The organism is Blautia sp. aa_0143, assembly GCF_004167315.1.
GTDB classification, from domain to species: Bacteria; Bacillota; Clostridia; order Lachnospirales; family Lachnospiraceae; genus Blautia_A; species Blautia_A fusiformis.
On sequence record NZ_RCXU01000030.1, the window covers coordinates 1 to 47112 of the forward strand.

General features: G+C 44.1%; 36 protein-coding genes and 1 riboswitch. Of the genes, 34 read left to right on the forward strand and 2 right to left on the reverse strand.

What is annotated here, in order from left to right:
* Positions 1 to 163 precede the first annotated feature (163 nt).
* From EAI83_RS13975 to EAI83_RS14125, 31 genes are all read left to right on the forward strand, one after another.
* A complete protein-coding gene (locus EAI83_RS13975; protein WP_044961618.1) occupies positions 164 to 382 on the forward strand; it encodes a helix-turn-helix transcriptional regulator in 219 nt (72 codons plus the stop codon).
* Positions 383 to 745: 363 nt separating this feature from the next.
* Positions 746 to 6532, forward strand: coding sequence for a SpaA isopeptide-forming pilin-related protein (locus EAI83_RS13980; RefSeq protein ID WP_129975807.1), 5787 nt, complete (start codon positions 746 to 748; stop codon positions 6530 to 6532).
* Positions 6533 to 6600: 68 nt separating this feature from the next.
* Positions 6601 to 8046 carry a SpaH/EbpB family LPXTG-anchored major pilin gene (locus EAI83_RS13985; RefSeq protein ID WP_161206381.1) on the forward strand — a complete coding sequence of 482 codons (1446 nt, stop codon included), beginning with the start codon at positions 6601 to 6603 and terminating at the stop codon, positions 8044 to 8046.
* A gap of 141 nt (positions 8047 to 8187) precedes the next feature.
* Positions 8188 to 9048: a class C sortase gene (locus EAI83_RS13990; protein WP_227752307.1), complete on the forward strand. Its 861-nt coding sequence runs from the start codon at positions 8188 to 8190 to the stop codon at positions 9046 to 9048.
* Between the two features lie 3 nt (positions 9049 to 9051).
* Complete coding sequence (locus tag EAI83_RS13995) at positions 9052 to 9969, forward strand: class C sortase (protein WP_129975811.1); 918 nt, start codon at positions 9052 to 9054, stop codon at positions 9967 to 9969.
* Entirely contained in the window at positions 9959 to 11539 is a 1581-nt protein-coding gene (locus tag EAI83_RS14000; RefSeq protein WP_129975813.1) for a pilin N-terminal domain-containing protein, read from the forward strand. Before EAI83_RS13995 ends, EAI83_RS14000 begins: the two co-directional genes overlap by 11 nt.
* A 188-nt stretch (positions 11540 to 11727) precedes the next feature.
* Positions 11728 to 11829, forward strand: a riboswitch (SAM riboswitch).
* Positions 11830 to 11915: 86 nt separating this feature from the next.
* Positions 11916 to 13103, forward strand: a complete 1188-nt coding sequence (gene metK, locus EAI83_RS14005; RefSeq protein WP_015526574.1) for a methionine adenosyltransferase — start codon at positions 11916 to 11918, stop codon at positions 13101 to 13103.
* Between the two features lie 474 nt (positions 13104 to 13577).
* Positions 13578 to 14735: a sensor histidine kinase gene (locus EAI83_RS14010; protein WP_059086499.1), complete on the forward strand. Its 1158-nt coding sequence runs from the start codon at positions 13578 to 13580 to the stop codon at positions 14733 to 14735.
* Entirely contained in the window at positions 14728 to 15417 is a 690-nt protein-coding gene (locus EAI83_RS14015) for a response regulator transcription factor (protein ID WP_015526575.1), read from the forward strand. Before EAI83_RS14010 ends, EAI83_RS14015 begins: the two co-directional genes overlap by 8 nt.
* A 100-nt stretch (positions 15418 to 15517) precedes the next feature.
* Positions 15518 to 16054 carry a Uma2 family endonuclease gene (locus EAI83_RS14020; protein WP_129975837.1) on the forward strand — a complete coding sequence of 179 codons (537 nt, stop codon included), beginning with the start codon at positions 15518 to 15520 and terminating at the stop codon, positions 16052 to 16054.
* A gap of 66 nt (positions 16055 to 16120) precedes the next feature.
* Positions 16121 to 17560, forward strand: a complete 1440-nt coding sequence (locus EAI83_RS14025) for an aminotransferase class I/II-fold pyridoxal phosphate-dependent enzyme (RefSeq protein WP_129975815.1) — start codon at positions 16121 to 16123, stop codon at positions 17558 to 17560.
* A gap of 76 nt (positions 17561 to 17636) precedes the next feature.
* Complete coding sequence (locus EAI83_RS14030; RefSeq protein ID WP_129975817.1) at positions 17637 to 18224, forward strand: guanylate kinase; 588 nt, start codon at positions 17637 to 17639, stop codon at positions 18222 to 18224.
* A gap of 101 nt (positions 18225 to 18325) precedes the next feature.
* Complete coding sequence (holB, locus tag EAI83_RS14035) at positions 18326 to 19315, forward strand: DNA polymerase III subunit delta' (protein WP_015526578.1); 990 nt, start codon at positions 18326 to 18328, stop codon at positions 19313 to 19315.
* A 1-nt stretch (position 19316) separates the two neighbouring features.
* On the forward strand, positions 19317 to 20210 hold the full coding sequence (locus EAI83_RS14040) for a PSP1 domain-containing protein (RefSeq protein WP_022426161.1): 894 nt from the start codon (positions 19317 to 19319) through the stop codon (positions 20208 to 20210).
* The gene (locus tag EAI83_RS14045) at positions 20200 to 20940 is read left to right on the forward strand and encodes a tRNA1(Val) (adenine(37)-N6)-methyltransferase (RefSeq protein WP_059086497.1); all 741 of its coding nucleotides are present in this window, start codon (positions 20200 to 20202) and stop codon (positions 20938 to 20940) included. Before EAI83_RS14040 ends, EAI83_RS14045 begins: the two co-directional genes overlap by 11 nt.
* Before the next feature lie 771 nt (positions 20941 to 21711).
* Positions 21712 to 22575 (forward strand): 16S rRNA (cytidine(1402)-2'-O)-methyltransferase, encoded by an 864-nt coding sequence (gene rsmI / locus EAI83_RS14050; protein ID WP_044962018.1) that lies wholly within the window; start codon positions 21712 to 21714, stop codon positions 22573 to 22575.
* A 533-nt stretch (positions 22576 to 23108) separates the two neighbouring features.
* Positions 23109 to 24062, forward strand: coding sequence for a 3-isopropylmalate dehydrogenase (locus tag EAI83_RS14055; RefSeq protein WP_129975819.1), 954 nt, complete (start codon positions 23109 to 23111; stop codon positions 24060 to 24062).
* A gap of 348 nt (positions 24063 to 24410) precedes the next feature.
* Entirely contained in the window at positions 24411 to 26336 is a 1926-nt protein-coding gene (gyrB, locus tag EAI83_RS14060; RefSeq protein WP_129975821.1) for a DNA topoisomerase (ATP-hydrolyzing) subunit B, read from the forward strand.
* A 14-nt stretch (positions 26337 to 26350) separates the two neighbouring features.
* The gene (gene gyrA / locus EAI83_RS14065; protein ID WP_059086495.1) at positions 26351 to 28903 is read left to right on the forward strand and encodes a DNA gyrase subunit A; all 2553 of its coding nucleotides are present in this window, start codon (positions 26351 to 26353) and stop codon (positions 28901 to 28903) included.
* 15 nt (positions 28904 to 28918) lie between these two features.
* Positions 28919 to 29548, forward strand: a complete 630-nt coding sequence (locus EAI83_RS14070) for a hypothetical protein (RefSeq protein ID WP_021651690.1) — start codon at positions 28919 to 28921, stop codon at positions 29546 to 29548.
* Between the two features lie 23 nt (positions 29549 to 29571).
* Complete coding sequence (locus EAI83_RS14075) at positions 29572 to 30285, forward strand: lysophospholipid acyltransferase family protein (RefSeq protein WP_021651689.1); 714 nt, start codon at positions 29572 to 29574, stop codon at positions 30283 to 30285.
* A gap of 182 nt (positions 30286 to 30467) precedes the next feature.
* Positions 30468 to 31934, forward strand: a complete 1467-nt coding sequence (locus EAI83_RS14080) for an alpha-L-fucosidase (protein ID WP_021651688.1) — start codon at positions 30468 to 30470, stop codon at positions 31932 to 31934.
* Positions 31935 to 32001: 67 nt separating this feature from the next.
* Complete coding sequence (locus EAI83_RS14085; protein WP_059086493.1) at positions 32002 to 33324, forward strand: alpha-L-fucosidase; 1323 nt, start codon at positions 32002 to 32004, stop codon at positions 33322 to 33324.
* A gap of 95 nt (positions 33325 to 33419) precedes the next feature.
* Positions 33420 to 34718 carry a leucine-rich repeat protein gene (locus tag EAI83_RS14090; RefSeq protein ID WP_161206382.1) on the forward strand — a complete coding sequence of 433 codons (1299 nt, stop codon included), beginning with the start codon at positions 33420 to 33422 and terminating at the stop codon, positions 34716 to 34718.
* 209 nt (positions 34719 to 34927) lie between these two features.
* A complete protein-coding gene (locus EAI83_RS14095; RefSeq protein WP_129975825.1) occupies positions 34928 to 35470 on the forward strand; it encodes a helix-turn-helix domain-containing protein in 543 nt (180 codons plus the stop codon).
* Positions 35471 to 35472: 2 nt separating this feature from the next.
* Complete coding sequence (locus tag EAI83_RS14100; RefSeq protein WP_129975827.1) at positions 35473 to 36279, forward strand: hypothetical protein; 807 nt, start codon at positions 35473 to 35475, stop codon at positions 36277 to 36279.
* Positions 36280 to 36815: 536 nt separating this feature from the next.
* The gene (locus EAI83_RS14105; RefSeq protein WP_243113514.1) at positions 36816 to 38000 is read left to right on the forward strand and encodes a LacI family DNA-binding transcriptional regulator; all 1185 of its coding nucleotides are present in this window, start codon (positions 36816 to 36818) and stop codon (positions 37998 to 38000) included.
* A gap of 257 nt (positions 38001 to 38257) precedes the next feature.
* On the forward strand, positions 38258 to 39283 hold the full coding sequence (locus tag EAI83_RS14110; RefSeq protein WP_243113515.1) for a sulfate ABC transporter substrate-binding protein: 1026 nt from the start codon (positions 38258 to 38260) through the stop codon (positions 39281 to 39283).
* A gap of 151 nt (positions 39284 to 39434) precedes the next feature.
* Positions 39435 to 40274 (forward strand): sulfate ABC transporter permease subunit CysT, encoded by an 840-nt coding sequence (gene cysT / locus EAI83_RS14115; RefSeq protein WP_114001963.1) that lies wholly within the window; start codon positions 39435 to 39437, stop codon positions 40272 to 40274.
* Entirely contained in the window at positions 40274 to 41110 is an 837-nt protein-coding gene (gene cysW, locus EAI83_RS14120; RefSeq protein WP_021651678.1) for a sulfate ABC transporter permease subunit CysW, read from the forward strand. Before cysT ends, cysW begins: the two co-directional genes overlap by 1 nt.
* Positions 41100 to 42158 carry an ABC transporter ATP-binding protein gene (locus tag EAI83_RS14125; RefSeq protein WP_021651677.1) on the forward strand — a complete coding sequence of 353 codons (1059 nt, stop codon included), beginning with the start codon at positions 41100 to 41102 and terminating at the stop codon, positions 42156 to 42158. Before cysW ends, EAI83_RS14125 begins: the two co-directional genes overlap by 11 nt.
* Before the next feature lie 155 nt (positions 42159 to 42313).
* On the opposite strand, the gene EAI83_RS14130 is transcribed toward EAI83_RS14125, so the two are convergent.
* The gene (locus EAI83_RS14130; RefSeq protein ID WP_021653082.1) at positions 42314 to 43261 is read right to left on the reverse strand and encodes a serine hydrolase domain-containing protein; all 948 of its coding nucleotides are present in this window, start codon (positions 43259 to 43261) and stop codon (positions 42314 to 42316) included.
* A gap of 22 nt (positions 43262 to 43283) precedes the next feature.
* Positions 43284 to 44120 carry a MurR/RpiR family transcriptional regulator gene (locus tag EAI83_RS14135; protein WP_021653083.1) on the reverse strand — a complete coding sequence of 279 codons (837 nt, stop codon included), beginning with the start codon at positions 44118 to 44120 and terminating at the stop codon, positions 43284 to 43286.
* 260 nt (positions 44121 to 44380) lie between these two features.
* On the opposite strand from EAI83_RS14135, the gene EAI83_RS14140 reads away from it, so the two are divergent.
* From EAI83_RS14140 to EAI83_RS14150, 3 genes are all read left to right on the forward strand, one after another.
* On the forward strand, positions 44381 to 45727 hold the full coding sequence (locus EAI83_RS14140; protein ID WP_129975833.1) for an APC family permease: 1347 nt from the start codon (positions 44381 to 44383) through the stop codon (positions 45725 to 45727).
* Positions 45728 to 45732: 5 nt separating this feature from the next.
* Positions 45733 to 46665 (forward strand): serine hydrolase domain-containing protein, encoded by a 933-nt coding sequence (locus EAI83_RS14145; protein WP_161206383.1) that lies wholly within the window; start codon positions 45733 to 45735, stop codon positions 46663 to 46665.
* 307 nt (positions 46666 to 46972) lie between these two features.
* Positions 46973 to 47112, forward strand: a 140-nt coding sequence (locus tag EAI83_RS14150; RefSeq protein ID WP_192925833.1) for a transposase, incomplete at its 3' end; no start/stop codon positions are given.

Consider the following 47112-nt stretch of genomic DNA (forward strand, 5'->3'; position numbering starts at 1 on the left):
CGGTACTTCGTACCGTTAAAAATGGAATAGCAGTTCCGCAGTAGCGGAACTGGCATTCCGTTTAAGCATAATTTGCAGGCTGATCGAGGCTTGTATCCGGAACCGGGATCCGGAGGCGTATCAGCGGATTACGGAGGGTGTGATTTCTTTTAGCAGGGGCTGGATGGCGCTTCATAATCCGGAAAACCGGAGAAAGGTTACGGGGGAGCTGTCGACGATGGAGTTTTCTATTGCCATGCTGGCAAGTGGGGGATGGACTAATAAGGAGATCGGAGAGCATCTGGGGATTTCCATTAATACTGTCAAGCATTACCTTACGGATATCTTTTGCAAGCTGAATGTCAAGAAGCGGGATGAGCTGAAAAAATTTATGTTAAAATAGTGACAGAGGCACTTTTTTTTGAAAAAACGGGCCTTACAAAACAACTGGTAGTGTTGTATAATAAATACCACAAATAGTCAGATTTTATTGGGAAATCAGACGAAAAGAACCAGTGAACGAGTAAGTTAAGAAGGAGGAGTTGAAGACTGATTCTCGATAGCATCTGATAATGTCAATATCCTTACCAAAAATGCCTGGTATATTGATATTACAATCACATAAGGGTAAAATATTGAAAAGGTGTAACCTGTTTACTCACCGGCTAAAAACATGAAGCTTTTTTAAGAGAAAGGAATATAAACAGAAGTAAAGTAATAAGAAATACAGTACACGTTAATGCACACATAGGAAAGCGGGAAAGGTATGAAAAAATTAAGGAATAATAAGATCAGAAAACTCCTGGCATTTATGGTGGCTTTGGCGTTGATGGTATCCTGTATGCCAAGTGCATATACAATCTCCGCGAGTGAGGCGTTCGGAGATGGAACGGAGGATATATTTACAGATGGCGAAATTACATCTGAACCAGCGGCCGAAGAATCGACACCGGATGTAAGCAGCGCTGACCAGGAGGAAACGGAACAGGCGCAGCAATCGACGCTTACATATGAGAATGATTCTGTTAAAGTAACAGCAGAGGCACTGGAGGACGGAGCTCTTCCGCAGAATACAGCATTGAAGGCTGACGGCGTAAACGAGAATTCATCCGTATCTTATGATACAGTTTCTCAGAAGCTTTCAGCAGCAGCTACAGACAAGGGCAGCAGCCTGAGAGGTTTTTTTGCGTATGATGTGTATTTTGCTGATGGCGACGGAAACAGAGTCGAGCCGAACGGCAGAGTCAGAGTAACTTTTGAGTACAAGACACCGGCAGCACCGGAGCTTACCGATGCAGCCAGCACGAGTGTAACCGTTGAGAAGCTTCATTATAACAGCAGTACCGGTGATACTGATGTTAACACCTTACAGGCCAACGAGGATCTGAAGGTTCTGAATGTCAACGAAGGCAAACAGATCCAGACACTTCAGGTTGAGACTGGCAACGCAGCTGTTTTTGCCGTTATGTGGGATTCTCCTGAGACAGCAGATGTCGAGGCGGAAGCTGTTTCCGGTAATGAGGACGAGGTGTCTATCGCATCAGAGGAGCTTACGGACGGAATGGATATTTCGGACGAGCCTGAGCAGGATGCAGCTGAGACACCGGCAGCAGAGAATCCGGAGGTAACTCCTGATGCAGAGCCTTCTGAGGCTCCGGCGGAGAATCCGGATGCTGAACCTACCGAAGCGCCGACAGAGGATCCGGATGTGGTGGAAGAACCGGCAGAGGATATTGCGAGCCCGGAGGATGTTCCGGCAGCAGATGAGAATGGTGAGACAAGCCTGATTGAGGTTCTGGGAGACGATACGAATCTTCGTGTCAGCCCATCTATCGAGGCAGAGGTTCTGGCAACTGTAAACGCAGGAACACAGCTCACACTTCTGGATACCGTAACAGCAGAGGACGGAGCAACCTGGTACAAGGTTTCCTGGGAAGGAACCGAGGCTTACATAAGAAGTGATATGGCACAGGTTGTTGACAGCAGTGATGAGGCAGAAGAGCCTGAGGATGTTCAGGAAGAAGAAATTCAGCCGGAGATCACCAGATATGATTACACGAGTGACGAAGTCAATGTAAAGGTTACTCTTACCGATCCGGCAGACCTTCCGGACAATGCAGAGCTTTCCGTAACACCAGTAGAGCTCAGTCAGGAAGCCAAAGACCAGATTACAGAAGAAGCAATCAAAGAAAAGAAAGCCATCGAGAAGATCCATTCCTACGATATCAAATTCCTGGTAGACGGCGAAGAGGTTCAGCCAGGTGCTTCAGTGAAGGTATCTGTATCTCTGAATGATGAGAAGAAGATCAAGGATGCGGATGTATATCACGTAGACGAGAATGATAACGTTGAAAATATGGATGGCAGCGTTGCCAAGAATGGTGATGTTGAGTTCGAGACTACGCATTTTTCGACTTATGTAATCGTTGGTAATAAGCGTGACGATAAGATAAAAGTTACAATAGAGCATTATGACGCAACAACTGGAGAGAAGATTTATGCAGATGATGTTGATAAAGAACTTTCAGTTGGGCAGAAATTTGATTGTAAGAAGGCTACAAACTGGGATATCAAGGAAGTAAAAGTAGTTATAGATGGAAAAGAGAATACTGTAGCGGCAGGTGATATTGAATTAGCACAGGATGCTACGGTTAAAGTATATTATACTCCTACCACTGGAACATTCGCCGGTGCACCTACGTTTTATGATTATACGGTAAAGGCCGGAGAGAGTGGAAGTACTTATTATTCCATTAATCAGAAGAGTAATTATAGTGATCCAGACAGTAATAAGAAGTTAAGTATGGGTGAAACCCATAATGGAAAATTAGCAGATCAAAACTATACGCCATATCAATATACTTGGCAAAAGGGTAACAAAACGGTTAACTTATGGACTGGAGGCAAAGATGTTATTACTGATTTGTTGAAGGGACTAGATGAAAATGGCAATGTAGAATTTAATTATCCAGATCCAGGATTTTTTAATGAGACTGATTTACTGGCAGGAAATTCAAAAGACAATTACTTAAGAAAAGTATATAAAGATTATAATTTGAATTTTGAAAGAAGTGGTGACACATATACATTAACGGGTGTAACAGATGGAAGTGGCACTAACGTAACAACACAGTATAAGTTAAATAAAAAGGAAAATTCGGGAGAAGATTTCTTTCCATTAGATACTGTGGCTTCAAAGTATGAGAAAGGATATACTAGAAAAACGCAAAGTGCACTTGGGAATGATGGTAAAGAACATAATTATTATTTTGGAATGCGTTATGACATGGAGTTCAACATTGGTGATTATGTAGGTCCATTAAATTATTCTTTTACCGGTGATGACGATATGTGGGTTGTCATGGATGGAGGAAAAGAAAATCAGCAGATTATCATTGATTTAGGTGGAATTCATAATGCGGCAACTAAAACTGTGAACTTGAGGGATTATTTGGATAAAGGAGATAAATCTACACATACATTAACGGTTCTTTATATGGAACGAGGAGCAGGTGCTTCTAACTGTTACATGAATTTTACCCTTCCAAACGTAACAATTTCACAGGTAACAACGGATGCGCTTGGAACTCTGAATTTCCAAAAAGTTAATAAAAAAGGTGCTGGACTTAGCGATGCAAGATTTACTCTTTATAATGACGAAGAGTGCACAACACAGATTGCAACAGCTACATCTGATGATAGCGGAAAAGTTACATTTGATAAGCTGAGAGCAGGAACATATTATCTGAAAGAGATTCAGGCGCCAGTGGGATATGTTGCTTCCAATGAAAAATGGACGGTAACGGTAACAAAAGAAAATAATAATGTTACAACCACATTAAAAAACAGTTCAGGAACAGCAGTTAAAGACAATAAAATTCTGAATGAGACTCCGGAAGAAATTATCAACTCCAGTATGGTGACTAGCAAAACGGCTAAAGTGAAAGACTGGGATCAGAGAACCTACGACATTACCATTAACGCAACATCCACAAGTACAAGTTCCATAATTGAAACGAAAACGTCTGTGGCAGATATCATGTTGGTATTGGATGTGTCCGGATCGATGGGAGAGGATATTACTTCTTATTCATACACATTTGTTGCTAATAATACTTCTGAAGCAAGAGATGACAAGAAGCTTCTAAATCGTAATGTAACGTATTATATTGAGGTGGATGGTTCTTATAAGGAGATGTGGTATTCTTCTTATTATAACAAAGGATGGCGTGTGGGTCCGAGGGGTTCATCAGATGATGCAGCGAAAGACAAATATAATAATTGTAAAATATATACAAGAACTAGCACAACAGAAACCCGGCTTGATGCACTTAAGAATGCTGTAAATCAGTTTATAGATGATACAGCGAAGAAATCTCCGAATAGTAAAATAGGTATTACTGTATTTAGCAGTACTGACGACTACAATAGACCATATGGTAATCATGGAACATCTGTAAGTCTGGGAGAAGTAGGTACTGCAGATAGTGCAAAGGTAACGGAACTTAAGAATTTCGTTAAAGATTTGAAGGCGAATGGAGGTACGGATCCTGCGGTAGGACTTGAGGATGCAAAGAACAAGTTGGATGCTATGGTTGATACAAATCCTAAGTATGTGGTTCTGTTCACCGATGGTAAGCCGACTGGCGGAGGTAATAAGTGGAATAGTAATGCACAAAAAAATGCTGAAACTCAGGCAGGCGAATTAAAAACAGGCCTAAGAAATAATGTGGATAATGCAAAAAATCCATATACAGTATACACCATAGGCTTTGCACTTAATGATGAAGGAGATCGCGCGAAGACGTTCTTGTCTGGTGGTACGTATGATGGTAAAAAGTATCCAGGAATTGCTTCATCATCAGATTGCGCAAAAACAGCAGATGATGCAGCATCGCTTACACAAATTTTCCAGAGTATCAGTAGTACAATTAATAAGAACGTTGACATTACCGGTGCAACAATTACTGATGTGATCGACAGTAGATTTGAAATTGTAGATAGAGGTAATGTTATCACCGAAACCAATTTCGAAGGTGGGAAATATACATTAGAGAATGGTGGGATTGTAACAAAGCGTAATGACGGTACTTATCAGGTACAGTGGACTGATCAGACCATTAAACACACGACAGATGGTACAAATGGCTGGAGTAGAACCATTACTGTAAAAGCAAAAGATAGTTTCATCGGTGGTAACAATATTCCTACCAACGTCTCCCCTGATTCTAAGATTAGCGTAGGAGATTTGAAGAAAGTATTGGATCAGCCTACGGTTAATGTCAAAGTTAATCTGGTAGTTAAGGATAAAGAGATTACTATCTACAAAGGTGATTCCGTACCAATGGATGAGCAAATTCGGAATGAGTTGTTTGCCACTAGTAAACCAACATCTTACAAAGATGGTACAGTAAACGAAACAGATTCTAAAAAAGAGGATGCTACTTCATTAATTAAATTACAGTGGTTTAAAAAAGACAACGGTGTTAGAACAAACATCGATGAGTCTGAAATAAAAACTGCACTTAATGATGGAACTGAGTATTATCTGGAAGTAACTTATACTGCTCCAACAGAATCAACGGATACGAGTAAAACTAATACAGACGGACATTTCGTGGGAACTGAGACAGCGAAAAATCCTGGTAATAACAATCTATATGGTATTTATAAAATCAATGTTATCAGCGGTCAGATTCAGATTATAAAGAATGTGACAGAAGCGTCTACAGAAGCCAGAACGTTTAAATTTAATGTAGAGGATTCAGATGGAAATGCTGTTTCTGGTAGTCCGCTGAAGGTGATAGTTGAAGCTGATCAGACTAGTGGAGTTGCAAAATTAGAGAATCTTCCAAGAGGATATTACACTGTAACGGAAGTAGAAGCAGATGGATATACAATTCAAGCATTTGAGGTTGACGGGCAGACAGATTGCGAAAACTCTAAATCAGATACATCCAAATCATTGACTTTCAGACTTGGTTATGACACGGATAAAAATAATGTCATTAAGAATTATACGTATAAACAAACTGATGGTGGTGTGAAGGGTGTTGCTTCCTACACAAACGAAGCAGTAACAAAACTGGATCTGAAGAAGACAGATACAGAAAATCATCTATTAACAGGTTCTGAATTTAATTTGGAAATAAAAAATGGTGATAATTGGAAAACTATTCAGAATGGTATAAAAGTAATCAATGGGCATTCAGATATTGAACTGACCAAATTGAAATCGGGTATTTATAGGCTGACAGAGATTATCGCTCCGAAGGGATATTCAATACTGGGTAGCAGTATTTGTTTCAAAATCTCATTAGGAAAAGTAGAACTTGTTAATGAAAATGGTGAGGCAGCAAATAGTAGTGAGATGTGGACTTTGGATGAAACGAATAAAGTTTTAACAATCAAAAATGCTAAACTTTATTCCTTACCAGAATCCGGTGGTCCGGGAACCTATGGATTTACAATCAGTGGTGTAGCGATTCTTGCAACTGCACTCCTGTTGTTTATAAAGAATAAACGAAGGGAGGAAGAAGCAAAGAGATCGTAACACATTAATTGTAAATGGCCGATGAAGGGCGAAAAAGAAAAATGCAGAGAAAGAAAGGTGCAAACCTTATGAAAAATTTATTAAAAAAGATTGGTGCATTATTAGTGGCAGCGGTTATGGTACTGTCTATGTGCACAGCGGTATTTGCAGATGGAAATGCTACAATTAAACTTACAGGTTTTAATACGGCAGACAGTGTTGAGTGTATGCAGATCATTCAAAAGGATGAGAGCACAACTTCTGGTTGGGCATTTGTGAATGGAGCAGGAGCATGCTTCACAGAAGCATTAGGAATGACCAATTCCGCTGATGCACAGCAGAAAGTTATCTGGGGATTAATTAAGTTTAAAGATACTAATGTTGCTTTACCAACTGGCGTAACAGCAGCAAATGTAACAGCAGCAAATATTGACTTAGCATTAAGTAAAGTTGCAGCACTTACTGGATTTACAACATTAACAGATAAGACAAAAATTGAAGTAAGTGAAGCTGGTATTTATGCAATTAAAGCAGAAGAGGAAGGCTATACTTATAAAACAGCAACTGCTTATGTAGGATTTGGCGAGCCATATCCAGCGTTATCAGGTACAGAAGTAATTGCTAAAAAATCTTCAACATCTGTAGATAAAACAACAGAAGATGCCGATCATGTAGTAGCAATTGGAGATATTGTAACTTATACAATCGACGCATACGTACCTTTTATTGATGCAGCAAATACAGAGAACAGAACATTTACAATCACTGATAAAATTACTGGTGCTGATTACTATTTAACAGGACCAAATGCTGTTAATAGTGTAACAATGGAAGGCAAAAATGGCCAGGTTGGTGAAATCGTAGTAAATGATAAAGGCAATGGATTTACTGTTGATTTAGGTAAATTAGTTGCAGATACAGCTAATCCGAATGCTGGAAAGAAAATTACAGTTACTTATACAGCAAAAGTAAATGAAACAACAGTAGAAAATAAAGCAGGTAGCCATGCAGCAGGTGTAGATTACGGCGGAAATAATGTTCCAGTTAAGTTATTTACTGGAGAATTAGTTCTGATGAAATATGGCGATGGTGATATAAATAAAGCATTGGAAGGTGCTGAGTTTGTATTGTATAAAGATGGAGAAGAAGTACCGTTAACATTCGTAAAGGAAGAAAAAACTGGAAAATATAAATATGCTCCAGATACAAAAGATGCTGATTCAAAACTTGTGACAGATGCAAATGGTTATATTGACGTAGAAGGTTTAGATGTTGGTTCTTATCACTTTGAAGAAACAAAAGCACCAAAAGGATATTCTATTAATACAGATGGTAAGACACTTACACTTACTGTAGACGGAGAAGTTGCTACAGCTAAATTGTATAATGAAGGTGGCTTAAATGATACAAAACTCAACTCCCTTCCATCCACAGGTGGCATGGGAACATACCTCTTCACTATCATCGGTGTTGTAGTTATGGCTGGCGCTGCTGGTGCTTTCTTCATCAGCCGCAGAAAAGGATCTGAGGAGTAATCGTTTGATTGCCGGATCGATTCAATTCAAAAATTATTTATAAGCAACGACAAAGCAAGTATTAAAACAAAGTAGTAAATCTTTTACCGCCCGGCCCTTTCGGGGGCCGGGAGTGGTAAATACAACAGTATGGAGAAACCTATGAGAAAGAATAAGAAGAAAAATTATATTGGACTTGGTTTGCTGTTTCTGATAGGGTTGTCCATACTGCTGTATCCAATGGTCAGTGATGCCTGGAACCGGTACAGGGACAGCCTGCTGATCAGTAATTATAGCAGCAGTGTTTCTTCGGATGATAATTCGGAGAAGATTGACAGTATGTGGAAGGCAGCTCAGGAGTATAACGAACAGATCAAGCAGGAAAGTGTGCCGGATGCTTTTTCCGTGAGGGATGGACAGACGGACAGTACATATGAGTCTCTTCTGAACCTGAATGGTGATGGAATGATGGGGTATGTGGAGATTCCTGTGATCGATGTGAGCATTCCAATCTATCATTACACGACAGATGAGTCTCTGGAGAAGGGTGCAGGTCATTTGTTCGGCAGCAGTCTTCCGGTTGGCGGCAAGAGTACCCATTGTATTTTGTCGGCACACAGAGGACTTCCAAGTGCGAAACTTTTTACAGATCTGAATCTTGTGGAAGAGGGAGATGTTTTTTACCTGCATGTGCTGGGTAAGACTCTTGCCTACGAGGTGGATCAGATTCTTACCGTTCTTCCGGAGCAGACAGAGTCTCTGGGTATCACGGATGGGGATGATTATGTAACGCTGGTTACGTGTACGCCTTATGCGGTGAATACGCACAGACTTCTGGTGAGGGGACACAGAGTTCCGATGAAGGCTGCGAAGGCGGTTCAGAAAACAGAGAAGAAGGTTACCGGAATCACCAATCCAACGCTTCCGATGCTTGCTCTCTGTGTTGTGATCGGAATTGTGATCGCGGTGATCCTGGTTGCCGGTATCAATTCTGTTCAGAACAAAAAACGACGCAGGAAATGATTTATGGCTAAAAAGAAAAAAAAGAAAAAGAGTAATGTTGTCCTGAACATTTTTATTGCCTTGGTATTTCTGGCGGGGGCGGGGGTGTTCCTTTATCCTACGATCAGTGATATGTGGAACCAGTACCGTAACGCCCAGCTGGTCAGTAAGTACGAGGAAGCGGTAACGGAGCTTTCGGACAATGACTATGACAGGCTGTGGAAAGAGGCGAAGGAGTATAATGCCGAGCATCCGGTGAATGCCATTGTAGATGCTTTTGAGGAAGAGGATACTTATGAGTTGAGTCATCCCTATGACGGAGTCCTGGATCCTAACGGTGACGGACTGATGGGCAGTATCGAGATCCCGAAGATCAAAGCGAAGCTGGCTATCTATCACGGATTGAGCAAGACCGTGCTGGAAAAGGGTGTGGGCCACGTGGAGGGCACCAGTCTTCCTATCGGAGGCAAGAGCACCCATGCGGTTCTGGCGGCGCATCGAGGTCTTCCTAATGCGAAGCTTTTTACAGATCTGGATCAGATGGAAAAGGGAGATATTTTTATCCTGCACATTCTTGGCAAGCATCTGGCCTACAAGGTGGATCAGATCAAGACGGTGCTTCCGGATGAGACCAGTGACCTGGATATTATCGAGGGTGAAGATCATGTGACTCTGATCACGTGTACCCCTTATGGAGTTAACACCCACAGGCTTCTTGTCCGGGGAGTGCGGACGAAATATGTGGTGGAAGATACAAAGAATGACGAAACGATACCGCAGAAGCTTGCTGTTGTGGATCCGAAGAGGGTTCTGGCCGGCGGCGCTGCAGTGCTTGTTGTTCTGATTCTGCTGATTTATCTGATCGTCCGTCATAGGGACAAAAAACGGAAAAAGAAGCAGCTTTCAGAAAGGAAAGAGGAGGCAGAGAGCGATGAAAAATAGAAGAAAGCAAGGGAAAATATTCCGGAGCCTTCTGGCTGTTCTGATGCTGACGGCTATGCTGGTCACGAGTGTTTTGCAGCCGGTTTTCGCCGGGGATTATGAAGCTGGAAAAACAGGTAATCTGACGTTGACGGTTCAGCAGGCGGATGAGGAGGGAAACCAGACTCCGCTGCCGGATGTAGGGCTGACGATCTACAAGGTTGGCAGTGTGAATTTTGATGGCAATGTGCATTTCGTGTTGGATGAGGCACTGGCTGCCGCAGCAATCGATTTTGATTCCATCACGACGGCTGATGGCTGGTATGAAGCGGCAGAGAAGCTGGCGGCTATGATCGTCAGCGGAATCGTGGATGTGTGGGGTATGTCCAAGTCCTCTGATGCAGAGGGGAATATGACTTTCGCTGATCTGGCTGAGGGTATGTACCTGGTGGTGCAGACAGATGGAAACAGCAGTGTTATGGTTTCACCGATGCTGATCTCCGTTCCTTTTGCAGATCAGGAGCAGGGCTGGATGTACGATGTACAGGCTTATCCGAAGTCTGTAAGTAATCCGCAGAAGCATACACAGATCCAGGTTACGAAGAGGATCTATAATGTTGATGAGAACGACAATGTGATTCCTCTGGAAACGAAGGAGGATGTAACTTATAATGTTGGGCTTTACCTTGATCCGGATGGAGAGGCCCGTTACGGAGAAATGCAGAAAATCCATATCCAGAATGCTTCCAGTGGTACAGCTACATGGACGGATGTTCCGGATGGCACCTATTATGTATTTGAGCTGGATGAGGATGGAAATCTTCTTCAGCAGAATACGAAGATCAAGGTGGATGATGAGAATCTTTACTACTACAATGTAACGAAGCCGAATGGTGAGAGTGAAGAGAAGTCCAATCAGGTTGTGATCGGTGGAGATAGTGGTGTTACTGAGGCTGCGGCTTATGTAAATAACTATTATACAAAGATTTCCGATGTATTTAGCCGTAACGGATATATCAACATTAAGAAGAATGTGATGATTGATGGTGTTGCTTCTACTGTGGATGATACGTTCTATGCTGGTTTGTTCTCCACTGAGAGTAACGGTGAGCTGACGCTTGAGAAGGTAGTGACTCTGAAACAGAATGGTAGTGTTCAGGTAACAGTGGATCTTCCAACAGATCAGGAGATCAACAGTGTTACTTATACTGTTCTGGAGACGGATAAGGATGGAAATCCGGTTGATGATGATACCTTTAAGTATACAGTTACCGGTCAGGGTGAGGTTACACTGAATAATGATAACCGATATACTGTAACAAAGGAGATCACCAACAGTCTTTCTTCTGAGCCGACACCGATTCCGACTGCTACACCTGGTGGAAATCATGGTGGAAATGATCGGATCACTCCGATCCCGAATAACGGCACAGCGGGCGGAACTGCTCCGAACGATACCAGCGGTACAGCAAGACGTTCTGTAAAGACCGGCGATGATACACCGATCGGCGTATGGGTTGGAATCCTTGCAGCAGCGATCATTGTTGGCGGTGGTGCAGCTTATGGAGTTAAGAGAAAGAAGAAAAAATAAATAACGGATCATTCTGAAGGATGATCGATGGAAGAACCGGGCGATGTGGATGCCCGGTTCTTTTTTTGGAATATTTACGTATTGGGGATGAAAAAGCAGCGGGTGATATTTTTTCTCGAAAATTGCTCTTGACATTTTGGTATGATAAGTATATTGTATGTGTTGCAGTAAATTTCATAAAAGATAGCCTTTTATTCAGAGTGGTGGAGATACAAAGGATCTGTGAAGCCACGGCAACCCCGGATAACCCAGGAAGGTGCCAACCTGAGCGAGCAATCGAACAATAAGAGGATTGTTTACAGAATTTAAACAGTCCGGATTGTACGGGCTGTTTTTTATGTATATAACCGTTGTTTTATTACAAAAGGAGAAGATCATGGAGAAAATTTTATTTACATCTGAATCTGTAACTGAGGGTCATCCTGACAAGGTCTGCGACTCTATTTCCGATGCGATCCTTGATGCTATGATGGCACAGGATCCGATGAGCCGTGTTGCATGTGAGACTGCTACTACAACAGGTCTTGTACTTGTTATGGGCGAGATCACAACCAAGGCTAATGTTGATATCCAGAAGATCGTTCGCGATACTATCCGTGAGATCGGATATGACAATGCGGATTATGGCTTTGACGCAGATACCTGTGCGGTTATCACATCACTTGACAAGCAGTCCACAGATATCGCTATGGGTGTTGACAAGGCTCTTGAGCAGAAAGAGGACGATATGAATGAGGACGAGCTGGATTCCATCGGTGCCGGTGACCAGGGTCTTCAGTTTGGTTATGCTTCCAATGAGACTGAGGAGTATATGCCATATGCCATCAACATGGCTCACAAGCTTGCTCAGCAGCTGACAAAGGTTCGTAAGGACGGCACTCTGAAATATTTAAGACCGGATGGAAAGACTCAGGTTACTGTTGAGTATGATGAGGCCGGCAAGCCGAAGAGAATCGATGCTGTTGTATGCTCTACACAGCATGATCCGGATGTTACTCAGGAGCAGATCCATGAGGATATTAAGAAGTATGTTTTTGATGCGATCATTCCGGCTGATATGGTTGATGCGGATACGAAGTATTTCATCAATCCGACAGGTCGTTTTGTTATCGGCGGACCTCACGGTGACAGTGGTCTGACAGGTCGTAAGATCATCGTTGATACCTACGGCGGAACAGGACGTCACGGCGGCGGTGCTTTCTCCGGTAAGGATTGCACAAAGGTTGACCGTTCTGCTGCTTATGCTGCACGTTATGTTGCAAAGAACATTGTTGCAGCCGGTCTTGCTGACAAGTGTGAGATCCAGCTTTCCTATGCGATCGGTGTTGCGCATCCGACTTCTGTCAGTGTGAATACCTTCGGAACAGGTAAGCTTTCTGAGACTAAGCTTGTTGAGATCGTTCGTGAGAATTTTGATCTTCGTCCGGCTGGTATCATCAAGATGCTTGACCTTCGCCGTCCGATCTACAAGCAGACTGCTGCTTATGGTCATTTCGGCCGTACAGATGTTGATCTTCCATGGGAGCATCTGGACAAGGTTGAGACTCTGAAGAAGTATCTGTAAGAGAGTCAAAAAAAATATTTATATATCCTTTTGGCAGGAATATTGATTTTAAGAAATGCATATGATATAATGCCATTAGGCAAAAGAGATAGTAATAGTTCCAAAAGAACAAAGAGTGAAGCCCCCGGTAGTGCCAATACCGGGGGCTTCTTCTAATTTTTTATAGTGGACAAGAAACCACTAGGTTAGCGTTGTCCTACTTGTTGCCGTCTAGCCATTTGCAAACGTAATAGGCAGTTATGTTTGCCATGCAGGAAACAAGAAAAGAGATAATAATTTCCAAAAGAACTCACCTCCTCCCGTTGCCGGGTATCGGGTGGACAACAAAAATATGATAGCATAGTTTAGAACAAAATGGAATAATACTGATGCTGGAAGATGGGGTTTTTTATAGAAAATTTAGAGATAGGGAATATAGTTTATGTTATAATACGTGTATGTGAATGTGTGAATTTATAAAGGACGGAGATACAGATGAAGTTAAAAACACGTATTATTGTGGGCTTCGTTGCGATCATCCTGCTGCCGCTGCTTCTTTTTTCCGCAAGTCTGTACGGGTTCAGCCAGACGCAGGCGAAGCATGTGCAGGAGAGCAGCAGCCAGGCTTCGGATTCCAGCCAGATGGTCTATGATATTTCGCTGCCGCAGTCTTCCAGCAGCCAGGTGAAGCTGATGGCTAAGGATATGATCCTGACCGCAACGATCATCCTTGTTTTTACCGCATTGTCCGTAGGGCTGTGGATCTATCGGAGCATTGCGGTTCCGCTGGTGAAGCTTAAGAAGGCTACCAAGAACATCAAGGAGGGGAATCTGGATTTTGTGCTGGAGGTTGAGGGGAATGATGAATTTTCCCAGCTTTGCCAGGATTTTGAGGAGATGCGTAAGCGTCTGAAGGAGTCCACGGAAGAGAAGATCCTGATGGATAAGGAGAATAAGGAGCTGATCAGCAATATTTCCCATGATCTGAAGACGCCGATCACTGCGGTGAAGGGTTATGTGGAGGGAATCATGGATGGTGTGGCGGATACGCCGGAGAAGATGGACCGGTATGTGCGTACCATTTATAATAAGACCAATGAGATGGATCATCTGATCAATGAGCTGACCTTTTATTCCAAGATCGATACCAACCGTATTCCGTATACGTTCAGCAAGCTGAATGTGGAGGATTATTTTTCGGATTGTGCGGAGGAGCTTGGGCTTGAGATGGAGACCAGGGGGATCGAGCTTGTGTATGCCAATTATGTGGAGAAGGGTGTGCAGGTTATTGCGGATGGTGAGCAGATCCGCCGTGTGATCCATAATATCGTGAGTAATGCCATTAAGTATATGGAGAAGCCAAGGGGGATCATCCAGCTTCGGGTGAAGGATGTGGGTGATTTTATCCAGGTGGAGATCGAGGATAACGGCAAGGGTATTGCCGCCAAGGATCTGCCGTATATTTTTGACCGTTTTTACCGTACCGATGTTTCCAGAAATTCTTCCAAGGGAGGAAGCGGTATTGGACTTTCCATCGTAAAGAAGATCATGGAGGATCATGGTGGAAAGGTCTGGGCCACAAGCCGGCTGGGGATCGGAACGATCATGTATTTTGTTCTCAGAAAATATCAGGAGGTACCGATGAATGAGTAGGATTTTGATCATAGAGGATGAGGAAGCGATCGCGGATCTGGAGAAGGATTATCTGGAGCTTTCGGGTTTTGAGGTGGAGATCGAGAACCGTGGTGATACGGGGCTTGTACGTGCCATGAAGGAGGAGTTTGATCTGATCATCCTGGATCTGATGCTTCCGGAGGTGGATGGTTTTGATATCTGCCGGCAGGTCCGTGAGGAGAAGAATACGCCGATCATTATGGTTTCGGCCAAGAAGGATGATATCGATAAGATCCGGGGACTGGGTCTTGGTGCGGATGATTATATGACCAAGCCGTTCAGCCCAAGTGAGCTGGTTGCACGTGTGAAGGCGCATATGGAGCGTTATAACCGGCTGGTTGGTTCCAATGTGCATAAGAATGATGTGATCGAGATCCGTGGTATTAAGATCGATAAGACGGCCAGGCGTGTGTGGGTCAATGGTGAGGAGACGACGTTTACTACCAAGGAGTTTGATCTTTTGACTTTTCTGGCTGAGAATCCGAACAGGGTTTTTACAAAGGAAGAGCTTTTCCGGGAAATCTGGGATATGGAGTCTGTGGGTGATATCGCTACAGTTACGGTGCATATCAAGAAGATCCGTGAAAAGATCGAGTTTAATACGGCCAAGCCGCAGTATATTGAGACGATCTGGGGTGTGGGGTATCGGTTTAAGGTGTGAGCCTGTGGGGAAGGCTTCGGATGGAGCTACTGCAGGTGTATGAGTGCAGATCGGAATGATGGTGTATGATCTGTCGGGTGCTTTTGAGAGGAGTGGAGATATGCCGCTGTTGAGGGAAAGAATTTATACGATAGAGGATATTTATGCTTTGCCGGAGGGTGAAAGAGCGGAACTGATCGATGGACATATTTATTATATGGCGCCGCCGAATACGATGCATCAGAGGATTTCAAGTATCTTGTCCAGAAAGATAGGTAACTATATAGATTCTAACAAGGGGAAATGTGAGGTGTTTGCCGCACCGTTTGCGGTGTATCTGGATGAGAAGACGAATACTTATGTGGAACCGGATGTTTCTGTTATCTGTGATCCGGATAAGCTGGATGACAGGGGATGTAAGGGGGCTCCGGACTGGATCATCGAGATCGTTTCTCCGGCGAGCAGGCGTATGGATTATTATACCAAGCTGTTTAAATACAGGACTGCCGGTGTGAGAGAGTACTGGATCGTGGATCCTGTGAAGAAGCTGGTAATGGTGTATGATTTTGAAAATGAGGATACGGAGCAGTATACATTTCAGGATTCGATCAAAGTGGGGATCTATGAGGATCTGAGGATCGATTTTGCTGAGATGTGATAAAAATGGAGGGGAATATCGTCTGGTGATAGCCCCTCCTTGTTTTTAGGATGAAAAGGACGAACTATGGAAGACAGATTATACAAGAAACTGGAAGCGTACGGTAAGAGTGATTTTTATCCGTTTCATATGCCGGGGCATAAGAGGAATCCGCTGGCTGTGGAGGGGGATTTTCCGGTGGAGATGGATATTACGGAGATTGACGGGTTTGATAACCTGCATCATGCTGAGGATATTTTGAAAAGGGCGCAGGAGGATGTTGCACGGCTTTATGGTGTGCCGGAGAGTTTTTACAGTATTAATGGAAGCTCCGGGGCGATCCTGGCGGCGGTGTCTGCGGCTGTGGATAAGGGGGGACAGATCCTGGTGGCAAGGAACTGCCATAAGGCGGTTTACCATGCGATTTATCTGCGGGAGCTGAGTGTCACGTATATTTATCCACATGAGGATCCGAAATTGGGGATAAACGGAGGGATTTCACCTGGCCGTGTGGAAATGTATCTGGCGGAAAATCCGGAGATCCAGGCGGTGCTGATCACTTCGCCGACTTATGACGGGATCGTGTCGGATGTGGCGAGGATCGCGGAGATCGCGCATCACTATGGTGTGCCGCTGATCGTGGATGAGGCTCACGGGGCGCATTTTCGGTTTTCGGATTATTTTCCGGTGTCTGCGGCGCAGCTTGGTGCGGATGTGGTGATCAACAGTGTGCATAAGACGCTGCCCTGTCTGACCCAGACGGGGGTGATCCACCTGTGCAGTGATCGTGTGAGCCGGGAAAAACTGAAGCGTTTTCTGGGAATCTATCAGAGCAGCAGTCCTTCTTATATTCTTATGAGCAGCATTGATGCGTGCATGGATAAGCTGGAGCGTGAGGGGGATGAGATGTTCCGTGTGTTTACGGAGAATCTGGAAAAAGCACGCAGGCGTCTTTCTGAATGTAAGTATATCCGACTGGTGACGCCGCAGGCCTGTGAGTGCCAGAGGGTTTTTGATTTTGACAGATCCAAGATATTGATTTCTACTGTGAACAGTTCGCTGAACGGCCGGGAGCTGCATCAGATCCTCCGGAGGGAGTTTCATCTGGAAATGGAGATGGAGGCGGAGAATTATGTGCTGGCGCTGGCGGCTGTGGGTGATACGGCGGAGGGTTTTGAGCGGCTTTGTGATGCTATTGAAGAGATCGACCGCCGTGAATCGTTAAAATACAGAGAAGAGGCTGTGGAGAAGGAGCCTTTGAAAAACGGAAAAATGAAGCAGATCATGCGGATCTCCCAGGCTATGGATGCGGAGAGTGAGCGGTGTCCGCTGGATGAGTGTATCGGACGGACGTCCGGGGAGTTTGCGTATCTTTATCCGCCGGGGATCCCGCTGATCGTTCCGGGGGAACAGATTTCTGGACATTTCGTAAAAAATGTGAGAAGATACCTGGAACAGGGCTTTGAGGTCCAGGGCCTGAGCGACCAGACCAGTGAGACGGTGTGTGTTGTGAGAAATGAGATGTGAGGTGCGTGGCAGCAGACGGATCTGTGTATTACGGATCAGAGCGTGTATAGTAACGCATATGCAGCAGAGGAGACATATGGGAAAGATTTTTTACATTATGGGAAAAAGCTCTTCCGGCAAGGACAGTATTTACAGACAACTGGAGAAGGATCAGGAGCTGGGGCTTAAGCGGCTTGTGATCTATACTACCCGTCCGATCCGGGATGGAGAGGAGAACGGAAGAGAATATTTTTTTGCAGATGAGAATAAACTGAAGGAGTTCCGAAGAAACGGGAAGCTGATCGAGGCGCGTACTTATCAGACGGTTTACGGGCCGTGGACATATTTTACTGCGGATGATGGGCAGGTGTCTGTGGGAAATGACAGCTATCTGGGGATCGGTACACTGGAGTCTTTTGTGAGGCTCCGGGAGTATTACGGCAATGAAGTGATGTGGCCTATTTATATAGAGGTGGAAGACGGAGAGCGTCTGGAGCGTGCGCTTGCCAGGGAGAAGACCCAGGAGGTGCCGAAGTATGAGGAGATGTGCAGGCGTTTTCTTGCAGACCAGAATGATTTTTCCGAGGAAAATATTCTTAAAGCAGGTATATGGAAGCGTTTTGAGAATCATAATCTGGATGAATGTGTGAAGGAGATCGTAAATTATATAAAATCTGTACAATAAGGAAAAATAGTTTTTTTTATACAGAAGATTATGTTATAATTAGTTGAAAGATGTCCGCCGGGTATAACGGAGGGCACAAAAGGCAGAAAGAGGTGATTCTTATGGCAGGATTTCATGACATCATCGGCCATGACGATATAATCAGGCATTTGAAGAATGCGATAGAGACAGGGAAGGTATCCCACTCTTATATTTTTACAGGGGAACCGGGATCCGGCAAGAAGCTTCTTGCAGGGACTTTTGCGGCAGCGCTGCAGTGTGAATCGGGAGAGTCTGAACCGTGTATGACTTGTGATTCCTGTAAGAAGGTGATCGGCAAGAATCATCCGGATATCATTACAGTAACTCACGAGAAGCCTGGAAGCATCAGCATTGACGAGGTGCGTGACCAGGTTGTGCGTGATGTGGATATCAAGCCGTACTGCAGTCCGTATAAGATCTATATCATTCCGGATGCGGAGATGATGACGGTGCAGGCGCAGAATGCCATTTTGAAAACTATCGAGGAACCGCCGGAATATGCGGTGATCATGCTGCTGACAAGCAATATCGACAGTCTTCTTCCTACGATCCGTTCCAGATGTGTGCGTCTGGATCTGAAGGTGGTGGATGACAGTCTTGTGAAGGAATATCTGATGGAGCATCTTCAGGTGCCGGATTATCAGGCTGAGATCGATGCGTCTTATGCGCAGGGCAGTATCGGCAAGGCGAAGGAGGCTGCGACTTCTCAGGAGTTTGCGGATATGACTGCCAATGCCCTGAAGATTTTGAAATATGCCAATTCCATGGAGGTTTATGAGCTGACAGAGGCGATCAAGACTTTGACTGCTGATAAGAATAATATCAATGATTATCTGGATATTTTCCAGTTCTGGTTCCGCGATGTTCTGATGTTTAAGGCAACAAGGGAAATTGACAACCTGGTTTTTAAACAGGAGATTAATTTTATCAGAGAGCAGGCCAGCGAGCGTTCTTATGAGAATATCGAAAAAATCCTTGAGGCACTGGAGAAGACGAAGGTGCGTCTCCGTGCCAATGTTAATCTCGAACTTGCCCTGGAGCTCCTGTTCCTGACAATTAGGGAGAAATAGAATGGAAAAGGTAGTTGGAGTCAGATTTCGTAACGTTGGTAAGATTTATTATTTTAATCCTAAGAATTATAATGTGAAGGTCGGCGATCATGTGATCGTGGAGACTGCCCGTGGTGTGGAGTATGGCCGTGTTGTCCTGGAGCCGCGCAGCGTGAAGGAGGACGAGGTGGTCCATCCGCTGAAGGAGGTTCTCCGTGTTGCAACGAAGGAGGACGAGGATCATGAGGCTGAGAACCGCCAGAAGGAGAAAGAGGCTTTTAAGATCTGTAAGAAGAAGATCCGTGAGCATGAGCTTGATATGAAGCTGATCGATGCGGAGTATACTTTTGATAATAACAAGGTGCTGTTTTATTTTACAGCGGATGGCCGTATTGATTTCCGGCAGCTGGTTAAGGATCTGGCGTCTGTGTTTAAGACCAGGATCGAGCTTCGTCAGATCGGTGTCCGTGATGAGACGAAGATCCTTGGCGGTATTGGTATCTGTGGAAGGACGCTTTGCTGTCATACGTATCTTTCGGAGTTTGCGCCGGTTTCCATCAAGATGGCGAAGGAGCAGAATCTTTCTCTGAACCAGACGAAGATTTCTGGTGTCTGTGGTCGTCTGATGTGCTGTCTGAAGAATGAGCAGGAGACTTATGAGGAGCTGAACCGGAATCTTCCGGGTATCGGTGATATGGTAACGACGCCGCAGGGTGTTTCGGGTACGGTCCAGAGTGTGAATGTTCTCCGGCAGATGGTTAAGATCGTGGTTGAGGTGAATGACGAGAAGGAGATCCAGGAGTTTCCGGTCCGTGATCTGAGGTTCCGCCCTAAGAGAAAAAAGGGTAAGGGTGGTTCTGCTGACCACGAGGAGAAAGAGGTTAAAAAGGGAGATTCGAAGCCGAATGAGAAGTGATCTGGTTTATTGCGGTGAGCGTGTGGATGATCTTCAGAATGGGTTGTTTGTGATCCAGGATCCGAAGAAGTTTTGCTTTGGGATGGATGCGGTTCTGTTGTCTGGCTTTGCCCGGGTGAAGAGGGGTGAGGTTGCGCTGGATATGGGGACCGGTACGGGGATCATTCCGATTTTGCTTTCTGATCGTACGGATGGGGAGCATTTCACGGGGCTGGAGATCCAGCATGAGTGTGCGGAGATGGCTGACCGTAGTGTGAGGTATAATGGTCTTGAGGACAGGGTTCGGATCGTTGAGGGTGATATCAGGGAGGCTGCCGGGATTTTTGGGGCGGCTTCTTTTGATGTGGTGACGTGTAATCCGCCGTATATGATCGGGCAGCATGGGTTGACGAATCCGCATCTTCCGAAGGCGATCGCGAGGCATGAGATTTTGTGTTCGTTTGATGATGTGGCTTGTCAGGCTGCCCGGGTCCTGAAGGATCGGGGGCGTTTTTTTCTGGTGCACAGGCCGTTTCGGCTGGTGGAGCTGATGGCGACTTTGACGAAGTATAAGCTGGAGCCTAAGAGGATGCAGCTGGTGTATCCTTTTATTGATAAGGAGCCGAATATGGTGTTGATCGAGGCTTGTAAGGGCGGGAATTCCAGGATCCGGGTTGAGCGGCCGCTGGTGGTTTATGAGCGGCCTGGGGTTTATACGGAGGATGTTTTGGAGTTGTATCGGATGGTGTGAATGTTGTGATGTTGTGGCTTAGGGTGGCTGCATGGTTGGTTGTTTGGGTGGTTGTGAGAGATTGGGTGGCTGCTCGGGAGGTTTTGGGCCATCGGCGCTGCGCTGGATGGCTGGGTGGTAGTGGTGGCTGTGGTACTTCGGTTGGTGAAGGGACGGCGAGGGGAGGCAGGCTGCTGGTGGTGACACGCTGCGCCCCCTGCTCGGCTGCGGCGCCGGTTTGCTGCCATTCGCGCAAACTCGCTTCGCTCAAACAGTGCGCTCGGTGGCAGCAGCTATCCTCACCTCGCTGACGGGGGCTCCGCTAACGTCACCACCAGCAGCCGGCCTCCCCTCGCCTGAGATTCAAAGCGAGAGATCGCAACGCATAGTGCGCTGAGTATCGAAGAATACAGACATCTTGCCAGAAGTGAATCACAGAGAAAGTGAAGAAATGAAATAATATCGGCATAGCGTGGCGCGCTGAGTAGCGAAGAATACAGACACCTTGCCAGAAGAGAACCACAGAGAAAGTGAAGAAATAAAACAACATCGGCACAGCGTAGCGCGCTGAATACCGAAGCATACAGACACAAGTCAACAAATAAGAACAGCGAATCCCTTGCACTACTTAAAAAAAGCCCAAGGGGTGTGCAGAGGGGGCGCGGCTTTGCGGCCCCTTTGCGGTTTTCAAAGTTCCCAAACTTAAACAAACCCCCGCGGTCAAGCGAAACAACTCCCCCACGGCCAAGTGGAAAACAACTCCCCGCGGTCAAGCGAGAAAAGAGGCAAATTATGAAACAAAACGGAAAACTATACTTATGCGCCACCCCCATAGGAAATCTCGAAGACATCACCCTTCGAGTACTAAGAACCCTTCGGGAAGTGGACTTAATCGCTGCGGAGGATACCCGCAACAGCATAAAACTTCTGAATCATTTTGATATAAAAACCCCCATGACCAGCTACCACGAATACAATAAGATCGATAAGGGCCATGTCCTCGTGGAAAAGCTGCTGGCGGGTACAAACATTGCGTTGATCACAGATGCAGGTACTCCGGGTATCTCAGATCCTGGGGAGGAGCTTGCCGCCATGTGCTATGAAGCCGGAATTGAAGTGACTTCACTTCCGGGTCCTGCTGCCTGCATCACTGCTCTGACTTTGTCAGGCCTGCATACCAGGCGTTTTGCTTTCGAGGCTTTTCTTCCGGCGGATAAGAAAGAACGAAAAACGATCCTGGAGGAGCTTTCCTGTGAAACCAGGACTATTATCCTGTATGAGGCACCTCACAGGCTTGTACGGACTCTTGGTGAGCTCAGAGAGGCGCTTGGCAACCGCCGGATGACTCTTTGCAGAGAGCTGACCAAGAAGCATGAGACGGCATTCCGGACTACGATCGATGATTTGATGGATTTTTATAAAGATGAGAAGCCGCTGGGTGAGTGTGTTCTTGTGATCGAGGGCAGGAGCCGCAGTGAGATGGAGGCGGAGAAGCGTGCTTCTTGGGAGGAGATTTCCATTGCGGAGCATGTGGCGATGTATGAGCAGCAGGGGAATTCCAGGAAGGATGCCATGAAGCTTGCTGCCAAGGATCGTGGTGTTTCCAAGCGGGATATTTATAAGGCGCTTCTGGATGGAGAAGGTTCTGCTGAATGATCAGGTGTAATTGTGGTACGGATCGTAGGTAACGTGATCGTGGATGATTGAATAAGCTGCATACTGTGACCAGGGATTTTTGGGAACGTATGTGGCTTTTTTTATTGTGGTAATAAAAAGGTTACTGTTCACTCCGTTCTCAGCAACACGCTTCGCGATGCACAGAATTTATGCTAATCGCATAAATCCGCGCGGTATGTCTCGGGTTTTCTGTGACCTTCGCTCACAAAAAACACCTCGCGGAATATTGCCAGTGAACAGTAACATAAAAAGTACTGTGCGGATTTTGTCGAAATGATTTGCTTGCAGTATAGACCATATTGTGGTAAGCTGATCTTATCAAAAATAAAAAGCAGTTCCGGGATTCTATGGAAATGCTGTAAAAGCATATTTTCTAAAAATAATCTTATTTTTCTATTACATTTCATATATCAGGCAGATTGCCTGTCATCTCAGAAAATTCATGCTTTTTTCCATTTTTCAGCAGGAGTTTTCAGATGAGGCTCCTTGAGATCAAAACAGAGGAGTCGTGTATGATCGTAAACAATAACAGAACAAACAGCTCTAACCTGCAGCAGTGGCATCCTGCATTTTTTGCTGATATCCAGATAGAACTGGAGGCAGAAAGGGAGAATCTGATTTTTGAGAATGAGCATCAGCTTGGGACGAAACCAATGGAGATCGATGCGCTTGTGATCAAAAAGAAATCAGATATCCCCATTAATAAAAACATAGGAAGGATCTTCCGAAAATATAATATCATTGAATATAAGAGTCCGACGGATTATATAAGCATCAATGATTTTTATAAGGTGTGTGGATATGCATTTTTTTATAAAGCGGATACGGTAACTGAGGATGAAATTCCAATTGAGGAGATTACGATCTCTTTGGTAAGCAGGGCATATCCCCGGAAGATGCTCCGTCATTTGAGGGAGTTTTGGAAATGCCGGGTAAAAAAGATGGAAGAAGGAATTTATTACGTAACAGGATCTAAGATCCCAATCCAGGTCATTGTAACAGAGCAGTTGTCGAAGAAGAAAAATCTGTGGCTGAGAAGTCTGACTGATAGAATAAAAGATAAGGAAGATATGAAACGACTTCTCAATGAATACAGAGAAAAGCAGAAAAATCCTTTGTACGAATCAGTTATGCAGATGATCGTAAGGGCTAATGAAGAAAAATTCAGGGAGGCGGATTGTATGTGTGAAGCATTAAATCGGATCATACAGGATCAGATCGAGGAAAAGATAAGAAAAAGTTTACAGGCTGGCTATGATGAAGGGTATGGAATTGGAATGCAGGATGGAATAAAGGATGGAATGCAGCGGGGAATGCAACAGGGAATGCAGCAGGGAGAACATAGTATTAACAGTTTGATCCTCTGCCTTGCTGAGCTGGGGAGGACGTCTGATATTATAAGATCGGCAGCAGATCCGGAATACCAGAAGAAATTGTTAAAGGAATTTGGGCTTTTACTGGAGTAGCTGAATATTCCATATATTTTAAGAGCATATTGTGCTATGTTTTGGGATTGCATTTAATAAGATACTTTTTTGCCTGTATTTCCTATGATTTTGCGTGGAAATACAGGCTTTTTTGTGCTATAATAAACTCTGTATTCGTATGTAAAAAATATTTATTTTACAGGTATAAATGACACTTCCGGAGCGGGTTTGAGAATTGCTTTCTGCAAAATGAAAATACAGTATTTCCTGAAATTAAAAGATCAGTTTATCTTGCTCAGGATTTGATGTAATGATTTCTGAAGCTGCTATGGTTCTGCAGAAATGAATTTTCAAACACGTCCGGACGACAAGAACAGGAGGAATGACATGGGCGCAGAGAATACAGAATACGGCGCGGATCAGATCCAGATTCTGGAAGGACTGGAAGCCGTACGTAAGAGGCCTGGAATGTATATCGGAAGTACCTCCAGCCGTGGACTTCATCATCTCGTATATGAGATCGTGGATAACGCAGTCGATGAAGCACTGGCTGGTTTTTGTACGGAGATCCATGTAGATATCAATCCGGATAATTCCATTACAGTTACAGATAATGGTCGTGGTATTCCGGTTGGCATCAATCATAAGGCTGGTATTCCGGCAGTTGAGGTTGTATTTACCATTCTTCACGCAGGCGGTAAGTTCGGCGGTGGAGGATATAAGGTTTCCGGTGGTCTCCACGGTGTTGGTGCATCTGTTGTAAATGCACTTTCCGAATGGCTGGAGGTTACCATCTACCGAGAGGGTAAGGAATACAAACAGAGATATGAGCGTGGCAAGACTATGTACCCGCTGAAGGTGGTAGGTGACTGTGATCCGGGGCTTTCAGGAACGAAGGTTTATTTCCTTCCGGACAAGGAGATCTTTGAGGAGACTGTTTATGATTATGATATCCTGAAACAGAGACTTCGTGAGATGGCTTTCCTGACTAAGGGTCTTCGTATCGTTCTGGAGGATAAGAGAGAGGGACAGGAGCGCGAGAAGATATTCCACTATGAGGGTGGTATCCGTGAGTTTGTAAGCTACCTGAACAGAAGCAAGGAGGCTCTTTACCCGGAGATCATTTACTGTGAGGGTGAGAAGGACGGCGTGTCTGTAGAGGTTGCGCTGCAGCATAATGATTCCTATACAGAGAACACCTATGGCTTTGTAAACAATATCAATACACCGGAGGGCGGTACACACATTACCGGTTTCCGTAATGCGATCACCAATACATTTAATGATTATGCACGTAAGAACAAGCTTCTTAAGGACAGTGAGCCGAACTTAAGCGGTGATGATATCCGTGAGGGCCTGACTGCGATCGTCAGTGTTAAGATCGAGAATCCGCAGTTTGAGGGTCAGACCAAGCAGAAGCTTGGAAACAGTGAGGCTAGAGGTGCGGTAGACAGTGTTGTAAGTAAACAGCTGGAGATTTTCCTGGAGCAGAATCCTGCAGTTGCCAAGGCTACCGTTGAGAAATCTGTTCTTGCACAGAGAGCCAGAGAGGCAGCCAGAAAGGCACGTGACCTTACAAGAAGAAAATCCGCACTGGACAGCATGTCGCTTCCGGGAAAGCTTGCAGACTGTTCTGACAAGAATCCGGAGAACTGTGAGATCTATATCGTAGAGGGAGATTCCGCGGGCGGTTCTGCCAAGACAGCGAGAAACCGTGCCACACAGGCAATCCTTCCGCTGCGTGGTAAGATCCTGAATGTTGAGAAGGCACGTCTGGATAAGATTTACGGAAACAAAGAGATCAAGGCAATGATCACTGCCTTCGGAACCGGAATCCATGAGGATTTTGATATTTCCAAGCTTCGTTATCACAAGATCATCATTATGACCGATGCCGATGTTGACGGTGCGCATATCGCAACACTGCTTCTGACCTTCCTGTATCGTTTCATGCCGGAGCTGATCAAGCAGGGATATGTATACCTGGCGCAGCCTCCTCTCTATAAAGTGGAGAAGAACAAAAAGGTATGGTATGCATATGACGATGATGAGCTGAACAATATCCTTACCGAGATCGGACGTGACGGAAACAATAAGATCCAGCGTTATAAAGGTCTGGGTGAGATGGATGCCGAGCAGCTCTGGGAGACTACTATGGACCCTGAGAAGAGAATCCTTCTCCGTGTGACCATGGACGAAGCTGCCACATCTGAGATCGATCTGACATTTACCACTCTTATGGGAGACAAGGTAGAGCCAAGACGTGAATTTATCGAAGAAAATGCAAGATTCGTTAAGAATCTTGATATCTAGGAGAATAAAGAAGAATGGAAGATAATATTTTTGACAAAGTCCACGAAGTGGATCTGGAAAAAACGATGAAGGAATCTTACATCGACTATGCCATGAGTGTTATCGCCTCACGAGCTTTGCCTGATGTAAGAGACGGTCTGAAGCCGGTACAGCGCCGAGTTCTGTACTCTATGATCGAGCTGAATAATGGTCCTGACAAGCCACACAGAAAATGTGCGCGTATTGTCGGTGATACCATGGGTAAATATCATCCGCACGGTGACAGCTCCATCTATGGTGCGCTGGTCAATATGGCTCAGGAATGGTCCACAAGATATCCGCTGGTTGACGGACATGGAAACTTTGGTTCCGTGGATGGTGACGGTGCGGCTGCCATGCGATATACAGAGGCACGTCTCAGCAAGATATCCATGGAGATGCTTGCTGACATCAACAAGGATACGGTTGATTTTCAGCCGAACTTTGATGAGACAGAGCGTGAGCCGGTTGTGCTTCCGGCACGTTTTCCGAACCTTTTGGTAAACGGTACTACAGGTATTGCGGTAGGTATGGCAACCAATATTCCGCCGCATAACCTTCGTGAAACTATCAATGCAGTTGTTAAGATCATTGACAACATTGTAGAAGAAGACAGAGAAACAGCTATGGAGGAGCTTCTTGAGATCGTAAAGGGACCGGATTTCCCTACAGGAGCGACCATCCTCGGAACGAGAGGGATCGAGGAAGCTTACCGTACCGGACGTGGCAAGATCCGTGTCCGTGCGGTGACAAATATCGAGACTTTGCCAAACGGTAAATCCCGTATCGTGGTTACCGAGCTCCCGTACCTTGTAAACAAGGCACGTCTGATCGAGAAGATCGCAGAGCTTGTCCGTGACAAAAAGATCGACGGGATCACAGACCTGAACGACCATTCCAGCCGTGAGGGTATGCGAATCTGTATTGATCTTCGTAAGGATGCCAATGCCAACGTGATCCTGAATCTGCTTTACAAGCATACACAGCTGCAGGATACTTTTGGTGTGATCATGCTTTCTCTTGTTCCAAATCATGGAAGTATGGAACCGAAGGTTCTGAACCTGAAAGAGATGCTGGAGTACTATCTGGAGCATCAGGAGAATGTAGTTCGCAGAAGAACACAGTATGATCTTAATAAGGCACAGGAGAGAGCCCATATTTTGGAGGGTCTTCTGAAGGCACTTGATAATATTGACGAAGTGATCCGCATCATCCGTGGTTCCCGCAACGTACAGATCGCCAAGCAGGAGCTGATCGACCGTTTTGAGTTGACAGATGTGCAGGCACAGGCGATCGTGGATATGCGTCTCCGTGCACTGACAGGTCTGGAAAGAGAGAAGCTGGAGGCTGAGTATGCAGAGCTTATGGAGAAGATCCGCAAGTTCCAGGCAATCCTTGCTGACCGCAAGCTCCTTCTCCGGGTGATCCGAGAGGAGATCCTTGCCATTGCAGAGAAATACGGCGATGACAGAAAGACTTCCATCGGATACGATGTATATGATATCTCTACAGAGGATCTGATCCCGAGAGAAAATACAGTGATCGCAATGACAAAGCTTGGTTATATCAAGCGTATGACCGTTGACAACTTCCGCAGCCAGAACCGTGGCGGCAGAGGAATCAAGGGTATGCAGACGATTGAGGATGACTATATCGAAGAGCTTCTGATGACGACAACGCACCATTATCTCATGTTCTTTACTAATACAGGACGTGTATACAGACTGAAGGTATATGAGATCCCGGAGGCTGGTCGTACAGCCAGAGGAACTGCGATCATCAATCTTCTGCAGCTTGCACCGGGAGAAAAGATCACAGCTGTGATCCCGCTTCGTAAATATGAAGAGGGGCATTATCTGATGATGGCCACCAAGAAAGGCCTTGTGAAGAAAACTCCGATCAAGGATTACGAGAATGTCCGTAAGACAGGTCTTACAGCAATCGTTCTTCGTGATGATGACGAGCTGATCGAGGTTAAGGCTACTGATAATAATAAAGATATTATTCTTGTGACCAGGGACGGACAGTGTATCCGCTTTAAGGAAACGGATGTCCGCAGCACAGGCCGTGCGTCCATGGGAGTAAGAGGTATGAATCTTACTGACGGTGATGAAGTTGTTGCCATGCAGCTGAACACTCAGGGAGATTATCTGCTTGTAGTTTCCGAGAACGGAATGGGCAAACGTACAGCTATGAGTGAGTTCGTTGTCCAGAACCGTGGCGGTAAGGGTGTGAAGTGCTACAAGATCACCGAGAAGACCGGAAATGTTGTTGGCGCCAAGGCTGTCAACGAAGAGAACGAGATCATGATGATCACTACAGAGGGTATCATTATCCGTCTGCAGTGTGCGGATATCTCTGTTCTTGGAAGGATCACCTCCGGTGTGAAGATGATTAATCTTACAGAGGGTGTAACCGTTGCAAGTATCGCCAAGGTAAGAGATAAAGATCCGGAAGCAGATACAACTACCGAAAAAGCTGACGGAGAAACCGGCGATAACGAAGAAGGCTCTGCAGAGGAAGCTGTCACAGGCAGTGAAGAGGAATAAGGTCGAGGATAAGTCATGACGACGACAAAGAAAAAACGCAGAAAAAAATCAGTAAAGAAGCTGAAATACTCTAATAAAAAACTGAATTTTGTCCATATTGCGACACTGGCGGGGATCATTTTGATCCTGCTGGTGATCGTTCTGGCGGCCAGAGGTTGCGGAAAGATCAGCCACAGAACTCCGGAGGGGGTTGTGGAAGGCTACATCAAAGCGGCAGCAGCAGGCAAGAATAAAAAGATGCAGAGCTGTTACAGTGCGGATAAGTTATCGGATGAGGCGAAAACAGAGATTTCCTCCACGATAAAATATTTTCAGGCCCATGGAGTAAAGGATGTAAATATCGACAGCTGTGGCTCCATTTCTGAAAACAAAAATTATTCTTATGTTTATATCCGCTATAATCTTGTTCTGGAGAACGAGCAGGAATATCCATGTATCAGTACCTATCTTGTAAAGGTCCAGGACAAAAAGTATTATCTGTATGCGCCTTCTGAGATTTCAGATAAGATCAGCCAGCAGGCTGCTAAGGATTATCAGAAATTTATGACTACGAAAACCTATACAGATTATACAAAGGCTTATGAAGTTTTTCTGAAAAAGAATCCGGGATACGAGGATAAGATCGCAGGGAAACTGAACGGATAAAGCAGAGGCGGGAGGATGTAAGAATGAAGCGGATTTTGCTGATGGTGCTCAGAAATATAGTCTTTGTTCCTTACTGGTGGATCAAGCTTTGCTGGTATGCAGCGCATACAGATGATTATCCGGAAGAGAAGAAATACGCATTCCTGAGACTGGTAGATGAGCATGCCATCGAAGGCGGAAATATCCATATTGATGTGCATGGAGCTGAAAATATCCCAAAAGAAAAGGGATTTATGTTTTTTCCGAATCACCAGGGACTGTTTGATGTGCTGGCGATCATCCGGGCATGCCCGGTTCCTTTTTCGGTAGTTGCCAAGAAGGAAGTTGGAGAGATTCCTTTTCTGAAGCAGGTTTTTGCCTGTATGAAGGCCTTTATCATTGACAGGGAAGACCTGAAGCAGTCCATGCAGGTCATTGTCAATGTAATACGGGAAGTGAAGGCTGGTCGTAATTATCTGATCTTTCCGGAGGGAACCAGAAGTAAAAACGGAAATCATCCGGGACCGTTCAAGGGCGGCAGCTTCAAGACTGCCACCAAGACGAAATGCCCGATCGTTCCGGTTGCACTGATCGATTCCTTTAAGGCTTTTGATACCGGTTCTACAGAGAGGATCACCGTACAGGTGCATATCCTTCCTCCGATGTATTATGAGGAATACAAAGATATGCATACCACAGAGCTCGCAGAAGAAGTGAAGAGACGGATCGAAAAGGTGATCGAAGAGAATATTATGTAAAAAAGAAAAGACTTTGATGAAGTTGGAACAAAAACATCATCAAGGTCTTTTTTTTGTTGTATGTTTTGTATAAAAACGAAACGTTTTATTTGTGGATTGTTGGGCATATACAACCAAAAGGTTTGATGATAACATAGAGACATCCATACAATATAAATAAAAGATGTAAAGAGGACGAACAGATGAAAAAAGAAGAATACCTTTCTCTGATCGATGAGGTGATCGCACAGGGACCGTACACGGATACCTGGGATTCTCTCTGTGAGCATCCTACGCCGAAGTGGTATGCAAGAGATAAATTCGGAATTTTTATCCACTGGGGTGTTTACAGTGTTCCGGCTTTCGGAAATGAATGGTATCCCAGAAATATGTATGTGAAAGGCTCTAAGGAGAACCTGCATCATACAGAGAAATACGGAACTCTGGATAAATTCGGCTACAAGGATTTTATTCCTCAGTTTAAGGCTGAGAAGTTTGATCCGAAGGAATGGGCGGCCTTATTTAAAGAGGCGGGGGCGAAATTCGTAGTTCCGGTAGCGGAGCATCACGATGGATTTCAGATGTATGCAAGTGACCTTTGTCGCTGGAACGCTGCTGAGATGGGACCGAAAAGAGATATTCTCGGAGAGCTGAAGACAGAGGTTGAGAAAGAGGGAATGGTTCTCGGTGCTTCTTCTCACAGAGCAGAGCATTACTGGTTCTTTAATGGAGGTCGTCAGATCCCGGAGGCTGATGTCAATGATCCGGAATATGCGGATCTTTATGGGCCGGCAGCAGGAATCACCAGAGATATGAGTGATATTTATGACAATCCTCCGACAGAGGAGCATATGCAGGACTGGCTTGTCCGCACCTGCGAGATCGTGGATAAATATCAGCCATCCATCGTGTATTTTGACTGGTGGATCCAGCAGTATGCATGGAAACCGTATCTTCGTAAATTTGCAGCATATTATTACAACCGTTCTGCACAGTGGGGAAAAGAAACAGCCATTGATGCCAAATTTGACGCATATGTTTACGGCAGCGCAGTCAATGATCTGGAAAGAGGTCAGTTAGACCATATCACACCGGATCTGTGGCAGAATGATACGTCTGTAGCTAAGAATTCCTGGGGCTATACCATTGGAAATGATTATAAGAAGCCTTCCGATGTAGTGCTGGATCTGATCGATGTAGTCAGCAAAAATGGTGCACTTCTTCTTAATATCGGACCGAAGCCGGATGGAACAATTCCGGAAGAGGATGCACATATCCTGAGAGAAATGGGAAAATGGCTGAAGGTAAACGGAGAGGCGATATACGGAACCAGATACTGGAAGACATTCGGAGAGGGACCGACGGTGGTTCCGGAAGGACATTTCACGGATACCTATGATAAGCACTTTACTTCTGAGGATATCCGTTTTACAAGTAAGAGCAATCATATTTATGCGACTGTTCTGCACTGGCCGGAGGATGGAGAGATCCATATCAAAGCTCTTGGCAATGATATGAAGCTTTTGAAATCCACGATCCGGGATATTGAGATCCTCGGAACAGATCTGCATCCGGCATTTGCGAGAAATAAAGAACTGGATATTTCCTGCGGAAGAGGGGTTATTGAGGCGGGAGATATGCCGGTGGTATTGAAGATCACAGTAGAATAGCTGTTGGGGGAAGCGAGTAAATTATAATGTCTTTTTGAAAGGACAGAAAGGATAAGGTATTTTAATTATGGGAGATGTAAGATTCACAGGAAACTGGAACTCTGTAAATGCACACACAGTTCCAAAATGGTATGAGGATTGTAAATTTGGAATTTTTATCCATTGGGGAATTTATTCCGTGCCGGCATTTGCACCGCATACATGGGAGCTGGGAGAGGTTGATTCCAAGGAATGGTTTGCGGATAATCCGTATGCAGAATGGTATTACAATTCTCTGAACATTGGAAAAGGCCCTACATATAAGCATCATATAGAAAAATACGGAAAAGATTTCAAATACGAAGATTTTATTCCTATGTGGAAAGCTGAAAACTGGGATCCGAAGCAGTGGGCAGAGATCTTCAAAGAAGCAGGTGCGGAGTATGTTGTTCTGACAACCAAGCATCATGACGGATTCTGCCTGTTCCCAAGTAAATATACACATTTCAATTCCGTAGAAATGGGACCGAAGAGAAATATCACCGGTGAGCTGACAGAAGCTGTCCGTGACGCAGGAATCCGCATGGGTCTGTATTATTCCGGACTGATCGACTGGCAGTATGCAAACGATCCTATTTTTGAGGATGATGATCTGTTTGGAACAGCCAGCCCGACATTTGCATATGCAGATTATTCCTATAATCAGATGAAAGAGCTTGTAGATGATTATGCACCGAGTGTGTTCTGGAATGATATCGGATGGCCGACACAGAGTGAAGAGATGATGCCGTATTTCTTTGCACATTATTACAATAAGGTTCCGGAGGGTGTGGTAAATGATCGTTTCAACGGACGTTATCACGATTTCCTTACTAAGGAATATAAATCCGGTTCTGTAAACAGAAATGAGAAATGGGAGATGTGTCGTGGAATGGGCTTATCCTTCGGTTATAATGCCAACGAAGGCGATGACAAGTTGATCTCTGTTCCGGATCTGATCTCACTTCTTGTCGGAACAGTGGCAAATAACGGAAATCTTCTCCTGAACATCGGCCCAAAGGCAGATGGAACTATCCCGGAGGAGCAGGTAAGAAGACTGAAGATCCTGGGTGCATGGCTGAAGGTAAACCATGACGGTATTTACGGAACACGCTGCAGTGACCGTGAATCTGAGCTGCTTGAGAGTGGAATCGAGCTCCATTATACACAGAAAGACGGAAATCTGAATGTGTTTGCAGATCATCTGAAGGAAGGCGCCAATGAATTCCTGATCAAGGGCTATCACGGAGCGCTGAGACCATTTGATCCGGCAGTGAAGGTAGAAACTGAAGATACTGCAGAAGGACTTCTTGTGAAGATTCCGGAATATAAAGAAGATATGTATGTGGTTGGATTAACCAACAGATTCTAAATGATGAACATGAGGACCGGATGTATGTCGGTCCTTTTGTTGCTGCATGGGAGAAGATCGTGGATATCCGATCGATTCTCAGGGAGGGAGCTTTTATGTTTGGGAAAAAAATCGCAATACTGTTATCAACGGCAATGATCCTGACAGGGTCCTGTGTATCTTCTGTGGCTGTACATGCACAGACTGGTTATGCGGCTGAATATGCACAGGAAGCATCGGCAGCAGGTGTGCAGAGCACTGCAAAGCTTGTTGCGAAGGGCTCCTGTGGAAGCAAAGCTGTTTACCGGTTGTACTCCAATGGAAACCTGCAGATACAGGGAAAAGGGGAGGTTAAGGTTACCGATGATTTTTCATACAGATCAGCAATGATAAAAACAGTAACCGTTGCATCTGGGATCACGGAAATCGGTGACAGAACCTTTTCAGGCTGCAGAAATATGAAGAGGATTTCGTTGCCGGGAACTCTGCGGAGTATTGGAGTAAGAGCATTTGGAGATACTGCGATCACCAGGATCAAGCTTCCTGATGGACTGAAAAGCATTGGTGCATATGCTTTTTACCAGAGTAAGCTTATGAGCCTGGATGTACCGAAAACTGTGACAAAAATTGATGAATATGCTTTCAGTTACTGTAACAATCTGGAATCTGTCAGCATTCCGGGAAGTGTGAAAATATTACCGGAATCGTTATTTGAGGCGGATATGAAGCTGAAAAAGGTTACGCTTGGACAGGGCGTTTCCAGGATAGAAAGAGCGGCCTTTCGGCATTGCGGTTTGACAGGAGTAAGCTTTCCGGACAGTGTTACGGTTATTGGTGAAGGTGCGTTTTCTTTTTGTCCAGATCTCAGAAAGGTGTCGTTGCCGAAGAAGCTTACAGAGATCGGGAACGGTGTATTCAGTAATTGTCGAAAACTGGGGAATATTACAGTACCTGCCAGTGTGAAAAAGATCAGAAGCCATGCTTTTTATGATTGCCTGGCAATGAAAAAGATTACGATCCTCAACAGTAAAACAGTGATAGAAAAAGAAGCGATCGGCTATAATTTCAATAGTGGAAAAAATAAAACTTTTGTCATTGCCGGAAAAAAGGGTTCTACTGCTCAGACTTACGCAAAGAAAAATGGGTTCCGTTTTTTGAACAATACTGCCGCAGTAAGGACCGCAAAGATGACCGGCGTGCCCAAAACAAAAACCATACTTCGTGGAAAAACATATACGATCCAGGCAGTGACCGTGCCGTATTACAGCGACGAAAAGATTCTTTTCCGTTCCTCGGATCGCAGGATCGCTACGGTAAATTCCAAAGGTGTTGTAAAGGGAATCCGAAAAGGGACGGCCGTGATCACCGTGCAGAGCGGAGCGAAAAAACTGAACTGTAAGATAACGGTGAAGTAACGATGAAGCAGGCGTACGTAAAATCGCCATAACAGTGAAAGAATACAAAAGAAAATAAAAACAGAAGCCCGGCAGATGAAACATGGAGAGTTTTCACATGTGCAGCTGCCGGGTTTTTTATAAATATAGAAAACCCTTAAAATAAGGAATAAAATAGCTTGTTATACCCTTAAAATAAGGGTATATTAATAAAAAAGGGGGAATCTAAAATGACAGGATATGCTGTGAAACATTCGATACGGGCAGAAGATATACGAATTTTAAGGAAGAAATTGAAGCTTACACAAAAAGATTTTGCAAAGTTAGTAAATGTATCTCAGAAAACAATAGAAAGATGGGAAAGTGAAAATCGGGATATTACAGGACCGGTTACGACATTAGTTCATATTTTAAACGAGTATCCTCAGATTGAGGAAAACCTCCGTGTGCCGGAAAAAGAATATCCGATACGTTTATGGTACATGTTTAAGAGAGAAATATGTACGATTATTGATGTGGATGAGAGAAGCAGAAAAGTAAAAATATATAATTATACAAACAATTTTATTAAAAAAGCATTTGGCCGAAATGAAAACCCAACCTTTGAAGAATACGAGGAATTTCTGGAATCTCGTTGTTTCCCGAGACAACGAGACAAAATAAAATTGGTATTAGAAGATTTGAATCTGCCATTTTATGATCCGTTTATGATCATAGAAAAGACCGAAGGAAGAATGGCAGAGGATGATTTCTGGATCAGGATTGAGAGGTAAAGATGGTGCAGCTTTTTGAACAGGATATCAAAACAAATGACAGACAATCGTCAAAAGGAAACCAATTGAAATGGTGCAGGAATAATGTATGGTATAAAGCTGATTATATGGGATATGAGGGATTGGTGGAATATGTTGTTTCACGTTTGTTGGAAAAATCTTCACTGAAACAGGAAGAGTATGTTTTATATAAAACAGAAGAGATTAGTTATAAGAGAAGAAAATATCTGGGATGTAAAAGTGAAAATTTTTTGCCTGAGGGATGGCAGCTTATTACATTAGAAAGACTTTTTTATGGATTTTATAATGAAAGTCTTTATAAAAAATTATTCACGATTCCAGAACATTCGGAAAGACTGGAATTTATAGTAGATCAGACGGAACGCATTACGGGAATTAGCGATTTTGGAAAGTATATGAGTAAGATCCTGGCAATTGATACATTTTTTATGAATGAAGATCGGCATATGCATAATATTGGAGTCTTAATGGATGCAGAAGAAAAATATCATTTATGTCCAATATTTGATAACGGTGCAGGACTGCTATCAGATATACAGATGGATTATCCGATGGAAGAAAACATAAATAATCTGATGGAGGAGGCACGATCAAAAACTCTGTGTGAAGATTTTGATGAGCAGATCGAGATTGCAGAAGAATTGTATGGTCAGCAGATAAGGCTGAAATTTAATGAAAAAGATGTAAAAGAAATATTGGATATGGAAAGTTATTATCCGCAGAAATATAAAGAAAGAGTATTTGAGATTATTATGAGCAGGAGAAGAAAGTACAGATATTTATTTTGAACAACTGCACGTCGTATTTTTGGTATTTTGGTAATAAAGCAGGTGCAAAAGGTTTCACATGTGCAGCTGTCGGTTTTTTATAGTAGAAAAAATGTTAAAAAATGTCTGTAAACAGACAAAATATGACAAAAATATTCTAAACAAAGTTTGATTAAATGTGATGGGAAATTTATAATTTTAGTATAAATGTGAATTGGAAAATGGGGGAACGGTCACATCCAAAGGTGTTGTAAAAGGCATCAAAAAAGGAACTGCAACCATTACCGTTCAGAGTGGTTCCAAAAAACTGACCTGTAAGGTAACGGTTAAATAATTCAAAGGATATTAGTAATCAGCATTTGTTATTTACTCATAGTTATATCTTATATGTTTGAGTACGCAAAACAGACTGGAGCTTGATAAGAATATATATCAGGTTCTCAGTCTGTTTTTATATATTGCAGGCAAAAAAAGAACACGTTTTCACAAAATAAGATTGACTTTTTTCAAAACTCTTATTATCATATAAAACATATTTAATTACTATGAAATAAGGAATGATAAAAAGTTCTGTTACACTGATGCTGCTGAGTTACATAGATGACGTTGAGCAGCTTACAGGACTGGCAGCGGGCAGACTTTTTTCAGAAGGAGGGGACGGGTACATGTCCATCAAGAAGATTGCAGAAAAGGCAGGGGTTTCACCGGCGACGGTTTCCAGAGTTTTGAATAATCCCAATTATAAATGTTCTGTTTCCGGACTCAGGGATAAGATATGGAAAACAGCTATCGAGATGAATTATGTGCCCAACGAGGCGGCCCGGAATCTGAAAAAAGGCGTTTCCGCAAAGCAGGAGAAAACCTGGTACATCAATATCCTGATGACAAGAACCGATTCTTCCACAACGGATCCGTTTTTTGCGGAGCTCCTTCGGGTGATCGAAAGTGAGATCCATGATAAAAACTGCATTCTTTCCAAAGTATGGTATATGTCTGTGTTTTCCGATGACCGGAAGTGCCGAAGGGAGAATCTGGACCGGCTGATCGACGGAATGTATGATGAGGTGGAAGGGAAAAGGGACGGACTGATCATCATCGGCAGATGTAATAAAGAGGCCTTGAAGAAGCTGAATAAGAAGTATAAGAGTGTGGTATCGGTGAACCGGAATTCTACCAATTATGAAGTGGATGAGGTCCTTTGTGATGGGAAAAAGATCGCAGCAGCGGCAGTGGAATATCTGATCTCCCTGGGGCACAAAAATATCGGTTATATTGGCCAGTGTCACAGCGAGGACCGGTATAACGGGTATCTGGAAACACTGAAGAAGCATGATCTGGATGTGATACCGGAGTATGTTATCGAAACAAAGCAGACTGAGGCCGAGGGCTACGAGGCTATGGAAAAGTTCTTTCAGTCGGACGACATGCCAACCGGAATCTATTGTGCCAATGATATTTCGGCGATCGGAATGCTGAAGTGCCTGAATAAATTTCGGAACCGGTATTATATGCCTTCGATCATATCCAGCGATGATATACAGGAGGCACAGTTTACCAGACCGATGCTGACAACGGTGAGCCTGCCCAAGGGGGATATGGGAAAATTTGCATTATACCTGCTGCTGGACCGGCTGAAGGGCGGGCATTCGGGTATTGTGCGAATGGAGCTGGAAGGCAGACTGATGATACGGAACAGCTGCAGCAGTGTGGAGGACAGTATGTGGAGCGATTATTGTATCTGAGTGTTGCGGATGCGCAGATATAGTGACAGACAGGATGCAGTTGCGCTATGACCAGAGTATTTGCGTGAAAACGTTTTCATATATTCCTATTTAATTAATGGGAATAATATGGTTTAATGTATTCAATTCAAATAAAAAAATTACAGAACCACAGTAAACGGAAAGAACAGGTATGATTTGACAGCGAAATGAAGCAGTTACATTGGTGGGAAAAAGATTTCTAAATAAAAATGTGGTTGTAAAGGAGTATACAGATCATGAAAAGAAAACGCATTGCAGGTGTCTGTATCACACTGGCAGCAGTGGTACTGGCAGGAACTTTTGCAGTATCGGGAAACAATACAAAGGATAAAAATCATGTGGAGATCATCAATGTGTCCTATGATCCGACCAGAGAATTTTATGAAGCATATAATAAGATTTTTTCAAAATATTGGAAAGAGGAAACAGGTCAGAGTGTGGATGTGATCCAGTCTCATGGCGGTTCCGGAAAGCAGGCTCTTGAGATTTCCAATGGACTTCCTGCAGATGTGGCGACACTTGCACTGGAATATGATATTGATGCGATCCGGAATGCCGGTTTGATCGACAAGGGATGGATCGATGAATATCCGGATGACAGTGCTCCTTATACTTCCACCATTGTATTTCTTGTTCGGAAGGGAAATCCGAAGAATATCCACGACTGGGATGATCTGACAAAGGATGGTGTGGGAGTGATCACTCCCAATCCGAAAACCTCCGGTGGTGCCCGCTGGAATTACATGGCAGCCTGGGCTTATGCAAATGAGAAATATAATGGCAACGAGACAGAGATGAAAGCCTTTATTAAGAAGCTTTATAGAAATGTCCTGGTTCTGGATTCCGGTGCAAGAGGTGCCACAACCTCTTTCGTGGAAAACGGGCAGGGGGATGTGCTGATCGCCTGGGAAAATGAAGCGTTTCTTTCTGTAAGGGACAATCCGGATGATTACGAGATCGTAACGCCGGGCATCAGTATCCTGGCACAGCCGTCCGTTGCTGTTGTAGATGAAAATGTGAAAAAGCATGATAATGCAGAAGCTGCGAAAGCATATCTGAAATATCTGTATTCCGATGAAGCTCAGGAGCTGATCGCGGAGAATTACTATAGGCCGGTTGATCAGACGATCCTGAAAAAGCATGCAGATACTTTTAACCTGAAGGTGAAGCTGACAACGATCAAAGATTTCGGCGGCTGGGATGCAGTTCAGAAAAAGCATTTCGCAGACGGTGGAGTGTTTGATGAGATCTATGAAGAGTAGAAGAGCCTGAGATTTTGTAACAGATCAGAGAGTTGTAGAAGAGTCAGAGATTTGCAACAGATTAGAGAATTGTAGAAGAGTCAGAGATTTGCAGCAGACCGGGAATTTGTAACAGACCAGAAACTTAGAATAGAAAAGAGGGGAGACAGAAATGAAGAAACAACAGAGTAAACGTGTGATACCAGGCTTTGGACTGACAATGGGAGTGACTTTGGCGATGCTGAGTATCGTAGTTCTGATCCCTCTTGCGTCTTTGACAGTATACTCGGCGCGGCTGGGTTTTCGGGAATTTATTGAGGTGATCACACGGCCGAGGGTTTTGTCCGGATTCTATGTAAGCTTTATTACCGCATTTGCGGCCACAGTGATCAATGCTATTATGGGACTGGTCCTTGCGTGGGTGCTGGTAAGATATGATTTTCCGGGAAAAAGGATCATGGATGGAATGATCGAGCTGCCTTTCGCACTGCCGACTGCAGTTGCCGGTATCTCACTGACATCCCTGACATCCGATAAAGGTCTGGTGGGAAGCTTTTTTGCAAATTTCGGTATTAAGATCGCATATACCAGAATCGGTATCACGGTGGCATTGATCTTTGTGGGAATCCCTTTTGTAGTCAGGGCCATTCAGCCGGTTCTGGAGAAGCTGGACGGTTCCTATGAGGAGGCGGCCCGTGTCATGGGTGCAAAGCCATTCACCGTTTTTCGCAGGGTTATCCTTCCGGAGCTTCTGCCGGCAATGCTTTCCGGGGCGGGACTTGCCTTCGGACGCTGCCTGGGAGAATACGGAAGCGTTGTTTTTATCGCAGGAAACAAGCCTTATTATACAGAGATCACGCCGCTGATCATCATGTCAAAGCTTCAGGAGTTTGACTATGAAAGCGCAACAGCTATCGCACTGGTTACACTGGCAGTATCATTTCTGATCCTGTTTGGTGTGAATCTGGTGCAGGCAAGAAATACGAAACGTATCAGAGGGAGGGATGCATAATGGATGAAAAAAAGAAGCAGGCTTCCGGGCCGGTGAAATGGATCCTTATCGGGATTTCCGTGATCTTTCTTTTTGTGATGCTGGTACTGCCTCTGGTGGTTGTTGTAACCCAGGCGCTGAGCAAGGGCTGGCAGTGCTATGTGCAGGCGGTGACAGATGAGTACACGCTGAAAGCGCTGAAGCTGACCATTGGGGCGACGGCTGCGGCTGTTGTATGCAACACGATCTTTGGTCTGTGTGCGGCATGGGCAATGACCAGATTTCATTTTCGGGGAAAAAAGCTCCTTACCACTTTGATCGATGTTCCGGTTACAGTATCACCGGTTATCGCAGGTCTTATCTATATCCTGGTTTTTGGAAAGCAGAGTCCTCTTTATTCTGTTCTTGAAAGTGCAGGGATACAGATCGTGTTTGCAGTTCCTGGAATTGTCTTGGCAACGATCTTTGTCACATTTCCATTTGTGTCCAGAGAGATCATACCGGTTCTGGAATCCATAGGGTCCGATGAGGAAGAGGCGGCAGCACTGATGGGAGCAAAAGGCTGGACGATTTTTACCAAGGTGACATTTCCGCATATCAAGTGGGCTTTTCTCTATGGTGTTGTGCTGTGTACAGCCAGAGCCATGGGAGAGTTTGGAGCCGTGTCCGTACTGTCCGGACATCTCCGTGGAAAAACAAATACACTTCCGCTTCATGTGGAAATTCTTTATAACGAATTCCAGTATGTTCCGGCATTTGCGGTTTCTTCGATTCTTGTGATCCTGGCGGTGATCCTTCTGATCGCAAGAAATGTTCTGGAGCATAAAGGAAAGGGGGAAAAAGGCGATGTACGTTGAGTTAAAAAATATCAATAAAACATATGGGGATTACAAGGCATCTGATAACGTAAGCTTTGGTATCGAAAAGGGGAAGCTGATCGGTCTTCTGGGGCCCAGCGGAAGCGGAAAAACTACGATTCTCCGTATGATCGCCGGTCTGGAGCAGCCGGACAGCGGGGAGATCATCATCGACGGAAGAGTGGTCAATGATGTGCCTGCCAGCGAGCGAGGCATTGGATTTGTGTTCCAGAATTATGCTCTTTTCCGGTATATGACGGTGTATGATAATATTGCATTTGGCCTGAAGGTGCAGAAGGCGGATAAGAAGTATATTAAGCAGAGGGTTATGGAACTGGTAGAGCTGATCGGGCTGAAGGGCCTGGAGAAAAGATATCCGAGTCAGCTGTCCGGTGGTCAGAGACAGCGAGTTGCTTTTGCCCGGGCTCTGGCTCCGAATCCGCAGCTTCTCCTTCTGGATGAGCCTTTTGCGGCGATCGATGCAAAGATCCGTACGGAGCTTCGAAGCTGGCTGAAGGATATGATCGAGAAGCTAGGGATCACCAGTATTTTTGTTACCCATGACCAGGATGAGGCTATTGAGGTGGCGGATGAAATTATTATTACTAACCGTGGACGGATCGAGCAGAAGGGAACTCCACTGGAGGTTTATCAGAATCCGGATACTGCGTTTACGGCGGGATTTTTCGGGCAGACTTCTGTGATCGATGATTACCAGGTGTTCAATCACTTCGAGGAAGTTCCAGGAGGCGAAAAAGCCATTGTCCGTCCGGAGTTTGTAAAAGTGACTAAGAAGAACGAGGAACAGAAATATAAAAGCTCCGCAACAGAGGGCATCGTAGAACGAGTCGCATTCCGCGGCAGCAGCCTGGAACTGAAAGTCCGTGTAGGAAACACTACACTCAGCGCCAGAAGAAGCCTTGACGAAGAACCCGTCCGGGAAGGTGAAGTTGTGGATGTGTTTGTGCAGAGGATTTTTGTAACGAAGGGAAATGAGGCAGTACTGCTGCATAATACAGCTATGGTTGAGGATTGGTTAGTGATATAAAAAAATGCCGCGGGAGCGGCATTTTTTTATGAGCAAGTAGCGTTAGCGGATTGCGAATATCATATGATATGGCCGCGGGAGCGGCATTTTTTTATGAGCAAGTAGCGTTAGCGGATTGCGAATATCATATGATATGGCCGCGGAGTGGCATTTTTTTATATATGTGAAATTTTTACACCGTAATATTCTGCAAGAGAATCTACCAGATCATCACGGATTTTTTTGTGGTCATTGCCATCCAGGGACATGACACAGGATACCATCTGACGTTTTTTATCAACGACGCAGTATTGGCCGTAATTGCCGGACAGGATCAGTGTATCTTCCATAGGTCCCATATATATGAAATATCCATAACCATAGCTCTGGTAATCCGGATGCTCTGTCAGTGGATTGTAAGAATCGATATGTTTCTGACAGGCATCAATCACGAATTTTTTTGGGACGATCTGTTTTCCGTTCAGGGAACCCTCATGCAGAAGCAGATGTCCAAAACGAGCCAATTCATCAATCGTCAGATACAGTCCGTTAGCTGCCATACAATGTCCCTGAGGGCAGAGGGTCCAGTCCGGATTCGGAATGCCAACCGGTTCAAAGAAACGATATCGCAGATAATTCAGCAGACCCGTTCCGGATTTCTCTTCCAGAAGAACAGATAAAATATAGGAACAAAAATTGCTGTACACAAAATGAGTACCGGGTGTATATGGAAAAGAATCATTCTGAAAGAAATATCTCACCCAGTCCTTTTCTCTGTATCGCTCTGGTCCATCGCAGAAAAAGAGCGGATCTTTCTGACCGGATGACATGGTAAGAAGATCACGGATCTTTATCTTGTACAGATTTTCAGAAGGGTCGGAAGGGAAATATTTTTCAAACCAGGGATAAATGTATTCATCAAGAGTGATCAGTCCTTCACGTTCTGCGATACCTGTGGCCATTGCAACAAAAGGCTTGCTGATAGACCATATATTTAAACGGGTTTTGACCGGAAAAAGTCTGAATTCTTCTTTTAGAAGATCATTTTTATATATCTGTGCGTAGATGATATTGGAATGATGTTGCTTTGATTTCTCAAGAAAAATATCTAAAATTTCCTGCATGATAATCCCCCCCCTGAAATTATTATTCGTAAAAAAGATCAAAGTCTGAATAAAGTTCTTCCAGGTCATGAAGTCGTGTACTGATGGATTTGCACCTGGTTTTGCGGATTTTTGCAACAATACTGTCAAACAGACAATAGAGGCATGAGAAGGAGTTAAATCCCATTTCATTGAGATTGATCTCTGTAATGATAGCGTGGTCTGCTAGCGCCCATGCCGGTGATGAAATGCTGTCTGTGATGGCGAGTATCTTTGCACCATGATTTTTGGCAATCTGTGCATATTTCAGAGACCATTTGGTATAGCGGGCAAAAGAGATCAGAAGAACAACTGTATCCTCGGATGCTTCTGTGAGATATTCGAAATTGGAATCGTAAAATTCGTGAACCACCTTGGTATTTCCAAGAAGCTGATTCAACAGAGTTCCCATCCAGAGAGCGGCACTGTAGGAAGAGCGTGCACCAACAATGAGGCGTTTTTTGGCATTGCTCAGATGGGTAACAATCTGATCCATATCTTCCTGATTCAGATGAGATGCCCAGCTTTCCATGGAATGGAGTTCGTTGGCAATGATGTTTTGATAAAAATTTCCGCTATCCAGTAGTGAATCGTCTTTTATAACCGTAGGAACGGAAAGAATATCATTCTGTACAGTACGCTGCATTTCAGAAAAACTTTCAAATCCCAGGGAATAGGCAAGGCGTATGATAGTGGTTTCGCTTACGGAAATTTCCTTGCTGAGTTTCGCAAGGGTGGAATAACTGAATGAATCAAGGTGTTGTAATATATATTCGGCGACTTTCTTCTGACCGGCAGAAAGGAAAGATACTTTTTCACGGATCAACTGTTCTATTTTCATGAAAACCTCCTGTACTGTACGATTAGTATAATAAATTATAACAGGTGTAAAGTTTGATTACAATATAATGGAGTAAAAAATTCTTCTTAATATAAAAAGAGATGTAAATAATGCACAAATTAAAGTGTGTATTTTTAATAATATTGTCAATAGAAATCTTGAAACCTAGATGCTAATATAGCATTAAATAATTCACATGACGTCAGAAAAAGAATTAATTACACTATTAATATTAAAGTCAATAAAAAAGGGGGGCTTTTATGTCGTCAACAGTAAAGGAAATAAAAGAAAAAACAGGTTACCTGAAACGAAGTGATCTTTATACAATCGGTGTAGGACAGGCGATTGGATCGGGTGTTCTGACACTGATCGGACCGGCAATTCTTTTGACTGGTCAGTCAGCATGGTTGGCATATGTAGCTGCATGTATCTGGGGATTTATGATGATTGCACCAATTCCATGGATCACATCTACACTGAAACTTGGAGGAGGATTTTATTCTCTGGTAGGAGATATGGCCGGCAAACGAGTTGCCGGTATGTATGCAGTAGGATTTTTGCCACAGACGATCAATCTGGCGACTTATGGTGTGGCAATTGGTATGTATGCAAATTCCCTGTGGCCGCAGATTAATGCGAAATGGTTTGGAATTGCAGCCCTGAGTGTGTTCTTTGCCATCAATCTGTGTGGTGTGGATGTAATGGCGAAGGTACAGAAAATTCTGGTTATCCTGCTGTTTGTTGCACTTGGTCTGTTTATTGTTCTGGGATGCCTCCAGCTGAAAAATCCGGTGTTTGAGTTTACAGCACCAGACTTTTTCTCCAATGGTCCATCCGGATTCTTTTCCGCAATCATGCTGTATGTATATTCAACAAACGGATATTCCTGCATTATGAATTATGGTAAACAGGCAAAAGAAGCGTATAAAGATATTCCAAAGGCACTTCTGTACTGTATTCCGACACTGATGGTTGTATATGGCGGTGTTGCAATTGTAGCAAGTGGTGTGCTTCCGCTGGATCAGGTAGCCGGACAGCCGCTTACCCTGGTTGCAAAAAATATTTTAAATCCGGCACTTTTCACAGTATTTATGATTGGTGGTCCGGTACTTGCACTGTCTTCATCCATTAATTCAACAATTTCCAATAACTGTATTCCGGTTGCACAGTCCTGTAAAGATGGATGGCTTCCGAAATCATGGGCAGCTCAGAACAGAAGAGGGGCTTACTGGAAACTGATGACATTTACTTATCTTATGGGAATATTACCTGTGTTACTGGACTTTTCTATCAGTGATGTTGTAAATAATATTATGCTTCTGGCATCAGCACTGGCATTTCTGCAGATTTATGCTTATTTCCAGCTTCCGAAAAAACATGCAGAAGCATGGGAAAAATCACCAATGCATATTTCTAACGGAAAATATTATTTCCTCTGCTGTTTGAGCCTGTTTGCATATATCTGCATTTTTATCAATTCTTGCAGAAGCCTGAAACTTCCGGTAGTAATCATCAGTCTGATAGCCATTGTAGTATGCATGGCTTACGGATGGTTTAGAAGTGTAAGTCCTGATGTAAAGATGGAAACAAGTGTGTGGGAGGATTAATGTTTATGAATAAAGACCAGAACCTGATCAATGAATTTGCTATCAAAACTTTAAAAGAAAATCTCAATGTTATGTATGCGCAGATATGGCGTGAAGGACAGTTAACGGCAGAATATAAAAGAATGCCTGTCAAGACACGCCTTAACACCTGGTCTGCCTGCAAGGGTGTTGTGTCCTGTGCGGCAGGAATCGCACTTGATGAAGGGCTGATTCGACTTGATGAGAAGATTGTGGATATTTTTCCAGAGTATGCACCGGAGAATCCGGAAGGATATCTGGGGGATGTAACGCTGGAAAATATGCTGACAATGACTACAGGTTTGGAAAGCTCTCTGTTTTTCTGTGACTGGCCGGAGCGTTACACAACTCCGGACTGGATCCGATATTTCTTCGAGAATGCGAAAGTGATAAAAAAACCGGGAACAGAATGGCTGTACAGCAATTTTAATACTTATATGATCAGCTGCGCGATTGAAAAACGTGCGGGAGTTAATCTTCTGGAATATTTGAGAAATCGCTTTTTTGAGCCGCTGGGAATTGGAAATCCAGACTGGACTTTGTGTCCGAAAGGGCATGTGCATGCGGCTAATGGACTTTATGTGAATATTGATGAGTTTACCCGGTATGGACAGATGATTCTTCACAAGGGAAATTATAATGGAAAACAGCTGGTGCCAGAGTCGTATATGAAGATGGCAACGTCCAATCTGGTGGATAATTCAGTGGCAGGAAGTCCGGGAAATCTTTATTCCGGTTTTGGATATGGATATCAGTTTGTAATGAATCCGGAAGCCGGTTCCTATCGATCCGATGGAAATTATGGTCAGTTCTGTCTGGCGTTTCCGGATAAAGATGTAGTAGTAACTGTGATGTCACTGGAGGGGGATTTCCAGAAAATAGGAAATCATCTATGGACTACAGTGGTTCCGGAATTATAAGAATTCTGTCTGGCAAATCAGACAATGTAAGAGGGCTTAAATCTTTCTGGCTTGACATTGGTCAGAAACCGTTTTATACTCCTGTCTTTGACAGTTGCTAAACAAAAAAATCGCTGTACCTTTTGATTTTACTGGGGTTCGGCGATTTTTTTGTGTCGTTTTGGAATATAGTATTTTATCCAATGCGTCGTAAAACCCCCTGCTTCAACTATGGGGATATAAGACGCGTCCATCGAATTTATGCAAGTAATGGAATATGGACAAAATAGTAATTGTATTAACTAATGAACTATAGTATAATACAAATATGAACACAACATATAAATCAAACAACAATGTCGTCTATTCCTGTAAATACTATGTAGTATGTTGTCCAAAGTATAGACGAAAAGTATTAATTAATGGTGTGGACGTCCGGCTGAAGGAGCTGCTCACAGAGTATGCTGC

What these genes read in the sequence shown, in the direction of transcription:
- EAI83_RS13975 (WP_044961618.1), top strand. Translation starts at nt 164, where the DNA reads ATGGCGCTTCATAATCCGGAAAACCGGAGAAAGGTTACGGGGGAGCTG.
- EAI83_RS13980 (WP_129975807.1), top strand. Translation starts at nt 746, where the DNA reads ATGAAAAAATTAAGGAATAATAAGATCAGAAAACTCCTGGCATTTATG.
- EAI83_RS13985 (WP_161206381.1), top strand. Translation starts at nt 6,601, where the DNA reads ATGAAAAATTTATTAAAAAAGATTGGTGCATTATTAGTGGCAGCGGTT.
- EAI83_RS13990 (WP_227752307.1), top strand. Translation starts at nt 8,188, where the DNA reads ATGAGAAAGAATAAGAAGAAAAATTATATTGGACTTGGTTTGCTGTTT.
- EAI83_RS13995 (WP_129975811.1), top strand. Translation starts at nt 9,052, where the DNA reads ATGGCTAAAAAGAAAAAAAAGAAAAAGAGTAATGTTGTCCTGAACATT.
- EAI83_RS14000 (WP_129975813.1), top strand. Translation starts at nt 9,959, where the DNA reads ATGAAAAATAGAAGAAAGCAAGGGAAAATATTCCGGAGCCTTCTGGCT.
- metK (WP_015526574.1), top strand. Translation starts at nt 11,916, where the DNA reads ATGGAGAAAATTTTATTTACATCTGAATCTGTAACTGAGGGTCATCCT.
- EAI83_RS14010 (WP_059086499.1), top strand. Translation starts at nt 13,578, where the DNA reads ATGAAGTTAAAAACACGTATTATTGTGGGCTTCGTTGCGATCATCCTG.
- EAI83_RS14015 (WP_015526575.1), top strand. Translation starts at nt 14,728, where the DNA reads ATGAGTAGGATTTTGATCATAGAGGATGAGGAAGCGATCGCGGATCTG.
- EAI83_RS14020 (WP_129975837.1), top strand. Translation starts at nt 15,518, where the DNA reads ATGCCGCTGTTGAGGGAAAGAATTTATACGATAGAGGATATTTATGCT.
- EAI83_RS14025 (WP_129975815.1), top strand. Translation starts at nt 16,121, where the DNA reads ATGGAAGACAGATTATACAAGAAACTGGAAGCGTACGGTAAGAGTGAT.
- EAI83_RS14030 (WP_129975817.1), top strand. Translation starts at nt 17,637, where the DNA reads ATGGGAAAGATTTTTTACATTATGGGAAAAAGCTCTTCCGGCAAGGAC.
- holB (WP_015526578.1), top strand. Translation starts at nt 18,326, where the DNA reads ATGGCAGGATTTCATGACATCATCGGCCATGACGATATAATCAGGCAT.
- EAI83_RS14040 (WP_022426161.1), top strand. Translation starts at nt 19,317, where the DNA reads ATGGAAAAGGTAGTTGGAGTCAGATTTCGTAACGTTGGTAAGATTTAT.
- EAI83_RS14045 (WP_059086497.1), top strand. Translation starts at nt 20,200, where the DNA reads ATGAGAAGTGATCTGGTTTATTGCGGTGAGCGTGTGGATGATCTTCAG.
- rsmI (WP_044962018.1), top strand. Translation starts at nt 21,712, where the DNA reads ATGAAACAAAACGGAAAACTATACTTATGCGCCACCCCCATAGGAAAT.
- EAI83_RS14055 (WP_129975819.1), top strand. Translation starts at nt 23,109, where the DNA reads ATGATCGTAAACAATAACAGAACAAACAGCTCTAACCTGCAGCAGTGG.
- gyrB (WP_129975821.1), top strand. Translation starts at nt 24,411, where the DNA reads ATGGGCGCAGAGAATACAGAATACGGCGCGGATCAGATCCAGATTCTG.
- gyrA (WP_059086495.1), top strand. Translation starts at nt 26,351, where the DNA reads ATGGAAGATAATATTTTTGACAAAGTCCACGAAGTGGATCTGGAAAAA.
- EAI83_RS14070 (WP_021651690.1), top strand. Translation starts at nt 28,919, where the DNA reads ATGACGACGACAAAGAAAAAACGCAGAAAAAAATCAGTAAAGAAGCTG.
- EAI83_RS14075 (WP_021651689.1), top strand. Translation starts at nt 29,572, where the DNA reads ATGAAGCGGATTTTGCTGATGGTGCTCAGAAATATAGTCTTTGTTCCT.
- EAI83_RS14080 (WP_021651688.1), top strand. Translation starts at nt 30,468, where the DNA reads ATGAAAAAAGAAGAATACCTTTCTCTGATCGATGAGGTGATCGCACAG.
- EAI83_RS14085 (WP_059086493.1), top strand. Translation starts at nt 32,002, where the DNA reads ATGGGAGATGTAAGATTCACAGGAAACTGGAACTCTGTAAATGCACAC.
- EAI83_RS14090 (WP_161206382.1), top strand. Translation starts at nt 33,420, where the DNA reads ATGTTTGGGAAAAAAATCGCAATACTGTTATCAACGGCAATGATCCTG.
- EAI83_RS14095 (WP_129975825.1), top strand. Translation starts at nt 34,928, where the DNA reads ATGACAGGATATGCTGTGAAACATTCGATACGGGCAGAAGATATACGA.
- EAI83_RS14100 (WP_129975827.1), top strand. Translation starts at nt 35,473, where the DNA reads ATGGTGCAGCTTTTTGAACAGGATATCAAAACAAATGACAGACAATCG.
- EAI83_RS14105 (WP_243113514.1), top strand. Translation starts at nt 36,816, where the DNA reads ATGATAAAAAGTTCTGTTACACTGATGCTGCTGAGTTACATAGATGAC.
- EAI83_RS14110 (WP_243113515.1), top strand. Translation starts at nt 38,258, where the DNA reads ATGAAAAGAAAACGCATTGCAGGTGTCTGTATCACACTGGCAGCAGTG.
- cysT (WP_114001963.1), top strand. Translation starts at nt 39,435, where the DNA reads ATGAAGAAACAACAGAGTAAACGTGTGATACCAGGCTTTGGACTGACA.
- cysW (WP_021651678.1), top strand. Translation starts at nt 40,274, where the DNA reads ATGGATGAAAAAAAGAAGCAGGCTTCCGGGCCGGTGAAATGGATCCTT.
- EAI83_RS14125 (WP_021651677.1), top strand. Translation starts at nt 41,100, where the DNA reads ATGTACGTTGAGTTAAAAAATATCAATAAAACATATGGGGATTACAAG.
- EAI83_RS14130 (WP_021653082.1), bottom strand. Translation starts at nt 43,261, where the DNA reads ATGCAGGAAATTTTAGATATTTTTCTTGAGAAATCAAAGCAACATCAT.
- EAI83_RS14135 (WP_021653083.1), bottom strand. Translation starts at nt 44,120, where the DNA reads ATGAAAATAGAACAGTTGATCCGTGAAAAAGTATCTTTCCTTTCTGCC.
- EAI83_RS14140 (WP_129975833.1), top strand. Translation starts at nt 44,381, where the DNA reads ATGTCGTCAACAGTAAAGGAAATAAAAGAAAAAACAGGTTACCTGAAA.
- EAI83_RS14145 (WP_161206383.1), top strand. Translation starts at nt 45,733, where the DNA reads ATGAATAAAGACCAGAACCTGATCAATGAATTTGCTATCAAAACTTTA.